This is a genomic window from Paenibacillus agaridevorans (assembly GCF_003112455.1).
Classification (GTDB): Bacteria; Bacillota; Bacilli; order Paenibacillales; family Paenibacillaceae; genus Pristimantibacillus; species Pristimantibacillus agaridevorans.
The window spans coordinates 166,681-224,351 of sequence record NZ_BDQX01000171.1 but is presented as its reverse complement, the minus strand read 5'-3'; the positions used below and the strand labels follow the sequence as shown (position 1 = coordinate 224,351).

Sequence of the window (57,671 nt, the reverse complement as noted above, 5' to 3'; positions counted from 1 at the left end):
CGCCTTGCAAAAACTATTTGGGCCTGCTTGAAAGCACGGACGGCGTCCACTTTACCCACGTCGTCGATACGCCGGTGTTAACGCCGGACGAGCTCGGTTTCCCATACGGCAGCGTACAGGATCCGCGTATGGTCAAGATCGAGGATACGTTTTACATGACGATTGCGCTTCGTCCTTGCGCTATGAACTACTATCCGACGGGAACGGGCATTCCGGAGCGTTCCATCCCAACGTACCCTGAAGGCTGGGGAGAAGAGGAAGGCCATTGGCTGACTCGTTCGATCCTGTTGTCCTCCAAGGATCTGATTCATTGGGAGTATGTGTCCACAACGACGCCGCTTGAGATCAACGACCGAAACAACATCCTGTTCCCGGAGAAAATCAACGGCAAATACGCGCTGCTCCGCAGACCGGAAGAATATATCGGAGAAGAGTACGGCACCGAGCAGGCGGCAATCTGGATTTCGTATTCCGACGACCTGAAAACGTGGGAGGATCCGGTGTTGTTCGCGAAAGCGGAGCAAGAATGGGAAATGAAAAAGATTGGCAGCTCGACACCGCCAATTCGTACGGAGCAGGGATGGCTTCTGTTCTATCATGGAGTCGATCAGCAAACGGTATATCGGCTTGGCGCGATGCTGCTTGATCTGGAGGATCCGACGAAAATTTTGGCTCGTACTTCGAACTTTATTATGGAGCCGGAGACGTATTACGAGAAATTCGGATACCAAATTCCGAATGTCATCTTCCCGACCGGATGTGTGCTGGATGAAGGGATTCTGCACATTTATTATGGCGTCACGGATACGGCCATTGCGCTTGCGACCGTGCCTCTCGATGAGATGCTTGAACATCTGCTTGAACCATCGAATCGAAAGTAACTAACATAATACAGGATAAAATCGAAGAATTTTGGGATATTTCCGATTATTAAGATTTTTTATAATGGAAGTATAGATCAATTGGGCGCCCCGATTACTGATCTTCACAAATAAAGCGATTACAAATATGGAAAGAGGGTTAAAAATGGCTCATTCAAACTTCAAAAAAAGAACTCTTCTTGTTTCGCTGGCAGGATTAATGGCTGTGTCGACTGCGGCATGCGGCAATTCCGAAGAAAACAACGCAAGCGGCGGCTCTAAAACGGAAACGGTTACGTTAACGATGATGCATCCTTGGACAACGCCTAACATCGACAACGATGTGTATAAGGCGCGAATCGAACAGTTCCAGAAAGATCATCCGGAAATCGTAATCAAAACCGATGAAGTCCCTTCCGCTCAATATAAAACCAAGCTTCGCACGCTCGCGGCAGCCAATAACCTGGCGGATATTAACGTTGTGTGGCCCGGAGCAGATTTGGCGCCGCTTGTAGAAGGCAGTTTGCTTGAGCCGATCAACGGTCTGATGGATAACTGGAAAGAAATTTTGCCGGAGAGCGCGCTCTCGCCATTTAACGTAGCCGATCAGCAATACGCAGTTCCGACGAAGCAAACATTTGTTGATATCGTTTATTACAACAAAGAGATGCTGGCAAGCGTAGGTTACGACGCATTCCCTACCACTTATGCCGATTTCATCGAACTGGTGAAAAAGCTGAAAGCGGCGGGCTTGACGCCGATCTCGCTCGGCAACAAAGAACAATGGCCATTGCAGTCCTCGATTCTGTCTATCGTCGGCGACCGTTTTACGGGCAGCGATTTCCTGGAGAAGGTAATGAAAGGCGAAGCGAAATTCACAGATCCTGAATTTGTCAGCGCCATCTCCGTTATCGATGAGCTCGCCAAGCTGGATGCCTTTAATACGGATGCGAACAACATGGACTCGGTACAAAGCCAGGACTATCTGATCCAGGGCAAAGCGGCTTTGCATATCACGTCCTCGACTGTGGATGCGCGCGTGCGCATCAATAATGAACAAGGCGTCAAATTCGGCATCGCGCTGTTCCCAAGCGTAGAGGGCGGCAAAGGCGATCCGGCCAAAAGCGCCGGCGTCGTTCAGTACGGCATCGCCATCAAAAGCAAGCTGGACGAGCGTAAAAAAGCGGCTGCCGAAGAATTTATGAAATATTTCGTAAGTGAAGATTTATACAAAGACTTGATCAGCAACGGCGTTGTCGTTCCCGCAAAGGTCGACGTTCCGGAGGATGCAAGCCCGTATCTTAAAGAAATGCTTGAATTGACGGGTAAAGGAACAGCGCCTGTATTCGACAGCATCATTCCGACTCAGGTTGTCAGCGTCATTCAGAACGGCTTGCAGGCTCTGACCGTAGGTCGCGGAACGCCGCAGGAAGTCGCGCAGGATACGCAAGCGGCAATGGACGAATACAACAAAAAATAAGCTTTGAATGTCAGGTTTGAGGCAATGACAGAGAAAACCCGGGTTCCGGGTTTTCTCTGTATAGAGCCGAGGAAAAGTTAGCAGACTTTTTGAACTACCACATAAAATGAAAGTTCAAAAAGTTCGGTTCTCAGTACCGAGAAGATTGAATGAAGCTAGAAACTGAGTATCGGAGCGTAGCAGAGCTACGTGAGAAACGGAAGGTTCGGCTGAATTCAATATTCGACGTCGAATATGCTTCATGTAATACTTCGTAATGGGAAGCGGACTTTTTGAACTACCTCTGAAGGGAGAATGATGGATGCATACGCTTAAACGGAGCAAGCTGGCCATCTTTATCGGATTGTTTCCAGCCCTCCTTATCTACCTGGGAATTGCCATCGTTCCAATCGGAATTTCCTTTTATTATTCGCTTATGGATTGGAACGGAATCGGCGCCAAAGAATTTGCCGGATTCGACAACTACGTGAGAATGTTCAATAGCGATACGTTTTGGCTTTCGGTTAAAAATAATATCGTCATTATGATTACGGGCCTGGTCGGTCAACTGCCGTTAGGCCTTCTGATGGCATTGCTGCTCAACAAAGGCCTTAAAGGTTCGGGTTTTTTCCGTACGGTTGGCTTTATGCCGGTCGTAATCTCTTCGGTTATGGTCTCGCTCATTTGGGGGATGATCTACAACACGGAGTTCGGTTTGCTTAATAATTTCTTGAAGTTCGTGGGGCTCGAGAGCTGGCAGCAGAATTGGCTTAGCGATCCCAAGTGGTCGATTCTGTCCATCAGCATCGCCTACATCTGGCAGAACGTCGGCCTATATATGGTCATGTTCCTTGCCGCTCTTCAAAATATACCCGACGAAGTCAACGAAGCGTCGGAGCTGGACGGAGCGACGGGGCTTAAGCGGACCTGGTTCATTACGCTTCCCATGATTCGAGCCACGCTGATGGTCACGATCGTGTACAGCATCAGCAACTCCTTCCGCGTGTTCGACCTTATCCAGGTTTTGACCGGAGGCGGTCCGGCGCATCAAACCGAGGTTATGACGATCCATATGTATTCCAGCGCTTTCGTCAATTTGGAGTATGGGTATGGAAGCGCGGTATCGATTATGATTCTGTTGTTCAGCTTGGTCGTGATTACGATTGCAAACCGGCTCGGCAAGGAAAAGGCATAGGAGGGAGGAGCAATCGTGAAACAGAGATCTCCATTATTCAAAATATTCGCTTACGTATTTTTAGGTTTGTTCGCTATTATGAATCTGGTCCCTATCTTCTGGATGATCATCAACTCATTTAAGACGGAGCAGGAATATGCAGCGGATCCGTTTTCCTTCCCGACGGGTATCGAGCTTTCGAACTACGTGAAGGCTTGGGATATCGCCAATATGGACACTTATTTTATTAACAGCTTCCTGATTACGTTTATTTCGCTTATCGTGACCGTGTTTTTGGGCGCGCTTGCGGCGTTTTTCTTATCCCGATTCGAATTTAAGCTGCGCGGATTTACGTATGCCTTGTTCTTGCTCGGCATGTTGGTTCCGATCCATGCAACCTTGATTCCGATCTTCCTTATCATGCAAAAACTGAGCTTGATCGATACCTATTTCTCGCTCATTCTACCTTATACGGCTTTTCACTTGTCGCTCACCGTCTTTATTCTGGAAGGTTTTATGCGCGGCTTTCCGAAGGACATGGAGGAGTCGGGCATCATGGACGGCGCGGGCATCTTCCGGATCTTTTGGTCCATCATTTTGCCCCTTACGCGTCCCGCGATGGCAACCGTCGTTATCTTGAACTTCATCTACAACTGGAACGAATATCTATTCGCTTTGGTTTTGATCACGTCCAACAGCCTCAAGACGCTGCCGCTTGGCCTATCCAACTTCGTTGGCTTGGAAACAGCGAATTATACGCTTCAGATGGCTGCGTTAACGATTGCTTTTATCCCGATTGTCGTGTTCTATCTCCTGTTGCAGAAGCAATTGGTTACGGGCATGACGGCCGGCGCGGTAAAAGGTTGATTCGTTATTCCACATAGATGTACAATATGTCCCACAAGGTTAAACGCTAGGGCGTGTATGCATACACGCCCTAGAACCGGCAGCTAAGGAGGCGCATCATGACAATGGGCAGAAGAAGTTGGGCAAGGCTGAGCTTGAGGAAAAAAGCGCTCATCATCTTTCTGTTGTTCGTGATTTTGCCTACAGTCGGTGTCGGCGTTATTGTCCAATACAACTACCAGCTCGTTTTGCGAGAACAATATATAAGCGCCATCCAACGTAATTTGGACAATGTCACCAGCCAGCTGTCCGAACAGACGAAGATGGTGACGGATATGGCCGACTACCTGATCTTAAGTCCGGATATGCGGCAATATTTGCGGACCTCTCCGCCTCTCGGCGATCAACAGAAAGCAGACTTGAAAAACGATATCGAAAACTTCCTGACCTTCCAGTTGATGTCCAAAAGTTATATCCGATCCATTGAGATCGTCGGAAACAACGGCAATTCCATCGGGATGGGCGAGCCGTTTACCGGCGATGAAAGCGGTTGGCAGGTTCAAGCCATAGCCAAAAAGGGCGGCTTGTTCTGGACGCAAGGTTATGCCTTGGAAAGCGCCTGGTACGGTCAGGTTAACGTGTTTTCGTTGATAAGAGTGCTCAACTCCTATGTCGATATCACGCGGCCGCTAGGCTTGCTGACAATCCGGCTGGACGAGCAAAGCATGGTGTCCGAGCTGGAGAAGGGCATCCTGAATGATTCATCCGGCCAGGTTTATCTATTGGGTGCGGAGGGAGAGCTGCTTCTCGCTTCGAATGATCAGACGCCTCAAGATTACAAGCCTTATGCCGAACAAATCAACGAGCTAGCCCGGGGCAAGCGAAGCTTTAGCACGGTCGAAGTAAACGGCGAGCCTCACATGACGCTTTATCATCGAATGCCCATAACGGATTGGACGATCGTCGCGATGATCCCCGAGTCGCATATCTCCGAACAATTCCGAAGCGCGGAATGGATGATGACAGCGATATTGGCGGCTATTATCGTATTGGCTTTGGCCGCTTTTTACGGCTTTAATTATATGATCATACGGCCCATATTAAGGTTGAAGAAGGAAACGGTTCGCGTTGCAGGAGGCGACTTCAGCGTAAGGGTTCCGGTGGAATCGCAGGATGAGATCGCGGACTTGAATCGGAAGTTTAACGCGATGGTCGGTACGATCGAAGAGCTGATCGAGCATAAGTACAAGCTGGAGCTGAACGAAAGAGAGTCTGAGCTCAAGCTGCTCCAGAATCAGATCGATCCTCATTTTCTGTATAATACGCTGGATATGATCCGCTGGACGGCAAGATTGGAGAAAGCGGACAAGTCGAGCCGTCTGATCGAAATGTTGTCCAAATTTTTCCGGGCTCGGGTTGGGAATAATCAACATCAGACTACGCTCGCCAAAGAAATGGAGTTTGTACAGGCCTACTTATTCTTGCAGCAGTACCGATTGGGCGACAAGCTGGCGTACAAGTTGCATTTGGAAGCCGAGATCGAGGAAGCGCCAACGCTAAGGGCCTCGATCCAACCGTTGGTCGAGAACTTTTTCAAACATGGGGTGGACAAGTCAAAGCCTGTCCATATCGTCGAAGTTATCGCCTATCGGCATGAGGAAGATATCTGGGTGGACGTCTCGGATAACGGGAAGGGAATGACCCCTGAACGCAAAAAAGAAATCATAGAGGCTATACAAGGAAGTCATTCGCTAGAACCGATGATGGGCAAGCGCGGCGCTTTGCACAATATCCATGAGCGGATGACGATTTCCTTTGGCCAGCAGTATGGCTTGCAAATCGTCGAATCATCACCCGAGGGAACCGTGATCAGGCTGCGGCTGCCTCTACCGAATGCAGAAAGCTAAGGCGGTGCACATCATGGACAACCAGGTTGAAGAGAAACGGCAGCTTATCAAATTGATCATCGTAGACGATGAACCCGTCATATGCCAGGGACTGCGTTATACAATCGACTGGAAGGAACTGGGCGTCGAAGTGATTGGGGAGGCTTATGACGGCGAGGAGGCTCTTCGCTTAATGGAGCGGGAGCAAGTGGATATCGTGCTGACGGATATTCGTATGGATGGCATGGACGGCTTGGAACTCTCCAGACAGCTCGCGCGGCGTTATCCGGATGTCCGAATCATCATCATAAGCGGTTACGAGGACTTTTATTATGCAAGGCAAGCTATGCGGATCGGCGTTCATGATTATTTGCTCAAACCCGTTGAGATCGACGAACTCAGCAAGGCCGTTACCCGGATGGTGGAGGAGATGCGCAACCGCAGCCAACTGGACGGGATGCAGGAGATCAAGCTTTGGCTCACCAACGTTGCCAGAAATGGAATCGCGTACAGCAAAGAAGCGCCTTCGTCCTTGCAGGGCTCCCAATATCGTATTGTTGCCAGTCAACTGGATCGGTATCAGGAGCGATACGGGGAGCTGGCGCAGGAGCAGCTCGATGAGCTGCGGGAGCAGTGGTCGGGCAACATTTTGCAAATGACGGACGGTCGGCCGGAGCTCCGTTCTTTCTCTATCTTTGATCACGAGAATTTGTTGGTCACCTTGATTGTGGCCGATCACAAGCTGCAAGCGATGGAGTGGGAAGCGATATGGGATCAAATGTCCCGCGCGTGCAAGCAACCGCCTGCCGTCTATTTTGGGGTGTCGCAGCTTTATGAGGATTTAAACGAAACAGCCCTGCGCTGCGCGGAAGCGGCGAACCTGTTGAATTACTATGCGTTAGAGCAGGCAACGGTGCTCGACTCCCGGACGGAGCTTGTGTGGAGCGAAAGAAGGCGGCCGGCGGCACTCGACTTGGCCCAGTCGGTACAGCTGCTATCTACGGCCTTGTTTAAGCAGAGCCAAAATGAAATGAAAGAAGCGGTTGCGAGCCTGTTCGCCTTCTTTAGGGAGCAGCTCTACTTTCTGCGAGAAATCGAGTCCGCGTACGAGGAGCTGCTTACGTTGCTGAGACAGCGGCTGCGCAAAAGCGGCATAACGGGGCTGGATTCGGGAGTGGGCGGCAGCGCCATCGATACAAACCTCTTTAATACGTATGAGTCGCTCGAACAAGCGATCCTGCGGGACATGCAAAAGCTCTTCGAGATGATCGAGCAAAGCGGCGGCGACCGTTCGTACTGGATTGTCGAGAAGTCCAAACGGTATATCGACGAGCATTACACCCAGGAGCTTAAAGCTTCCGAGGTTGCGGCTTGGCTTAAGATTACGCCCAGTTATTTCAGCTACATTTTCAAACAAAGCACGGGCAAAGGTTTTACCGAATATTTGAACGAGTTGAGAATGGAACGGGCCAAACGTTTATTGGCTACCACGCATGACAAAGTGTTCGAAATCGCGGCTCAGGTCGGCTATAAGGAATACAAGTATTTTGTTTCCGTGTTCAAGACATACATGGGGATGACTCCCAAGAAATACAGAAGCATGCAAGCAGGAAACATGGATCCGGGGTGAAGCATCTATGGAAAAATACAAGCAGTCCGGCTTGCCGATCAAAGAGCGCGTAGACGATTTGATGTCAAAAATGACGCTCAGGGAAAAAGTCGGGCAATTAAATCAACGGATGTACGGCTGGAATGCATACGAGAAGCAGGAAGGCGGAGCCTATGCGCTAACGGATGCGTTTATGCAAGAGACAGCCGCATTCGGCGGGATGGGCGCACTGTACGGATTGTTCCGCAGCGATCCATGGTCGGGCGTCGATTATTCGAACGGCATTGCGGCCGGGGACAGCGCCGTCGTGGCGAATCAAATTCAACGATATATGCTGGAGCATACCCGGCTTGGCATTCCCGTTATGTTTAGCGAAGAGAGTCCGCATGGCCATCAGGCGCTGGACGGGACGATGCTGCCGGTTAATCTTAATGTGGGATCGACTTGGAATCCGGCGTTAATGGAACGTGCTTATCGCTTGACCGCGGCGGAAATCCGAAGCCGAGGCGCGCATCTTGCTTTGGTATCCGTGTTGGATATTTTGCAGGATCCAAGGTGGGGACGTTCGGAGGAATGTTACGGCGAGGATCCCTATCTGGCGTCGGCGTTTACGAAAGCCGTTGTACGGGGCATGCAAGGGGATTGGTCTCAGCTCGCGGAGGCGGATAGAGTCGCCGTCATATTAAAACATCTCAGCGCGCAGGGAGCCGGGATTGGCGGCAAAAACGCCGGACCGGCCAGCATCGGCGAGCGGGAGCTGCGGGAGATTCATCTACCGGCCGCGATGGCCGGAGCGAAGGCGGGGGCGGCCGGATTTATGGCCGCTTATAATGAAATCGACGGCATTCCATGCCATGCCAACAGCAAGCTGCTGACGGGAATTTTGCGTGAGGAATGGGGCTTCGAAGGGATTGTGATGGCCGACGGCCAGGCGATTGACCGGTTGCTGGCGCTCACGGGCGGACACGAAGCAGCTGCTGCTCTTGCTTTATCCGCGGGAGTCGACTTAAGTCTGTGGGACAAATCGTTTACGACGCTGGAGGCGGCCGTTTTGTCTGGACTCGTCGACGAGTCGTATATCGACAGGGCGGTTGCCCGCGTCCTTCGCTTGAAGTTCGAACTGGGCTTGTTTGACCGTCCTTATACGGACGAAACCAAGGCGGCATCCGTCGTGGGCAGCGAGGACATACGCCGTATCAATTTGGCTATTGCGCGCGAGTCCGTTATTTTGCTTAAAAATAACAACATGAGACTGCCGTTTGATGCAAACGTTAAGCGTATCGCGGTGATCGGGCCCAATGCCGATCGAATCTACAATCAGCTGGGGGACTATACGAGCGTCCAGCGTCCGAAGACCGGCTCGACCGTGCTGCAAGGGATTCGGATGGCGGCAACGGAAGGCGTCGAAGTCGTCTATGCGCACGGCTGCGGAATCCGTGACGCATCGACAGGAGGAATCGCCGAAGCGGTTGAGACTGCCAAGGCTGCGGATGTCGCCGTGCTTGTTCTGGGCGGCAGCAGTACGAGACAATTCGGCGATCTGTTCGACGGCAACGGCGAAGCCGTCATTGCGGGCGAGCGACCCGCCGAGATGGATTGCGGCGAAGGGGTAGATTTGGCGGATTTGCGTCTGGGTGCAGCTCAAATTCAGCTGGCGGAGGCAGTGGCGGCAACAGGTACTCCAGTTGTCGTTGTATTGATTCAAGGTCGTCCCCATGCCATCGGCGAGGTGGACGAGCTGGCGGACGCCGTCTTGTGCGCATGGTATCCGGGCAAGGAAGGCGGGCAGGCAATCGGAGAAATCCTGTTCGGACAAGTTAATCCGAGCGGCAAGCTCCCGGTATCCCTGCCGCGTTCGACGGCGCAGCTGCCGGTGTATTACAACCAGAAGGATCCAGGCAGGCCGCGTGTTTACGTCGATATGACGCCGGCGCCTTTGTATGCGTTCGGGCATGGGCTCAGCTATACGAGCTTCGAGTACAGGGAGCTGGGCTTGTCTGCCGCGACGATTGCCGCAGGCGATCTCGCAAACGGAGAGCGCGTCAAGGTTGCCGTCAAGGTGAAAAATACGGGCGATGTCGCCGGCCCGGAAACGGTGCAGTTGTACATTAAAGCCCGGGAGTCCATGGTGACCAGACGTATCGCCGAGCTGAAAGGTTTCGTCAAGGTTGCTCTGGAGCCGGGAGAAGAACGAGAGGTCATGCTGGAGCTGGGAGCTGACGAGCTGGGCATCTGGGACAGCTCGATGGCCTTTGCGGTCAAGCCGTGCAAGGTGGAGGTTATGGTAGGCGGCAATTTGCAGCATACTTTGCGCGCGGAGCTGGCGATAGTTTAGGAGAATATATTACCGGATGTAGTACCTTGCTTTTATTGAAAAAGCACTGTGATCTCGACTTGGAGAAACGCAGTGCTTTTTTAATCGTTTAGGAAATAATGCGACATACCAGACTGTGGATCATGAGCTTGCGGTTGTCATGCGAAAAATAGATTGACGGTTCCATAGACGATAATAACGTCCATGAAGCCAAAATGTAGGCGAACGAGCAACTATAGGCGTTAGAAACGCCGATAGCCCCGAAAAGTAACTCTGATTAGCGTCCATAGGCGATAATAACGTCTATGAAGCTAAAATGTAGGCGAACGAGCAACTATAGGCGTTAAAAACGCCGATGGCCCCGAAAAGTAACTCTGATTAACGTCCATAGGCGATAATAACGTCTATGAAGCCAAAATGTAGGCGAACGAGCAACTTAGGCGTTAAAAACGCCGATAGCCCCGAAAAGTAACTCTGATTAGCGTCCATAGACGATAATAGCCTTCATGCTTTCCGCGGCAGCTCATAACTATTTCGGCTACCTACAAAACGGTTTCTTGCTGCTCCTATACCGACTAAAAAGAGCAAGACCGAAGCGCCAAGCAGAATGAATAGTGGCAGGTTCCAACTATTTGTCGCATCATGCAGATATCCTATAAGAGCAGGACCGACTGCGGCAAAAAGATATCCGATCGATTGCGCCATACCAGACAGTTTCGCTGCTTGATGCGCATTTTCAGTACGTAACCCGAAAAACATCATGGCCAAACTAAAGGCGAAGCCTCCACCAATTCCGAGCATGATGATCCACAACAGAATCATATTGGAGCTTCCGTAAAGAAGTCCAATCGTTCCCGTCAATAGCAAAATGGTTGTAATGACCACTAAAAACCGTTGGCTAGACATGCGCCCAGCAATAACGGGGACAATAAAGGCAAATGGAAGCATAACTAACTGCATGATCGAGAGATACCATCCTGATTGGTTTGGATCAATTCCTTGCTGCTTTAAAATTTCAGGCAACCATGCGATCAAAACGTAGAAAACCATGGACTGTATACCCATAAACAAGGTTACATGCCAGGCAATAAGGGATTTCCAAACATTCACATCGTTGCTGGCCATTTGTTTACTCGACGTGGTTGTTTGCTTGGTTTGATTTCTTAATTGGGGTAACCAACAGAGGATGGATACAAAGCTTAGAATCCCCCATATTCCCAATGCTCCTTGCCATTTTAGACCTGCGTTTACGGCTAGAGGCACACTGACTCCCGTTGCGATTGCTCCACATAAATTCATTGAAATGGAGTAAATACCTGTCATGGAGCCAATTTTATTTGGGAAATCCCTTTTGATTATACTTGGCAATAATACATTACATACGGCAATTGCGAATCCAAGAATTGCTGTCCCGATAAACAGATTAGCTGCGCCAGATAAAGAACGTATTACAATACCTACAGTCAGAAAGAGTAAGGCGATCATTATGATGCGTTCAATCCCATACCTTTGTCCTAATTTTGGTACTAGAGGCGATAATAAAGCAAATGCAAGCAAGGGTACCGTTGTGATCAGGCCTGCTGATGTATTTGAAATATGAAGGTCATCCCTTATCAGACTCACTAAAGGACTGACTGATGTTAAGGGAGTACGTAAATTAGCTGCAATAACAATAATGCCGAGAATGATCAGCCCTGTAGAGGATGGTACGGCTTTATTATTTAGTTTGTTCGGCATTCTTAATTTCTCCTTCCTGAATTCTTGCGTATTATTTGTTTCCTGCTGATTTAAAAAAAAACGATACACCCGCGCGAATAAATAAAGTATATTATAATATATTTAATTTATCAATAAGTAATTTATAATATACTTTTGTTCATCTGAAAACAAAAATACAACTCTGAAATTCCCGTCATGGAATTCAGAGTTGTATTTAATAAGTGGCATTTTCGACTTTAGAAATCGTACTTTAAGGATATATGGAGCACTGTTTCGCTATCCGTATGATTGGTATACGAATGAGGACAATCCGCACGAAAACTGATAGTATCATATTGATTCAATGTGAAAATCTCTCCATTGACTTGAATTTCAATGGAACCAGTCATGACTGTCGCAATTTCAGTTGTATTGACATGATGACCTTCAGGCTGATACGAGCTATTTGGCTGTAAGTAAGCCCGACACATTTCAATATCGTTACTTTTAAAGATTGGTTCAATGCTCCAATTTTTTTGATCATTAGAAAACCGCAGTCCTTCGCCTGCTCGATACAAACTAGCAGAGTCTTCTGATTTGAACAAAGCCAATAGCGGTAAAGATATACCTTTTGAAATTTTCCATATAATCGCCAAAGTTGGATTTGTCTCGCCACGTTCGATATTCCCCAGAGTAAGTTTGCTTACGCCCGTTAGTTCCGATAAGTCGTCCAAGCTCATGTTTTTTTCTTTTCTGTACTTTTTCAAGGCAACACCGATTTGTAATACAATTTCCTTCGATTCATTGATTTCATCCATTAGATTCACCTCAACAAAAAACAGTTATAGCTAGTATATTATTTATCCAGATTCTTTTCCAGATCGCATATTTGAGCTTGCCAATCTCCCTACCCCTGAGCGATGCCATAATAACGTTTGCGATATTCGGTGGCCGGAATGGATTCGTTCGACTTGAACATCCGGCTGAAGTGATTCAGCGTCTGAAAGCCGGAAAGCTCCGCAATTTCACTAAGCGAGTAGGTTGTATTGACGAGCAGGTCCTTCGCACGCTGAAGGCGGAGCTGCCGCAAATACTCCGAAGGCGAGATGCCCATTGTTTTGCGAAACAAAAGACGAAGATGGCTTTCGCTTATAAATAAATATGCGGCCAAATCGGGCAGCGCAAGCTTCTTTTCCAGATTCATCTGCATATAGTTGCACAGCCTGCTGATGCGGGGGTCAATCTCCTGGGCTTTGTCAGGCATATAACCTCTCATCATGTCGAAGAAGCGCGCCACCCAGACGTTGAAAGAGGCGTTAACGGCGAGCAGCGCAACCGTTTCGTCGGTATTGACCTTGCTAATGATCAACTGGGGCTGATCCAGTGCATGCAGTGATTTGATCACATCCAAGGATTGCTCCAGAAGCTTGGCGGTCAATCGAGTGAGCTCTTGAAAGGCGGATGTATCCTCGATTCGTGCTATTAAGGGGAGGTTGTACAGCTCCACGAAGTTTAAAGAACCGATCTTGATATCGCAGCCGACTGTATAGTAGTGAAACGGACTGGCAGATGCGTCGCTTGCCAAAACAATTCTAGGCGTTTGTGGCGGAATGACGACAATATCTCCTGCCCGTACTTCGCGAAGGTTACCGTTTACTTCGATCGTTCTCGTCCCGTCCAGGACTAACCATATAATCGTTTTTGGGTAACTCGCCCGAGGGAACTCCGTCTCGGCATCCACCACATTCTCGATCACCCATGCCATCCGTACAAAGAGGTCCTCCACAAATCTGATTCTGCTTAGAACGGCCATCCTTGCAAGCTCCCTCCTGAATCTGTAACAACATAATCGAAAATGCCTAATGGTTAATCGACAGCTCAACAATAACCTGTGCTACTATTTGATTGTAGCACATTCGCTGAGCGATAACCTGGCAGCGTTTTCAAAGAGCCACCTTGCCGAATGAGAATTCGGCAGGTGGCTTTTCATGGTCATTACGATAGACGAGGGGAAGATGACATTGCGCACCATTCAAGGAAAAATGTTTATAGCTTTCAGCATCATGATTTGTCTGGCAATTATTCCAATTTCCTACATTACGTATAAAAATGCATCAAGCGTCATTGAGGAAAACGCGACGATCTTTATATCCGACAGCATCCGCAGAGCGGATGAAAAGCTCCGTTCGACGATGGAGGAAGCGGATCAGGTGGCCAAGGTAATCGTCACGCGGGATATGGTTGCGCAAAGCCTGCTAAGCGACACGGCCGCTCCCTCGTACGAATGGTTCCAGGAGAAGAAACAGGTCGAAGATTATATCGCATCCATGGCGGCCTATAAATCCTATATTCAGAGAATATCCGTTATGGGCTTTAACGGAAAGCTGTTCCAGAACGGCTTTTCGCGAATCAACCAGACGAAGCTGCAAGGTCTGATCGAGAAGGGCGAGCTGCGGGAAAATCGAAGGCATGTGTTATTCGACGCTTCCACGGAGAACTCCATGCTTCTTGTTAGGCCGTTATTAACGGGCGGAAAAAGCATCGGGCTTGGCGTAATCGAATTTCATCCCGATTTCATGAAGCGGGTCTTCGAAATCCAGCCGTTAAAAGGGAGCGTCATCGGCGTGGTGGACGGTCGCGGCCAGATTATCTATCACAGCGGCTCGAATGAGAACGTGATCTCCGATCTATCCGCGGTAATGGGGGACATGAACAAGGGGACAGGCTCGGAAGCAGCAGGCAGGCTAAAGGAAGTAAACGGCGAGACGTACTTAACCGTACAGATTGCATCCGATCTCACCGGCTGGACAACCATAGGCATGGTCCCAACAAGCGAGCTGCTGCGGGAAGTGGAGCAAATTCGGAAACAATTGATTTTGATTACCGTACTGGTGCTGTTGGCCGTACATGTCATCTCTATCGTGCTCTCAAAGCAGATTACAAAAAATCTGAAACGGCTGCATAACACGATGAAGCGGGTCGGAGAAGGACAGCTGAAGGCACGCCCGCGCATTGATACCCAAGACGAAGTTGGACAGCTAAGCGAAATGTTCACCACCATGATGACGAATGTGCAGGAGCTGATGGAGGAGACGGAGGAGAGGGGCAGACAAAAGCGGGAAGCCGAATATCGGGCGCTGCAATCCCAAATCAATCCCCATTTTCTCTATAATACGCTGAATACCATCAACTATTTGTCCAAAATTCAACAGGTGCCCAATATCGGCGAAATATCGGCGGCACTTGTGGAGCTTATGCGATTCGCGGTTGATCAGAAGCGGGATTTGATTCCGATCCGGGAGGAGCTGGAGCTGCTTAAGCGATATTTGAGCATTCAAAGATACCGATTTATGGACCGGATAACCGTAAGCATCGATGCGGAGGAGGCTACGCTGGATTGCCTGATTCCGAAATTCGTGCTCCAGCCGATCGTGGAGAACGCGCTTCTGCATGGGTTCGGCGCTTCATCGGAGAGGGCAGGAAGAATTACCATCAAAAGCTATTGCAGAGAGGGCTCAGATATGACTATCGACGTAACGGATAACGGAGCGGGGATATCGGAGGAGCAGCTTGAGGCCCTCCTTAGGCACGAATCAGAGCGGCATGCACGGGAAGGAACCGGTATCGGCATTAGCAATGTAAAAGACCGCATCAGGCTGGCTTTCGGCGAACAATACGGATTATCAATTGTCAGCGTGCCGGGGATATTGACTACGGTGGAGCTGCAGCTCCCGCAATGCAAAGAGAAAGGCGTGGTGACCCATGAACTGGAAAATCGCTTTCGTTGATGATGAACCGCTGGTACGCAGTCACCTTCGTTCCCTGCTGGAATGGGAGAAGGAGGGGTTCGTGCTTTGCGGAGAAGCAGGGGACGGACGGCAAGCGCTGGAGCTGGTCAAATCGCAGCAGCCGGATGCGGTAATCGTCGATATGAGCATGCCCGGGATGAACGGTCTGGAGCTGACCCGTCAATTGCTTGGGGCTAATCCCCGCCTTAAGGTTATCGTGCTGAGCAGCTATGATTCCTTCGAATATGTTCGTGGATCCCTTAGTTATGGCGCGGTCGATTATTTGTTGAAGCACCGGCTTTCCGCTGACACGCTTAGCGTTGTGATCCGAAGTGTCCGCAAGCAGCTTGAGGAGCGGGCAGCCCAATTGCGTGTAAAGGAGCTTGCGGATATTGCGCTCTCCAGATCCGTCCTTCATGACCATCTTCTGGGCATGGAAGTAGACATGCAGCCCCTGGAGCAATATTTCTCGGAGAGCGGCTCAAGCAGAGACAAACCCCGCTTTGTTCTTATGCTCGTGCAGCTCGCTCACTACGATGTGCTCGCAGCGCGGCTGCGGGAAGAGGAATTAATTCCTTATCTTCGGTCGGTAACGGATCTGTGCGATCAGGCAGGAGGCGGATACCCTTGGAGCTGTACCGTGGCTCTGGATCGCGGAAGGTGGGCGATGCTGATTACTTGCGGCACGGAGCGCAGCGAACTTGCGGTAGCCCAATGGATTGCCGCGAAGGGCGCCCGCTTGGAGGCTTCGCTGAAGCTGTACATGAATTTGGCGGCCACGCTATTGATCAGTCCGCTCGTTCCTTCCCTTGGCAAAAGCCAGGAGGCTTATCGAAAGTTGGTCCAGGAAGTAGAAGGACAGACACGCCAGCCAGTCCATGCCGGACTTTCCGCGAATGAGCCTTACGTGACTATCGGGCAAGAGAAGCGGCTGCTCGCCGCGATGGAGGCAGCTGATGGAGGAGAAGCGGTGGCGATTATAGGGGAGATTATGGGGTCTGATAAGCAGGGGCAAGGGAAGGCGCCGATACTGGAACGAGTGTCTGCGGAGCTGGTGCAGATTGCCGCCAAAATAGCCCGGAAAGCAGACATTCCGGCGGAGTGGATGGTACAGGAGCTATCGATCTTCCAGCGCCCGGGATTGTCGAGCGACCAGGCGCAGGCAACTGTATGCGGCATCTATACAACGCTTGCCCAGGAACTTCAAAGATTGAACCTGACCTCCGGCCATTCGCGCCACGTGAGGCAAGCGCTGCAGATGATTGCGGGTCGATACCGGGAAGGACTCACGCTGGACGAGACCTCGGAGCGGCTGGGCATCACCCCTTCGTACTTAAGCAGGCTCGTCAAGGAAGAGACCGGACGTACGTTCACGGAGCTGCTGACGGAGCATCGCATCGAACGGAGCAAGCAGCTGCTGCTGGAAGGGGATACGCCGCTCAAGGAGCTTCATGCCAAGCTGGGATTCAGCAGCAACAGCTATTTCATCCGCGTGTTCAAGGACGCGACGGGAGAAACGCCGCTTGCCTATATGCAACGAATCAAGGGACGCTCCTAGACGCTCCAACTAGCGGCTGCTGCATAAATTTAATATGAAAGTACAAAAATGTGAAACGTTTTCAGATTCCCATCCGATTTATAATCAGTGCAAGTTCCTGAATGTAAGCCTTTGCATGCAGCGCTAAGGAGCCTAACCATAAGAAAAGGGGATGGATCGTAAATGTTGGTAAAGACAAGAAAGCGAATGATGATGATGCTCGCGGCCGCCTTAACGGCGACGACGCTGACTTCGGCCTGCAGCAATTCGAAGGAGGAGCCGGTCACTAGCCCAGGGAATACGGATGCGGCGAGCAACCTTACGGAAGCAGGCTTCCCGATCGTCAATGAGCCCGTAACCCTGAAGGTTTTCGGCTGCAAGGATCCGAACCATGCGGAGTGGGGGGACGTCCTCATCTTTAAGGAATATGAGAAAATGACCAATGTCAAGCTGCAATTCGATGAGCTCCCGGCGAATGCGCAAGGCTGCGACGAGAAGCGGAATCTGTTGTTTGCCGCGAATGAGCTGCCGGATATTTTCCTGAGGGCCAACCTGACCAATACGGACATTGCCCGCTACGGTCAGCAGGAGCAAATGCTCATCCCGCTGGAGGGATTGATCGATGAGCATGCGCCGAATCTAAAGAGCATCTTCGAGCAATATCCCGAGGTCAAAAAGTCGGTGACGGCTGCGGACGGTCATATCTATTCGCTGCCCACCGTGCGTCTGCAGAGCTCCGGACGATCGGAGAAAATCTGGATCAACAAGGAATGGCTCGCCAGGCTGGATCTGAAAGCGCCTACGAATGTGGACGAGCTGTTTACGGTGCTGCGCGCGTTCCGCGACAACGATCCCAACGGCAACGGCAAGCAGGACGAGATTCCGCTCGGCTTACGGGATATCGGGATGGTCTATTCCACCTTCTCGGGGTCCTTCGGCCTGGAGCAGCAAATGGGTTATCAAATCAATATCAAGGATGATCAGGTCAACATTTGGCTGAAAGACGAACGCTTCAAGGAGCTGTTGCAATTCCTGAATCAGTTGTATAGCGAGAAGCTGCTGTGGCAGGACTTTTACGCGGGCGATATACCGAATTGGAGAAGCAATCTGTCCCAAGCTCTGATCGGCATGTTCTTTATTCAGGCTTCCGATCCTTTCTTGCAGGTGGAGAATCAATTTACGGGCATGACGCCGATCGTAGGTCCTCACGGGGATCAGACCCATTCGGCTACCGGACCAATTGCAGCGCCGATCGGAACGTTCGCCATCTCCAAAGTAAATAAAAATCCGGAGGCCGCCATTCGCTGGGTCGATTATTTCTTTAGCGAAGAGGGTTCGAAATTTTTCCAATACGGCGTGGAAGGCGAGACGTATACGATGAAGGACGGCAAGCCGGTCATCCATGATTCCATCAAAAATGACTCCCGCGGCTTTATGGCGGCGCTTGGCCAGGTAAATCTGGTGCCGGGAGGCAGCTTCCCGCATGTGGTCACGGACACCTTCGGCAACATTGTGGAGAACGACAAGGTGTTGGAGGCTAACCAATTTATTGAAGATTATTTGCCGGAAACCGTCCTTGGCGCTCCGATCTTCGACAAGGCGACTTCGGACCAAATCATCCCGATCAAAGCGGACATTGATAAATATGTAAGAGAATCGGTCGCGAAGTTCATCATCGGCGAGCTCAGCTTCGATAAATGGGGGGAATACGCAGCTACCCTCGAGAAGATGAAGATTGACGTGCTGCAGAAGGCGTATCAAGACGCCTATGACGCGAAGAAATAAGGAAGATTTGCTGCGGGCGGCGGATATGCAACGCCGCCCCTGGCTTTTCCAGACCTGCGATAGGAGTGTGAAATGATGCAAGCCGAGGCTGCGAAATCGACTACATCTACAAATAGCGAGTGGAAGCCGAAGCATGTACTGCGGAAACGGATACTCGTTCGGTATGAGCTCTACTTGATGTTATTTATCCCGATCATTTGGTATATTCTGTTCAAATATGTTCCGATGTACGGGATCACCATTGCCTTTAAGGACTTCTCCGCGACGAAGGGAATTTTGGGCAGTCCATGGGCGGGCCTGGCCCATTTTGAACGTTTCTTTTCTTCGGTGTACTTCTGGGAGCTGCTATGGAATACGATCTCCTTAAGCTTGTTCCAGCTGCTTTTCGGCTTTCCGATTCCTATACTGCTGGCACTTTTGCTTAATGAAATCCGGCTCCGCTGGCTGCAAAAGCTGCTGCAGAATGTGTCCTATATCCCTCACTTTCTATCGATCATCGTACTGGTGGGGATGCTGAACATCTTTCTTGATCCGGAAACGGGAAAGATCAATCAAATTTTGATGATGCTGGGCATGGATTCCGTTAATTTTATGCAAAAAGCGGAGTGGTTCCAAACCATTTTCGTGTCTTCGGGGATCTGGCAGCATATGGGTTGGGGTTCGATCATCTATCTTGCAGCGCTCAGCGGCATCGACCCTACCTTGTACGAGGCGGCCAAAATCGACGGAGCCACCAGGCTCCAGCGCATCAAACACGTATCGATACCGGGCATAATGCCGACCATTATTATTTTGTTCATCCTGCAGATCGGTCAGCTGATGGATGTCGGCTTCGAGAAGGCGCTGCTGATGCAGAATCCGATTAATGCCAGCAAAAGCGATATTTTGCCGACATTCGTGTACAAAAACGGAATTATGGGCGGCCAGTTCAGCTATACGGCGGCGGCGGGCTTGTTTAATGCCGTAATCGACTTTACCCTCCTCGTGTTGGTGAACTGGTTTGCAAAGAAAAAGACCGATTCGAGTCTATGGTAGAGAGGAGCAAAGAGCATGCAATCATCCAATGAAAACAAGCTGCGGTCCAGAGATGACAAAATTTTTGATGCCGTTCTGTATGTCATCACTGCCTTGCTCCTAATCCTCGTGGGTTATCCGCTGCTGTTCGTGGTCAGCGCCTCGTTCAGCAATCCGATTGATGTCGTTGAAGGCAGGGTCTGGTTGCTGCCGCAAGGCTTTACGCTGGAGCCTTACAAGCTGGTATTCGAGAATGAGAAAATATGGAGCGGTTACGCGAACACCGTATTTTATGCGATAGCTGGCACCTTCATCAATCTGGTTTTGACCGTGCTGGCGGCTTATCCGCTATCCCGCAGGGATTTGCCTGGTCAACAATTTCTTATGTTTTTTGTTACGTTCACGATGTTTTTCAGCGGGGGGCTGATTCCGACCTACCTTTTGGTCAAAAACCTTGGCATGAATAATACGATCTGGGCGATGCTGATTCCCGGCGCCATAGCGACCTATAATCTCATCGTGATGCGGAGCTTTTTCCAAAACAGCATTCCGAACGAGCTGCAGGAGTCGGCATGGATGGACGGCTGTAATTTCTTCCGGATGTTATGGAGCATCATCTTGCCGCTGTCCAAGCCGATATTGGCCGTTATGGTGCTGTTCTATGGCGTAGGTCATTGGAACGCGTATTTCAACGCGCTGATTTATCTCAAGGATCGGGAATTATTCCCGCTCCAGCTGATTCTGCGGGAAATCCTCATTCTGAATCAGGACGACATGGGCGGCGGCGATGTCGGCATGACGGAGCGCGTCATGCTGGCCGAGAGCATCAAGTATTCCGTCATCATCATTTCGAGCGTGCCCGTCCTGCTGCTGTATCCGTTCATTCAACGTTATTTCGTTAAAGGCGTAATGATCGGTTCGATCAAAGGTTGATATGCGGTTGCCAGAAGGAGGAAACAAGATGGATAAACGACCTAATTTATTGCTTATTCAGACGGACCAGCAATCGGCGGAAACGCTCGGTTTGTACGGCAACCCGGCATTAGAGACGCCAGTACTCGAAAGCCTGGCCGAACGCGGCGTTGTATTTGACTTCGCCTTCTGCAATTATCCCGCCTGTTCCCCGTCAAGATCATCGATGTTTACGGGCAGGTATGCCTCCTCCATCGGAGTTCATGCGAACCATATGATGATTAATCCTGCGGAGACAACGCTGCCGCAAGTGCTCAAGGAGCATGGCTATCAGACGGCGATTATCGGGAAAAATCATGCTTTCATGGAGAATACCAAGACCTACTATCCCGCCGAAGTCGCGGATCGCGAGAAAGCCAGCGTGCTGAGACAAGTATTCGATTACGTCCGGCTGGCCGATCACGGGCATCTGGTTGACGGCTACAGAGACGATCCCGAAACCATGGCGGCGCATGAGTGGTCCCATACTTGCTGGGTAAGTCCTTTGGGCCATGGAACCAATCCTGCCCGTCCGGAGAAATGCGGCACCTACCTGCTTGGGGAAACGATGATGGATTATCTCGAAAATGAACGTGATCCCGAGAAGCCGTTTTTCGCCTGGCTGTCCTTTCCGGATCCGCATACGCCTTATCAAGCGCCGGAGCCTTACGCCAGCATGATTGATCCCGCCAAGGTGCCGCTTCCGCCAAAGGACATGATGGAAGGAAAACCGGAGCGACAGCAGGTGGCCTATCTGATGGATGCGATGGATACGGCGGACGATAAGCTGATTCGCAAGGTACGGGCGATCCATTACGGCATGATCCGATTTATCGACGATACGCTCGCCCGCATGTTCGCGAAGATGGAGGAGCTCGGCTTGACGGACAATACCGTCGTCGTTTTTACGTCCGATCATGGCGACTCGATGGGGGCTCACGGGCTCATTCAGAAGCACAACATGTTCTACGATTCCTTTACCCATGTGCCGTTTATTGTCGCGGCTCCGGAATATCAGGGACCGCGACGAACAAAACATCCGGTCGAGCTGATCGATATTATGCCGACCTTCCTGGACATGGCGGGCATTCCGATCCCGCCGGGGGTTCAGGGCAAGAGCCTGGCTCCTTATCTGAGGGGAGAGGATTATACGCCACGGGAATTTGTCGTCATCGAGAGCGGCGAAGAAGGGGAGCCGATGCGCGTCTCCGATATTACCGTGCGCCCGGAGCATCCGTTCGACGATCGTTATTTCGTCTGGTGCGCCTATCGCGAGGCATGGGTGGGGAAGGGCAAAAGCATTCGCACGCTGGAGTGGAAGCTGAACATCTACGCCAGCGGTGAAGGCGAGCTCTATGACCTGGTTAACGACCGCGACGAGCTGCACAATCGCTTCGAGGACCCGGCCTTCGCGAGCATTCGTTCGGAGCTCGAGCGCAAGCTGCTGCTTTGGACGATGGAAAAGGAAGACCGTTTTCCTCTGAATACGACGGTGAAGTTGAATTATGCGGAAGTGAAGGCGAAACATGCGTAGGCGGGGGCTGATTCGTTTTGATCTTTTGGCATGTTGACAGCGCTACAGTGTCCCTCTACGATGAAGTCAGAGGTGAGAAGCATGGTCAAAAGCATGCGTCTGAACATTGAATACGAGCATGATATCGCGATCAACGCCTTTTATTGGACGCCGCGTTCGTATAGAGAACCGCTGCACTATCATGCGAGCCTGGAGATCGGCTGCTGCGTGTCGGGCGAGGGCGAGTTTTATTTCGGCTCCAAAAAATACGTTGTCGCCCCAGGAGATATATTTATTGTCAATCATACGGAAAGGCATATCGCCTGCTCGGCGGAGCATAACCCAAGCTCCTATTTGTTCCTGAATTTCGATCCTGGTCTGTTGCTGGAGGAGGACGAACGATTGCTGCTTCCCTTCTCCATTCCTTCGGAACGGTTTCAGAACCTGATTCCTTCGGACTCGGCATTGGCAACAGCGATTTGGCCATTGATGCAATCCATATGGCTGGAGCTGGACCGAAAGCTGGAGGGATATCAAATGATGGCCAAAGGCTTGCTGCTGCAAATCGTTTCCCATTTGCTACGTAGCTGCAGCACCGATATTCCGCCATCCGAATGGAGGGAAATAACCGATTCCTTTTCGAACTTCCGCATCATATCCGCTTATATGCAGGAACACTTCAATGAGCCGCTGGATCTTGAACAGCTTGCCCGTATGCTCCATCTGAGCTCCTCCAGAGTGTCGAGAATGTTTCAGGAGGTACTCGGACGAGGTTTTAAAGATTATTTGCTATTACTTCGGCTCGCGGAGGCGCGCCGTCTTTTGGTACGGACGGATATGCCGGTGACCGAGGTTTGTTTTGCAAGCGGATTCCAGAGCGTTTCTTCCTTCTATCGTTTATTTGCCGGAGCGGAAGGCATCTCTCCTATGGCCTATCGGAATAAATATTCGGGAATTGCAATTTTTGAGAATGAGTTGCCTTGATCTGGGAAGCGCTGAGACTAGTCTTCTTATATAATCAGTCCTAAATAAGCGGAAGGGATTGAAAACTTATGGCTGGTTGGGATCCATTGAAAGCGCTCGTAAGAGAAGAGGTTGTCCAAAGAACGGAAGAGGGGTGCGACACGCAGGGCTTCGCTCAAAGAGCGGAGGAAGCGGGCGACGATGAAGGAAAGCTTATGAGTCTGTATGAGGAACTGTCCAAGCTGCAAGCTAGAACGGACTTCCCTTATGAGGAGCCGTCAGAGCTGGAGAGCATTCGCAAGCTGCGTCCGGAAGGACCGCGCCGTCTGAAGGCCGGATGGTCGGAGCCGCAATGGCGCAACAAATTTTATGGAGCGTGGCTGGGACGGAGCGTCGGTTGCGCCCTTGGCAAGCCGCTTGAGCACGGGCCGTACATGGCTGGAGCAAATGGCAATCCCGGCTGGAGAAACGTTCAGCTCTGGTTTGAAGGCGCCAACGCCTGGCCGATTCAAGGTTATACGCCGATCGAATCGCCGGGAGCGAAGGAGTTGGGTCTTGCTCATTACGGCTTGAAGAGCACACGCGAGCGGATCGCATTTATGGAAACCGACGACGATATTCGTTATACGGTGCTTGGATTGATCATGCTCGAAGAGAAAGGACTGGATTGGGATTCATGGGATATCGGCAAGTTATGGCATAATCGCCTCACTTATGCGCAAGTTTGTACGGCCGAGACGCAGGCGTATTTGAATTTTTCTCAAATGACCTCTCATATGAAGCCTGGCAGACCGGAGAACTGGAAAGAAAAGCTGGAATGGGTTCGCACGCATTTGAACCCATACCGCGAGTGGATTGGCGCCCAAATTCGCGCAGACGGCTTCGCGTACGGGGCAGCCGCACAGCCCGAGCTGGCTGCCGAACTGGCATGGCGCGATGCCTCCTTCTCGCATATCAAGAACGGAATTTACGGTGAAATGTTCGTTGCGGCGATGATTGCCGCCGCGTTCGCCGAGAAGGACCCGCGCCGGATCGTCGAGATCGGCCTAAGCGAAATTCCGGCGACGTCCAGGCTTGCGGCGGATATCCATAAGGCAGTGGAGATCGCATCCGCGGCCAGGGATCAAATCTCGCTGGTTGATCAAATCTGGGAAACGTTCAAACATTACCATCCGGTTCATACGAATAATAATGCGGCGCTGGTCGCGGCTTCCCTGATCTTTGGCGGCGGGGACTTCGAGAAGGCGGTCACAACTTCCGTACTGGGTGGCTGGGACACCGATTGCAACGGGGCGACGGTAGGATCCATTATGGGCGCGGCATTGGGAGCAGATGCGCTTCCTTCCTCATGGACGGCTCCTCTAAACGATACGTTGTATGCGGACCTGCCTGGCTTTCATCCCATTGCCATTTCGGAATGCGCGGAGCGCAGCTATAACGTTTTCCGCAAGCTGTCTGGACAATTGGCAGGTAACAGCTAGCTGCTTGGGAATCCGGTACTCCGGGCTATATGCCGACCGATCCGTTCTCGAACAAGCCGTTATCGAATTTGAGCGAGCAAGCGGTATCGGGCTTTCATTCCGATGCCGCTTTTGATGATGTTCAGGCTCAGAATGAGCGATACCCGTTCATGTTAGTCATTTGCGTGCAAAGCGCCCCGCCTTCCCGCCTTCGAAGGGCTGTAGCCTCTAACTTTCTTGAATTGCTTGCTAAAATAATAGATGTTCTGATAGCCAAGCGCTTCCGCTACCTCTCCTACCATCATGCCGTGCTGGTTCAGCAGCAGCTCCGCGCGTTCGATCCTTTTCTCGATGATATAGCTCTCGATCGTCTGGCCCATCGTTTCCCTAAACTTCATGGAAAAGTAGCGCGGCGACAAATACGCCTGCTTCGCCAGTTCCGCGATCGAGCCTGCCTGAGCCGGATTTTCCCGAATCGTTGCGGCGATCCTCGTCATGGCTTCGAGATGCGGGCTCCTTCTTCTAGAAGCCTCTTTGCTAGACAAGCTCTCCCGTTCCAATCCCATCAGAAGGAGGCGAAGCAGCATGCAGGCTTCTTCTTTATGGCGGTGCTCCCTTAAGGTCATAACTTGCACGAATCTGTCCAGATAGGCTTCGAAAACGTACGGGGAGGCGATATCATAGCGGGAAGGGAGAGCGGCCAGCATTACGGAGCTCTCTTTTGCAGAGAAATGAATATAGGTGACGACTAGCGGCAGGTCGGGATTATGCCAGGCGTCCACGCGGTCGCCCGGCCGAAACAGATAACACTGGTTGTGCGACAGCGGATGCTCCTCGCCGTTAAGGACGAGCCGCCCTTCTCCCCGCCATACATACCACAGATCGTAATCATGAAACGGAACATCGCCGCGATTCCACTTCCACCCCCGTTCGCAAACGACCTTGCCGTAAGACTCTCCCGGAATGAACAATGGAATCTCCAGCATCTCCCACCCAGCTCCTTTCTTCCTGTGTATACGTCAAATTGTATAAATAGTTGAATCAAATCATTCATTTCTTTCACCTGTTTATTACTCTATCATTGAGTGATAGAAACGACAAATATTATAAACGGGTGGTGCTCGGCGTGAAGAAATCGGCAAATACGCATACATCTGAGGGGCTTTTGAGGCGCATCAACGATGGATCGAGCCGGCCCCCGCGGCTGGAAGTTCATCAATCCTGGTGGGCGATGAACGGACCGTCCGAAGAGGACACTTCGATAGAGCGGAAGCTGGAGCGGGTGGCGGAGGCGGGTTTCGCTGGGCTGCTAAGCCGCCTGCCTGAGCATGGCCAGGAAGACTGGGTTCGGTTGCTGCGGAGTCATGGTTTGCAATGGGGCGTCCAGAGCTTTCCGTCATCGGGTGACACGTTCCTTCCGGTACTGAAACGGTGCCGCGAGCTCGGCGCGCAATACGTGAACGCTCAGGTCGCAAACAGCTTCGTGACGGGCGACGAGGCCGTTCGTTTGCTAGGCGAGCTGCTGGAGTCGGCCGAGCGAGCCCAAATCCCGATGTTCGTCGAGACGCATCGAGGCAAAATTACGCAAGACCTGCTTAGAACCCTGTCGTACATCGAAGCGCTGCCGGAGCTGCGCCTCACGTTGGACTTATCCCATTACGTTCTCGCGGGCGAGATAACCGCGGAGCAGGATGCGGTCGAAGCGGGGCGTTTGTTCGAGCCTTTGTTCCGGCGCACTTCTTGCATACATGGCCGAGTATCGAACGGCCAGCAGATTCAGACGGAGATCGGCAGAGAGGGCGACGATCCATGCTCTGCAAGGTTCGTGAGCTGGTGGTCGAGTTGCATGCACGAATGGTTGACAGAAGCGGGACCCGGCGACGTATTTCCATTCGTCTACGAGCTTGGTCCGGCGCCGTACGCCATGAAGTCGGGAGATGACGAGCTATCTGACCGTTGGGAGCAGACGCTCATTCTTAAGAGGCTGGCCGAACGGGCTTGGGCATCGGCTGTTGGCGCTGGCTTGGGGAGCCAATGAAGCCTAAAAATATGCTTCGTTTGCCGTATGGCTGGCTCAAAGAGCCAATGAAGCATAAAACTTCGTCTACGTCACTCGCCTGTTCTGCCCCCGGCTAAGCCCAATAAAGCGGATATATCCGCTATAAAAGTCCGAACGCCCCCGGCTAAGCCCAATAAAGCGGATATATCCGCTATAAAAGTCCGTTTGCCCTCGGCTTAGCCCAATAAAGCGGATATATCCGCTATAAAAGTCCGAACGCCCCCGGCTAAGCCCAATAAAGCGGATATATCCGCTATAAAAGTCCGTTTGCCCCCGGCTCAGCCCAATAAGGCGGATATTTCCGCTATAATATTCCGTTCGCTTCCCGCTCGCAGGGTGGTGTTAACCAGAACGAACAAGGACTTTTTAAAAACCGAAAATGCCGAAAATTGACAAAAAACGGACAGGAAAACACTATTGGGTCGTAACCGCATAATAAGCTTCAGCAGTAATGGGAAAATAGGTTGGCGGTCATTTTTGCGACTATAAGTAGGTGAACGAGCAGCTGTAGGCGTTAAAAACGCCGATGGACCGTTATAGTAACTCTGAATAGCAGCCATAGTCGTTAGTAACGCTTATGGCTCCAAAAAGTAGGTGAACGAGCAGCTGTAGGCGATAAAAACGCCGATGGACCGTTAAAGTAACTCTGAATAGCAGCCATAGACGATAATAGGTCTTTGGCTAACGCAAACGAATGGTGAGAAAAAAGGAAGAAAGGAAGCGAGTTTGACGACAGATCGCATATTTGAGCTTGACAGTCATCCTTCAAGTGATTTTATTCTTCTCAGGAACATGAATGCCCGATCGATAAATTGTATATTGCCGATCGGGGCAAATCGGAATATAATAATGTTGTGCCCGGGCACGGAAAGGTCGAAGCCGATTTCGTGCTTTTTCTTTCCTCATAAATGTGCCCGGGCACGGAAATTGATTTTTTTAATCATAAAGGAGGTAGGCTCATGGCAATCGTCGTGCAAAAAAGAGATTACAGCTTGACCGGTCCGGAGGGCAAACGAGCCGAGGAGCGGGGGCTGGCCGCGGCGGAATGGTATGCAACCCCAATCCCGCGCGCCAAGATGAAGGAACTGATGAAACGAAAGGACGGACCCGCGATCCGTGATACGCTCATTTGGTTTGCTACGCTTATTGTATTGGGTTATCTCGCTTATTTGTCCTGGGGCACATGGTGGTCCATTCTCGCTTTTTTTGCATACGGCACCTTTTACGCTTCGCCCGGCGATTCCCGCTGGCATGAATGCGGACACGGCACAGCCTTTAAGACGCAATGGATGAACGATGTCGTCTACCAGATCGCTTCCTTTATGGTATTGCGCTCTGCGACGCCATGGCGCTGGAGTCATGCCCGACATCATACGGATACGATTATCGTCGGGCGCGATCCGGAAATTTTGACCGAAAGACCGCCAATTTGGAAAATTATTGTGATGCAGATTTTTCATCTGTATGGCGGACCGATTGAGATCAAACGTTTTTTCCTGCACACGGTCGGCAGGATGGAGGTACAGGAGAAGGAATATATCCCTCCAACCGAACATCATAAAGTGTTTCGCGAGGCCCGGGTATACTTGCTCATTTTTGCGGCCGTTATTGCCGCATGTATATATACCGGCAGCATTTTACCGGCGATGTTTATTGTGCTGCCTTCGTTCTACGGCAACTTGATTGTGCTGCTGTTCGGCATGACGCAGCATCTCGGATTGTATGAAGATGTGCTGGACCATCGCTTGAATAGCCGAACGGTCTATATGAATCGCGTATTCCGGTTCTTGTACTGGAATATGAACTATCACGTCGAACATCATATGTTCCCGATGGTTCCGTATCATGCGTTGCCCAAGCTGCATCAGGAGATGAAAAGTGATTGCCCGGAGGCGCGTCCCGGACTTTGGGCGGCGCTCAAAGAAGTCATTGGCGCATTGCGCAAGCAAAAAGAGAATCCGGCTTACGTCGTCGTCAAGCCGCTGCCGCCTACGGCACAGCCGTATATGCACGATTTCGACAAACAAACCGAACAAAGGAGCCAGATGCCATTATGAGCGGAGAATGGATTGAAGTATGCGCAGTCGATGAGATTGAAGAGGAGGATGTCATTCGATTCGACCATGGAGAGCGCACTTTTGCTGTATATCGTACGGACAAGGGACATTTCTACGCCAGCGACGGCTATTGCACGCATGAAAAATTTCATCTGTCTAACGGATTGGTCATGGGAAACGTCATTGAATGCCCGAAGCATAACGGCCGATTCGACATTCCGACCGGCGCTGCCAAGCGCGCGCCCGTATGCGTCGACCTTCGAACGTATCCGGTTAAGGTGGAGTCGGACAGCGTGTTTATTAAGATCGATTAGACAGGAGCGGCAGAGGATGAATGAGAGTGGAATGGTTGTCGTCGGAGCTGGCGAAGCCGGGGTCAGGGCCGCGCTGGAATTAAGAAGTTTGGGATGGGACGGCGAAATTACGTTAATCGGGAACGAAGGTTTATTGCCGTACGAGCGGCCCAAGCTGTCCAAGGAGTTGCTGATAGCGGTGGAGGAGCCGTCTCCGGCAGCGGTAGTAAGCGAGGCGCAGCTGGCAGAGGAGCGCATCGACTGGGTCAGCGGCGATGCCGTGCGCCGCATCGACCGAGAGGGGCATCGCGTGGAACTGGCCAGCGGGAGAGAAATTCCTTACATGCGGCTGCTGCTGGCAACAGGAGCCAAGCCGAGAAAGCTTGAGATAGCCGGGGATGGAGCGGGTGATCTGATCTATCTGCGCCGCTACGAGGACGCGGTTCGTCTCCGCGAATCGCTCCGGAATGGCTCGCGCGTCGTCGTTATCGGCGGAGGGTTTATAGGTCTGGAAGTTGCGGCAAGCGCTATACAGAGAGGCTGCGCCGTTACTTTGCTGGAAGCGGGTCGCCGTCTGCTGGCCCGGGGTGTGCCCGAAGCTATAGCGAAAGTTGTGGAGCAGGAACATCGGAAACAAGGCGTTCGCATTGTTACGGGCGCTTCCCTGGAGCGAATCGACAAGGGAGCAGGCGAATTCAAGCTGCGTCTTGCCGATGGAACGGTAATTCCGTGCGATATCGTAATTGCCGGCATCGGAGCGGTGCCGGAAACCGCACTTGCGGAAAAAAGCGGACTTGATATAGACAATGGCATACGCGTCAACGAGAAGCTTCAGACCAGCGATCCAAATATTTTTGCCGCCGGCGATTGTTGTTCCTTCCCGCATGTCTTGTTCGGCAATCATCGGATCCGGTTGGAAGCTTGGCGCAATGCGGTGGATCAGGGGATGCATGCGGCAGGCAATATGCTAGGTTCGGAGAAGCCGTACGGGGTCGTGCCTTGGTTCTGGTCCGACCAATACGATCTGACGCTGCAGGTAGCCGGGTTGACCGATCGCGCCGTTACGATTGTGGAACGGAATATGGGCGAGGAGGGACAAATTTATTTCCATCTAAATGAAGAAGGAACTGTTGTGGCCGTTAGCGGAATTGGCTCAGGCGGCTCTTTAGCCAAACATATCCGGATCGGCGAAATGCTGGTTGAGAAGCAGGCCAAACCGGCGGCGGAAGCTCTTGCCGACCATACGGTAAGGCTTAAGCAACTGATGCGTTGACGCCGTCTTGATAACGTTCTTCCATTCTTTCATAATAGAATCCATAGACATACTCAGGACAGGATGGGAGAATGCGCATGAGCGTAACGATTCGGCAAATAGCGGTAAAAGCGGGCGTATCCAGAGGAACGGTTGACCGGGTCTTAAACGACAGGCCAGGCGTGAAGCCGCACGTCCGGGAAAAGGTGATGGCTATCGCCGAAGAATTGAATTATGTACCTAATGCCGCGGCCAAAGCGCTTGCATTCAGCAAAAAACCGTTGCATGTCGGCATCATTATGCCGCCTAGGGAGATCGAATTTTTTCAGGAAATACGAGACGGTATCGAGGAAGCCGCCGATGAGCTGAAGGGGTTCGGCATCCAGCTTGAATATTGTTATGTCAGCAATCAAAATCCGGAGGAGGGCGCTGCCGTCATACGCAAGCTTGTGGAAGACGGCGTAAACGGCATTATGTTTTCGGTTATGGATGATGACCTCATTCGGCTAAGCATTAATCAAGCGGTCGACAGCGGCGTGCCGGTGATCACCTTCAATTCGGATGTCGAGCAGTCCAAACGGATATGTTTTGTGGGTCAGAATCTTCCCCAAAGCGGCCGCATTGCGGCGGGTCTAATGGCGCGAGTGCTTCGTTCTCCGAGCAAGGTGTTGGTGGTGGCGGGACATTTGAGCATTTATGCGCATCGTGCCAGAGTAAAGGGATTTGGCGATCATTTATCGGGCAGCGGCATTGACATCGTCCAAGTGATTGAAGGTTACGATCGTTTTGAAGATACCTACGAGAAGCTGAAGGAGGCGTTGACCAGATACCCGGAGATCGAGGGGATCTATATGGCTACGGGCCATATAGGCGCATGTATGGATGTGGTCAAGGGGATGAACAGACCAAATCGATACCGCATTATAGCGAATGATTTGATGCCCGAGGTGGAGCAGGGGATGCGAGAAGGATTAATCGACTTTACCATTGTCCAGAATCCTGCCCAGCAAGGTTATCGTTCGATTCGCATGCTGTATGAGCTAATCCTGAACGGGAAAATGCCGGAGCAGCAATATTATTATACGGAAACGAGTATTGTCATTCCCGAGAGCTTGTAGGAGCAGGCTTGGAAAGGACGAAGTCGATGCATCAAAGCCAATATGAAGCCAGACAGCACGAACGGGACGGCGCGATCGTGTACGAACTGAACGATGCCAGACATAAGGCGGTCGCGGAGATTATGCCCGAAGCAGGCAACAATGCCATATCATACAGCTGGCGAGACATTCAGGTACTGTCGCCTCCGCCGAATGCGGCGGCGTTTAGAGATGATCTCGGCGCGAGGACGCTTTACGGTACGCCGATTCTGTTTCCGCCCAACCGTATAAAGGGAGGAACATACATCTTTAACGGCAACAGGTACCAGTTGCCGATCAACGAACCGCCTCATCATCATTTGCATGGGGAACTGTTGCAAAGAGCCTGGAGCGTTACCGATTATGGCGCATCTAACGAACATGGGGCATACGTGACAGGCAGAATCGAGCTAGCGGCGCATGCCGACATCATGGATTATTTTCCCCATAAGCTCACATTCGACGTGACTCATCGGCTATATGAAGGGCGACTGTTGATGGAAGCGACCATCTCCAACCATGGCAAACAATCGGCTCCATTTGCATTCGGGTTGCATCCTTATTTTCATCTGCCGCCGGAAAAAGAGACTTCCGTTCAGTTGACCGTCCCGGCTCGGGAAGAATGGCCGGTAACAAATGAAGCTTTCGTCACCGGGCTGCCGTCGCGATCCGCGCTGGCGGAGAAGTTGAACGACGGGGAAGGCATCTCGCTAAGGGACTATCAGGAGCTTGGATGTTCACTTGTTACGCTAGCGGATGGGGAACGTGTAAGCCGTATTTATATGAAGGAAAGCGGCTATCGGATTGCCTATGAGACGGATCGGAGCTTTCCGTTTCTTGTGCTGTTTAAGCCCGATTGGTCATCCGCCTTTTCATTGGAGCCGTACACGTATGTGACCGATGCGTTTAACTTGCCATACGATGCCGGCCTGACAGGCAGCAGGGGGATCGAACCCGGCGAGGTCGTGCAGCTGCGAACCGCGATGTGGGTGGAGTTGTTGTGTAATGGAGAATGACCAGTACCATCGCGAACTTATGAGGTCCATCTTATGCGGCCTCGGAATTCGACCGCGGCGCTTCGAAGAAGTTCGTCATTGACCCGCATGGGATGATCAGCTAGCCGCGGCTTCTCGAGGAGTTATCCCTCGCTGAGCCGGAAACGCGCCATTGAGACGGCGTGCAGCCGATAAAACGTTTGAACACGGTCGCAAAATGCTGGCTTGACGCATAACCCAGCCGATACGCAATATCCGTTACGGAATGCTCCGTATCGGTCAGCTGCCGACAAGCTTCCTTTACGCGGAGCCGCTCGGAGAATGCCGTCGGAGCTTCTCCCGTATAGGCTTGGAAAGTGCGGTAGAAGTGGGAGCTGCTGACGCCGGCCGTCATGGCAAGTTCGTCGACGTTGGGCCGCCACTCCGGTTCTCGCTCCATTCGGGCGATCAACGCGTCATAATGGTGAAGCAAATCGTGAGCGATCGTATCCGTTCTTGCGCCCGATTGTATCAAGGCGAGCAAGGTATCGAGAAGCGCGCTGCGCACAGCGACACTGCGGAGAGGGCTTTCCGAAGATATCGCATCTTTTAACTTCTGGAACGATTGCACTGCAAACAATCCAATCTGCTTCACGCGAAGCAATCGTTCAATCGCATCGCTGATGAGACGGGTTTCTTCCGGCGGGAGTCCAAGCCAGGCATGCCGATGAGGCGCTTCGATGATCAGCCACCAAAATTTGCAGGGTTCGATCGCGTTGAATCCGCCGCTGTGCTTCTCGCCCGGTCTGGAGTGGAACAAATCGCCGGCATAGGTTTCGAAGAGGTTGCCCTCAAGCTCCCAGCTCGCTTTGCCTCTCTCTATAAACACAAATTCATAGCAACCGGGATGTTGATGCTCATATAACGGAGCAGCTTTGCGGAGCTCATCGCTTCCAAGCATGACAAGTTCCGGTACACGCTGCACGGGCGGGTCGATTTCAGTGTTAAATGTCCAGCGGGCTTTAGACTTATCGGCATCAGTTTTTCCCATGAGTCACCGTCCTGATTGTTTCTATAACTATTCCGTGTTTCTAATCCTACTCAATACCGGCGCGAACGTCAAACGAATCGCTCTAGTAGTATGCTTAGGACATCCAATAGTAGGAGGGTGTTTCGATGCAAATAAAAGCCGAGAGAAGCTACAAAATTACGCAAGCGGATAAGGAGATTTTCGCCCGCGACGGGTACTGGATCAGCCCCAAGCTGATTGACGACGAGCAGATTGTACGATTGCGCCAAGCGCATGAACGCATTTGGAGCGGGGATTACGACGGCGACGGTTATCCGATGAACCACTTCCAATTAAGCGACAACCCGGATGCGCTCCGCAAGCTGGACAACGGCTGGTGGGTTAACGACGAGATTCGAACTGTCGTCACGGATCCGCTGATTGGAGAGTTGTCTGCCGAATTGCTGGAGACGGACGAAATTCGATTGTGGCACGACCAAGTCATCTACAAGCCTGGAATCGGAGAGAAAGCAACGAAGGCCGGCAATGTCGGCTGGCATCAGGACTACGGGTATTGGCAATGCTCGGATACCTCCGATATGATTACCGTCTGGATCGCTCTGCAGGATACGGACTTGACCAATGGAGGCATGATGACGATTGCCGGATCTCATAAGTGGGGATTGGTGCCGGACAGCGATTCGTTCTTCAATCAAAATATGGAAGAGCTGAAACACAAATATTCGGATGGCCGCGACTGGGTGGAGGAGCCTTGTATCCTAAAAGCAGGGCAAGCAAGCTTCCATCACGGGCTTACGTTCCATGGCTCGGGACAGAACCGGACAAACGAGCCGCGCCTGTCGGTCGTCGCCCATGTGATGAAAGGCGGTACCGGGTATCGTGCAGGAATCCAGCGCCATGACAACATTCGGCTGTTAGGACCTAGACCGGTGCAGGGGCAAACGTTCTCTAATGAGTATTTTCCGGTTATCTATAAGCGGTAAGAGGCACAGGAAAAGGGGCTGTCCCGAAGTCAGTTATAACTGACTTTCGGGAGAGCCCCTTCCATTGCCCAGGCCTTTCCACGAGTTCCGGCGAACTTGCGTTGCGGTAAGACCTGTCTTTTGTTTTATTTGTCTAGCCAAATGATGAGTCGTTTGATATCCGCAGCGTTCGGCTATCTCCGTGACGGTTAATCCCGTATGGACGAGCAGATCAATCGCCTTGTTTACGCGAAGCTTCCATAAATAATGGATAGGCGTATCGTTTTCGTAATTCCGGAACAAACGAACGAGATGCTCCGAAGATACGCCGGCCTTGGATGCCAGGTCGGATAATGAAATATCCTCCATGAGATGTTCTTTCATCCATGAAATGGCTGTGTACACAGACGAGTGCTTCTCCCGTTCCGTCACGCGCTTCGACTCTAACGGTAATAATTGCAGCGCTGCCAAGCCTAACGTGTGAAGCAATGGATCGCCAGGGTATGTTCGATGCTGGATGGATAATAAAAGATCGGTTATACGGTTCAATTCTTCGGTCAACGGAAGAACGACAGGAAGCTCTGTCATAAACGTTAATGTTTCGTCCGTCAGTTTCTCGACATGCACGGCAATCCACCGATGCCACGTTTCCTCTTCCTCTGCGAACGCAAATCGCTCTTCGTAACCGGGCATCAGCTTTACGACATGCCCCGGCTGCACTTGCATAATTTGACCCTCTATTGAAATGCTCATCGCGCCTGAATGCAGCAATACCAATTGTATGTCCTGCTGAATACGGGGACCGAAACGTCCGCCCGGCGGGTAAACAATCGAGCCTGCAGTGACCGATTGTACGTGGTCAAGGCGAATGGGATGAGTTAATGATGGATCCGGCTTCATCTTGTCTTCCTTTCGTCGCTGCTATTGTCATCATTGTATTCCATGATAATCGGCAATGTCAATCTGAGACACATATCCGATAATTGTATCCATTGTGGAGAAGGGGCGTTCGCTGTAATCTGACTCTATCAAGAAAAACCTGATTATCATGGAGGGAATAACAAATGACTAATAGGTATACAGCGCCAATTCAACCGTTAAGTCAAGACAATGTCGACTTTTTTAGGGAGCATGGGTATTATCTCTTCAAAAAGGGAATGAGCGAGGATTTAATCGATGCCTTTAACGGACACATCTACGATATTCGCAACCAATCCCCGATGCCAGAGTGGGCCGCCGTCGAAGAAAGCAAAAAATATTCGCTGCGCCTGTTCAATCCGCATAAACATGACAGCTTCTCCAGGCAGCTCATGAAAAACAATATCGTACGCGGAGCATTGGCGCAGTTGATGGGCAAGGAAGCCGTATGCGTGCAGAGCATGTATTTTTACAAAGAACCCGGCTCTCCCGGCCAAGCGGCGCATCAGGATTATTTTTACATTAAGAACGACCCGATGACGATGATTGCTGCTTGGACGGCAATGGAGGAATCCGTAGATGAGGAAAACGGCTGTTTGTGGGTCATGCCGGGTACGCACAAGCTGGGACTGCTGCCGCATGGCGCGGTCAAAAATATCGAAGAACACGAATCATGGACCGAGGAGACGGAAGGCGTCGATACGAGCCGGCAAATCCCGGTTGTCATGGAGAAGGGAGATATCCTGTTTTTCAGCGAGCTTCTCATCCATTCCTCGAACAAAAACCGAAGCAAAGATCGCTGGCGCCGCTCATACGTTTGCCACTATATTCGAGAGGATTCCAATGTTCTTCACCGCGAGGACTTGCGTCAGAAATATCCTTTATTCTAGTTAGCGCAATTTGATGTATGTCGATATTGCCGTTTACAAGATGGATTCCTTGCGTACAGGCACACATGGGCCCTCGCCTACATACAATGTACAACTGACGTTCTAGTGGGCATGGGCCGGAAACGCGAAACGAAGATTCGGCGTTCGTTTCATCCGCGGTTCTGCCAATACAGCATGGGGGTGTACGAAGGATGGGATTGTTCTCGGCAATTGCTTTGTTTATTAAACAGCTGACTCTGCTGGTCTCGTATGTCAAAAACAACGCGTTCCCTCAACCGCTCAAGGAAGAAGAAGAAGCCAAACATCTTGCGCTTATGGCAGAAGGCAACGGAGACTCGCGCAACATCCTGATCGAACATAATTTGCGTCTTGTCGCCCATATTGTAAAGAAGTTCGATAACACCGGGGAAGACCTGGAGGATTTGATCTCCATCGGCACGATCGGCCTGATCAAAGCGATAGAAAGCTTCCAAACGGGCAAAGGCACGAAGCTCGCGACCTTCGCCGCTCGCTGTATCGAAAACGAAATACTTATGCATCTTCGCAGCTTGAAGAAGACTCGCAAGGACGTATCCTTGCATGATCCGATCGGCACGGACAAAGAGGGAAACGAGATCACCTTGATAGACATCCTCGGTACAGAGTCCGACGACGTGGCGGATAAAGTGCAGCTCAAGATCGAGAAGAGCAAGATTTACAAGAACCTAGACATATTGGATGACCGGGAGAAGGAGGTCGTCATCGGCCGGTTCGGGCTGGTGCACGGCGGGGATGAGCGGACGCAGCGGGAGATCGCGAAGGAGCTGGGGATTAGCCGGAGTTATGTTTCAAGGATTGAGAAGCGGGCGCTTATGAAGCTGTATCATGAGTTTTATAAGGTGAAGAAGTGATAATAGCCCCAACACACAGAATACCGTTAGTAATATATGTACCAGTTGATGTAACTTCAAAAAATGAAACCAAATGGCAGAGATGTCGTTTGGTTTTTTCATGTTACATACTAGACACATGAGAGTGTTTTGGTTGGCTGATGAATAGTATAGTGCTCAGACCATTGGCTGCCGGCAAACTTAATAGTTGCATGATAAAAATATGTTATAATGGTGTTTATTTTAGCGGTTATCGTATGCTGATGAGAGGAATGGAATTAAAGTTGATTGAACATTTTTGGGGGGAATTACCTAAACCGTTTTTTGTACTTGCTCCTATGGAAGATGTAACTAATGTTGTGTTTCGTCATGTTGTGAGTAAAGCGGGTAGACCTGATGTTTTTTTCACTGAGTTTACAAGTACGGAAGGTTACTGTAATCCAGATGCTATATATAGTGAACGTGGGAGATTATACTTTACAGAAGATGAACAGCCTATGGTTGCACATATTTGGGGAAATAACCCTGATTATTATAGGGAAATGAGCATAGGTTTAGCTAAGCTTGCATTTAAAGGCATTGATATTAATATGGGCTGTCCTGCTCATAACGTCGCATCTAAAGCTAAGGGTAGCGGACTTATTCTACAACCTAAGCTTGCAGCAGATATTATACAAGCTACTAAAGCAGGTGGATTACCTGTAAGTGTAAAAACCAGACTTGGCTATACACATGTTGATGAGTGGCGTGAGTGGTTATCACATATATTGCGACAAGATATTGCAAATCTTTCTATTCATCTACGAACCAAGAAAGAAATGAGCAAGGTGGCTGCTCATTGGGAGCTTATTCCTGAAATTAAACAGCTTCGTGATCAGATTGCACCCCATACATTATTAACGATTAATGGAGATATAGCTGATCGAAAAACAGGCTTAATGCTGGCAGAACAATATGGAATTGATGGAATTATGATCGGTAGAGGTATATTTAAAGATCCATTTGCTTTTGAGAAAACACCTAGAGAGCATAGCAGAGACGAAAAAATGGAGTTATTAAACTACCATATTGATTTATATGATAAATATGCAACAGAACTAGAACCGAGACCATTTGTTCATTTACTTCGTTTTTTCAAGATATATATTAATGGATTTGATAAGGCAGATGAGTTGAAAAATGAGCTCATGCAAACGAAGTCAACAGATGAAGTACGTCAAGTGCTACAAAACTTTACTAATGATAGTGTTAAATAATCGCGAGGGCGATCCAATTTCAGAACTTAGCGTTAAAATCACGATGGCTCTGCTTTGTGACCACAACGTCAAAAAATTCGATAATACCGGGGAAGATTTAGAGGATTTGATCTCGATCGGCACCATCGGTTTGAATCGAAATAGCCCCGGACTCTCGCGTCCGGGGCTATTTCTGTCCATCTACATTCACTTGATGCCAAATCGAATAAACGAGTCGACGATCTGCCTGCGAAGCACGAGGTAGATGAGCAGGATCGGCAGGCAGGACACGGTGGTCGCCGCCATGAGCGACCCCCACATATTCGTGTCGGAATTGACGAACAGCTTCAGACCGATCTGAATCGGCGCGCTATTCATATCCTTGGTCACCAGCATCGGCCACAAATATTCGTTCCACGCATTGATGAACTGTATGATGCCTAGCGAAGCCACGGTGGAGCGGATATTCGGCAGGATGAGCCGGGAGAGAATGCCCCAGTCGCTCAGCCCGTCGATGCATGCCGCCTCGATCAGCACGCCCGGGAACGATTGAAAGGCCTGATACAACGATAGAATGGCGAACGTGGAGACGCCGAATGGCAAGACGATGCCAAGCAACGTTTCGTTCAGTCCCATATCGTTGATGAGGACGTAGTTCGGGATCATGATCGCCTGGAACGGAATGAGCCAGGTCACGCTGAGCAGGGCGAAGATAAGCGATTTCCCGCGGAACCTCCACCTTACGAGCGCGTAAGCGGCGAGCAGACCCGTTGCCAGTTGCAGTACCGTCATGAGGATAGACACGCCGAACGAGTTGAAGATCATCCGCACGATCGGCATCTGAGAGAAAGCGTAGCTGTAATTCCCGAATGTCGGCTGAAGCGGGAACAAGCTGGCGGTAAAGATCTCCGACTCGTTCTTGAGCGAGGAGATGACCATCCAATACAACGGGATGATGGCTGCCGCGCACATCAGAGCAAGCGCTCCATGCTGGAACATCGAGAGAACCTGAGACCGTTTATTCATGATTGGCCAATCTCCTTTGAAGCGTTAATTATCATAAAAGGCGAACCTGCGGGATACGGCATTTAGCGACAGCGCAATCAGCCCAAAAAGGACAAAGAACAGCATGGCGGCCGCCGAGCTGACGCCGACGTTCAAATTCGAGAACGCGAAGCGGTACATTTCGTAATAAATGTTCGTCGAAGTGCCGTAAGGACCGCCCGTCGTCAGAATATCGATATACGCGAACGTCCATTGGCTCGAGAACAGCAGGCTCATGGTCAGCATGAACAGAATCATAGGCGACATGAGCGGAACCGTAATGTACAAAAATTGGCGGAAGCTGCCGGCTCCGTCGATCGCTCCGGCCTCATAATATTCCCGGTTAATGCCGGTCAAAGCGGCAGCGAACATAATCGTGCTGAATCCGAGCATCTTCCAGCCCGTAATCAGCAGGATGATCCACTTCGCCCAAGACGCATCCGAGAAGAATGCGATCTGTTCCTGAACGAACCCGAGTTTAAGCAAGAGATGGTTGACGATCCCGTTGGACGGATGGAACAACCACCGCCATATGGCGCTTACGGACACCGGCGCTAGAATCATGGGAATAAAGAACAGCGCGCGATAAAAATTTTTCATGCGCGGATTCATCTGGTTCGTCACAACGGCGAGTACGAGCGGGATGGCTATAGAGAACGGCAGCAATCCGAGCGTATAGAAAACCGTGTTGCCGATCGCTCCGGCGAAAGCTTCGTTCTGCAGCAGTCGCGTGAAATTATCGAAGCCGACAAACAGCTTGTCCGTGCCCGGAACCATGCTCCACTTGTGGAAAGCCAGATAGAATGTATGGATCAACGGTTTGTACATCCAGATTCCGAGCAGGATGGCCGCCGGCAGCAAATAGAGGTAGGGCTTTAGCTTGCGCCAGAGCTTGGAACTGTTCCAATTGCGCGCAGCCGCCTTCTGTTTCCCCTTCACAAGGGGGGAGTACAATTCTTCCATTGTTTTGCTCATCGCGATCCCTCCCTTGTCCAAAGAACTGCGTCTTGCCGAGTATTGCTGTATGGCTGCATTACTGGATCATGCCATTGATTGCGTCCTGGGCCTTGGTCAATGTATCCGCGACATCATCTTCCGATGTAATGGCTTTGACGATGGCATCCGTAAACAACGTTGCGATTTCGGTTGCGTTGTCGCCCGGCCAGATCGCCACCGGCTTGATTTTCTTCAGTTGCTCCAGGTTGATCTTATACAGCGGATTTTGCTCGACAAAGTCCTTCAAGCCGTTCGGATCATCGGCCAGCCCCGTGCGAAGCGGCAAGTAGCCGACCTGGGACGTAATGATCGTGTAGCCTCTGTCGCCGGTCACGAACTTGATGAATTCCCATACCGCCGCGTTTTTATTGGAGCTGTCCGGCCGCACGGCCAGCACGCTGCCCGAGTTGACGGGAACGGCTTCCTGGTCGGCGAACCGAGGCATGCCCGCACCGTACAGCTTCCAACCGCCTGCGTCGGCCGCTTGCTTCGCGCCGCTGTGGAGCGCCGTGGAGGAAGCGTACATGCCCAGATTGCCCGCCATAAATTGCTCGGAGAGCTCGGCTTCCGTGCCGACAGCCGATGCGCCATTCTGGTACAGGTCCTTCCACATGCTGATCGCTTCAGTGCTTTCCGGGCCTGCGAACCGCGCCTCTTTGCGGTCGTCTGACAAGACTTGTCCGCCGTTGCTGAGGATGAGCCCCTCCGTTATCCAGCCGTTGCTAGGCGCGAGGCCGAAGCCGTCCTTGCCGGTTTTTTCTTTGATCTGAAGAGAGGCTGCTTTAATCTCTTCCCATGTCTCAGGCGGCTGCTCCGGATTGAGCCCTGCCTCTTTAAACAGTTTCCCGTTAATGAACACGATCGGCGTGCTGAACGTGAACGCCAGCCCGTACATCTTGCCATCAATCTTGCCCAGCTCGAGCGCGTTAGGCGATATGCCCTCCAGATGCCTCTCAAGCTCCTCTTGCGGGAACGTGTCCTCGTAAGCCTTGAAGCCAAGGCTTATGCGGGAGCTGTCGAGCGTGCCGAACGGATGCTGGACGATGTCCACCGCCTTGCCGGCCGAGATATCCGCCTTATACTGCTGCATCGTCGCGTCCGGCACGCCCTCGACGATAACGCCTTTCTCCTTGCCGATCGTTTCGTTGAATTCCTTGATCAACTGCTCCATCCCCGGCTTCATCGTCGGATAGGCGAGGCTGTATGAATAGAAGGCAACTGTTATCGGATTGGCCGGATCGAGCGTCCCCATCTCCGCTTGCGTCGCCGAGACGTTGTCGCCGCTTGCACCGCCGCAAGCGCTAAGCCCGATCATGGCGCCTAACGAGACAAGCGTCATAGTTCGTTTCGCAATTCGTTTCATTAATCGATTCCTCCAGATTTCATTGTGGACTATTCCAGGCAATAGGCTTGAATGTGTTGACGCACCTCGTCATCAATGCCGAATTCGGCTTCGAGGTACCGTTCGAAGGTGCCGTACTCCTGATCGATACGGTTTCGCGACGCGTTCAGATAGCGCTCCTGCAGCTTCATCGCAGCTTCGATTTCGCGCAGATCATCCATGCTCACATACTGAGCCGCGATATCGAACATATGCCGATGAAACCCGGCCAGCGTCACATTGGACAATAGATAATCCTCCATCACGGTCTCGTACGGAACGCCCAATGTCAGCAGGATCAGCATGCTGCCGATGCCGGTACGGTCACGTCCGCCGGCGCAGTGATGAACGAGCGGCAAATTCGATGCCGGCGACTTCAACAGCTCCATCAATTGCTTGTACGAAGCGTTCCGAATCGGCAGATCGGTGTAGAGACGGTCCAGCATATCCTTCGAGAATTGCTTATGCAGACCTTGCGCGAACATTTGGGCAAGGTCCAAATCCGGCTGATCCTCGGCGCCCGCATTCGCGGGGACTCGGAGATTGACAGCTTGGCCGATCTGCGGATCCGGCTTCTTCTCAGCTTCCGCTCGGTTGCGATAGTCGAACACATGCTTGAGGCCAATCCCCTCTAAGGCCAGATGATCGTCAGGCGTTAGGCCGGTCAGCTCGGCGGCGCGGAACAAGAGCCCTTGTTTGACCGTACGGCCATCCGTCGTGCGAAGGCCTCCCATATCGCGGAAATTATATACCCCCTGAAGGGGGAGCAGGCAAGCTGGCATTAATTCATTAGTCATGGTTAAGGCTCCCTGTCGAATATTATTGGATGGGACGAGCGATTAGTGCTGAGCGGCAAGCATGGCAAGCGGGAAACGAAGATATTCATCCCGGCCCCCCGGCATGACAACGGTCTGAACCGACACGCCTTCCGGATTGACGCTGACCACATTGTAGCTGCAGTAGTCCACCATGCTGAAGTGGTCATCGTCCGCCAACTCGCCGGTAAACGCCGTGCCGTTCGCCGCGATGCTGCAAATGCCGTTGTACGTGCCGACATTGTTCGTATGAACATGGCCCGCCACGATGCCGACAACGTCTGTTCCGGCTAGCACTTGGCCTAGTTGCTCGCGGTCGGCCAGCACATGCTCAGCCGGCATCGATTCGATCGTCAGCAGCGGATGGTGAAGGGCGATGATCGTACCGCGCTCGGCCGGCGTGCTCAGTTCTTCCTCCAGCCATGCGAGCTGTTCGTTGTCGATACGGCCATAATGGTGCCCTGGAGTCTGAGAATTCAAGCCGATGAGACGAAGTCCTTGAATCGTATGGCTGTAGTAGTACGGCTGCTCGGACGGCTCTTCCTTCAAGAAGCCTTCGCGGAACGGAGCGCGATGGTCATGGTTGCCAAGCACCACGTAGACCGGAATGCCGAGTAAGGACGATCCTTCATCGACAAGTTCGCGAATGTATTCGTAGTCCTCCGTGTTGCCTTCATGCGACAAGTCGCCCGTAATGACGACAAACGATGGATTGACGCGATTCTGCTGAATATGCGCGAAGACCTGACTGACTTTATCCGCCAGATTGAATTTGACGAACGGCCCTTCCGTGTGCGGTGCGTTCATGTGCGTGTCGGTGAGGTGAACGAATTTGATTGGATTCATTTGATTTCCCTCCATTTGGCTTTTTATCTTGCATACAAGAATCATATTTGTTGTATGTAAGGCTAGTGTTAAATGAATAATTAGATTTTATAAACAAGCCGCCCCCGATTTACGAGAAATACAAAAAAGCCCTCGGCGCATCATGCGCCGAAGGCTATGAAAGTGATGGCATATAATGGAGCGGGCGTGCATTCGGATTATTCAAGTCATATAACCGTGGCGAAGCAAATCCTCGCGCATATTGCGCGAATGCTGCTGAATGATCGTTTTGGCTTCCATATAGTTCTGATTAGAGAGATGATCCAGAATTTCCTTGTACAGCTTCCTCCCCGTATATGGGCGGTTATTGCCCTTCGTCAATCGGTAGGCGACGACGAAGTACAGTAGCTTATCTCTGTGCAGCTCGAACGTATCGATCATATACCGGTTCTGCAGAGCCGTAAGCAGCGTACGCATAAACATCAAGCCGTTCTCGTAATACTCGCGGTACTTCTGCTCCTCGCTTGCCTTCACGAGCCGATCGTAATGCGATTGCATGGCCTCTAAGTCCAACTCGTACATGCCCTGAGCCATTCGGTCCAAGGCGAACGAGTACAACGCGCCCAGCAAATCGAAAATATCATACAGATCTTTAATGTCGATGCCTTTGACCAGAATGCCCCGTTTGTACAGCGTTTGGACGAACCCTTCCTTCTCGAGCAGCGATACGGCGGCGTGGACCGGGGTTCGGCTCATGCCGAGTTTCTCGGCTAGCTCGCTCTCCGAGAACAAATCTCCGGGCAGATGCGCTCCGTCCAGAAGCTGTTGGCGTATAGATTGGTAAGCTTTATCGACAAGCGGTATTTCGGACATAAGATGGCTCCTCTATTCTCGAGCAGTTCATACCTGCAATACTCAATAGTATAAGGGAACAACCTAATTGCTGACAACCAGACAATTCCTGATACGAACCAGATCATGCAATGAACCTGCACGTAGTGCTAGGTGAATACGTAATATCAAGTTTGTGACCGATCCGAAGGGTATTCATATTGAGTTAAGTCTTACGGTGGTCGAGTACTCGGGTTACGGTAGTGGATGAGGAGCCGGCGATGCCGGCTTTTTCAGTTTAAAAACCATCAAATCGGCATTTTGATAAAACGAGAACTTGAACACTCGTAAGTATGATATTAAAGTGATAGTGAAGAGGCTTTCAGTGTTACCGTTACGACAAGGTTACGAAGACGGTATTTGGAATGATTGCTTTCAAGGAGGAGAACTTCGTTGAGCTGTTTAAAGATTTGGGATGCGCCTGCAGGTGCGGTTGGCCGGGATGATTTTATCGTAAGCGTCCGTGCTGCCGGGGAAAACTGGCAGCCGCTCTTCGTATATGAGACGAAGGTGGACATGCATAACGTGAGACGGGCCTCCATGGCCTATTTCGACATGGAAGGAAGCGTGGAGGTAAGGGTCGAGAGCCGGAAGGAAATCGTACGGCAAGTCGTTATCCGGCCTCTCTCGAAACAAATTCCGTTCAAGGTAGAAGGAGCGGCAATAACCTTCCGTTTGAATGAACCGTGCAAGCTGTCCATTGAAGTGAACGGTGACCGCTTCGGCAATCTTCATCTATTCTCGAATGCTCCGGAGGAGAATCCGCCGGAAGCGGACGCTCCGAATGTACTGTTTCTGAAACCTGCCATCCATCGGATGGAGGATGTTTATCAGTTGGCCGGCAGTCCGAAGGAGCCGGGAGGCGCGGCGCCGGACGTGATTTATTTCGGACCCGGGATGCACTATCTGGAGGAGACGATCTTCCGCATCCCGTCGGGGAAAACCGTCTATATCGCCGGCGGCGCCATTGTCGTCGGCTCGCTTGTCTGCGACCATGTGCAGGATGTAACGATTCGTGGCAGAGGCGTGTTGTATTTATCCGATTTCCACCGGTTCTCCGCGTTCCGGGGTGTGAGGATCACCTATTCGAACCATATTAGCGTGGAAGGAATCGTGCTGCTGGACCCGCCGCACTATAGCATCTACATCGGCAAGTCCGAGCATATCCGGATTCGCAACTTCAAGTCCTTCAGCACGAGGGGCTGGAGCGACGGCATCGACATGATGTCCAGCTCGCATATCGAGATCGAGGATGTGTTCCTGCGGACGTCCGACGATTGTATAGCCGTATACGGAAGCCGTTGGGATTATAAAGGGGATTCGCGCTGCGTAAGGGTCAAGAACTCCGTCCTTTGGGCTGACGTAGCCCATGCGATGAATATCGGCGGACATGGGGACTACCGCAGGGGCGGCGACTTGATCGAGGATATCGAGTTCAGCAACATCGATATATTGGAGCATCATGAGCCCCAGCCTGGTTATTGGGGAGCCATGAATATTAACGCCGGCGATAATAACACGGTACGGAACGTCACCTTCGACAATATCCGTGTGGAGGATTTTGAGCTGGGCCAGCTCTTGGACATCCGTGTGGTATGGAACGAGAAATATAACCCCGTTGCCGGTAAACGGATTGAGAACATTCATTTCCGGAACGTGACCTATAATGGAAGAAATGAAAACAAAAACCGAATTTACGGGTTCGACCGGGAAAGGACTGTGGATGGTGTCACCTTCACAAATCTGCATATAAATGGTGAATTGATTTTGAATGCGGAGCAAGGACATTTCGACATCAATGAGCACGCCGATGGCATTCAGTTTCGTAAATGACTAAATAACAGTTCTGAGCGAACTGGGGGACTGCATACAAGATCAGTCTCCCAGTTCGTTCTCCCAATAGAGATATCGAGGGGGATAGACAGATGAAGGTAGAACGTACAGGGGGAAGGCTAATACGTCTCTTTAGGAAAAATCCTTTGTTGATCAAAATCTTATCCTCCTATTTAGTTATTGTTATCGTACTGTTAACCGTTTTTTCTTTTGTACTATTTCGTACTTACAGCAATAAAAGTATAGAGCAAGTCAGTCATACTTCTGAAAATTTTATATCGCAATCCTATTATATTGCGGATTTAATGCTCATAAATGTCTATTATAACTTTTATCAGTTATTTATTAACGGTGTGGATAGCGATTTTAATTATGGTTTGTATGTTGATCAATCAGACGCATTCGCCGATCAAGATGTATTGCGGAAATTAAGGCAATACGTGAAGTCAAATCCGCTTATTCGCTCCATTTATCTTTATAATTCGAAGACGGACAGGGTCATTTTCAATATATCCGAGGTAGGAGAAGGGATTCAGTCCACAGCAGATTTCTTGGATCAAGATATAATTCATATTTTCAGTAACAAAGAGCAAAATGTATCGGGTAAATATTTCACAAGAAAAGTGGATTATGTAATAAACAACAAAACGATAAACGAAAATTTCTTGACGTTGATTCTAACCAATACTTCAAGTCAGCGTGAAGTCGAATCGTCATTAGTCATTAATTTAAATGAAAGAGTTCTGCAGGAGATGGTTACCAGCGGGAGCGCCGGAGATCTTAATCAAGTATTGATCATGTATAAAGACGGTAATGTATTGTCGCATGATGACACTTCCATGATCAATAAAAATCTTTCCGATGAAAGCTTTGCCAAACAAATCATGTTGTCAAATGATGAAAAAGGCAGCTTTATAACGAAGATTAATGACAGGGAGTCCCTTGTCAGCTATGTGAAAGCAAAACATCTAGGCTTGATATTTATAGGCATAGGCGATTATAGCAAGCTGTTGTTGTCGGCCTATTCGATGCAAAGAACTTTATTGATATTAACGATTATTTTCATCCTTGCTGGAATCGTTCTGGCTGTATTGTTTACTTCGAGTATTTATAATCCGTTTCGAAAATTGCTTCATAAATACAGACTGGATTCAAACCGGCTATTGAATGATAAGAAGAAGGCATTGTTGGGCAAATTGCTTGATGGGGAAACCGACGATAAAATCCGCGACAACGATTATAGGACGGAATGCGGGGTAAGCTTCGACGATCCATACTACGTAACCCTCGTGCTTAAGATGGATTCGCTCGAAAAAGTTCTATCAGGTAAATGGTCGAAAGATGTAAGATTGGTTAAATTTGCAATTCTTAATATTGCCAGCGAATTCTTCAGGGAAAAACGATTGAAGGTAGAGGGCATCGATAACGGATACGATTATGTAAGTATGATTATAAATGTAAAGGATAGAAGCGACGAGATTGTGAGTCATATCATCGATTCGACAATGGAAATACAAGATCAGGTAGAAAAATATTTGAAGATTTCGGTATCTGCGGGAATAGGCGATATGGCAGAAGGGGTGCAAGGGATCGGACAATCCTTCCAGCATGCGCTGGCAGCCTCGAATTATCGCATTATTTACGGCAGAAAAGCAGTCATAGAATATGGTGATATAGCCGAACGAGACAATAAGGGTCTCCATGACTATCCTTATGAGATTGAGAAGAGAATGATCGAAGCGATAAAGGAACGCAATATGCGAAAAATGGACACAAGCCTCAACGAGTTTTTTGAAAGGCTTGTCTTATCCAGCGCGGATGAAATCCAAATCACGGTGCTTCAGTTAGCCGTCTTGCTCACAAGGACACTAAGCGGTATAGCCAAGACTAGCATAGAGAATGGAGAGTACAGCATAAAGGTGCTTATTGCCGAAATTCAGACCTGCGAAACGTTGGAGGAAATCAAAACGTATCTGTATTCCCTTTGCTCCAGGGTTATAGAGACAAAAGGCAATGACGCAAAAGAAAATGTAAAATCCATGATTGCGAATAAAATAAAGGATTATGTCGGAAAGCATTATAATAGCATAAATATTTCGACGGAATCGGTAGCTAACCATGTAGAGCTGTCCCCTAATTATGTCAGGTCTATATTCAAAGAGATAACAGGTGTATCATTATCCGATTATATTACACAATGCAGGATGTCGGAAGCGCAGAGACTTCTTCTTGAAACGGATGATCCTGTCAGCAGGATCGCGGAAGCGGTTGGGTATCCGGAGAATAGCAAGCACTTCTTTACCATATTCAAAAAACACTTTTACAAAACCCCGGAGAATTATAGAATGAGTATCCAAGACAACGGGAGTCCAAGCAAGCGAACCTCGAATGAGTAAAGGGGAAGGACAAAGAACCGATAGCGGTATGACTATGTCGATGTAGTCATCCAAGCTGTCGGTTCTTTTTTCTTGTAATCCGCCGGAGTTCAAATAGCATCGGGATACGTTGAAGCGTGTTTTCGAACCGGTTCAAATACAATCAAAACGTCATGATTGATAAAACGCGAACTTGAACGAGCATAAATGTACCATTAGAGTCATAGGGGAAAGGGCTTTCAGTGTGACCACGACGCGAGCCATGAGATTTGCTTAGCATATAGGGAGGATGATCAGTATGAGTGTAGCATTGAGCAGTAACAAAGCGGACCGCGTAGTGATGAAGAAGAAAAAAAAGAGCTTCCTATCGGATTTGAAACAAAATTTATATTTATACTTATTGGTTTTACCAGGCGTTTTATTTTTTGTGATTTTCTCATACCTGCCGATGGTAGGAATCATCTTAGCTTTTCAAGACTTTAATGTGATGAAAGGACTTTTCGGAAGTGAATTTGTAGGTCTGAAAAATTTCGAGTATTTTTTCTCCTCAAAGGATTGGCTGGTCGTAACCTGGAACACCGTGTATTTAAACCTATTGTTTCTTTTTTCCGGTTTGTTTTTTGCGATCCTGATTGCCATTGTTTTATCCGAAATCAGATCCAAACATTATAAGAAAGCGACACAATCTGTTGTCATTCTGCCGCATTTTATTTCCTGGACCTTGGTGTCGATGTTTGTTTTTGCATTATTGTCGACGGATGTAGGTTTTATTAATGCCATTCTAAAAACGTTTGGTTTTATTCAGGAAGGAGAGGAAATCAATTTTTATTCCAATCCGAATTTATGGGTTGCCATACTGGTTGTTTTAAAAATATGGAAAGATGCGGGTTTCGGCTCCGTTATCTATTTGGCAGCTATAGCAGGCATGGACCAGAGTATGTATGAAGCTGCCAAAATTGACGGGGCAAGCCGGTTGCAGTGTATTACAAAGATTACGTTGCCGCAGCTTAGATCAACAGCCGTTCTATTGACCTTATTTGGCATCGGAGGCATATTCCACGGAGATCTGGGAATGATCTATGCGATTGTAGGCGACAACCCTAGTTTGTATGAGGCGACCGATGTCATTGATACTTATGTATTCAGAATGCTCAGGCAAATGAATGAAATGAGCATGACTGCCGCGATCGGATTTTATCAATCTCTTGTAGGTTTAGTCATCGTATTTGTAGCGAATTATTTGGCCAGGAAATATGATTCGGATTCTGCCATTTTTTAAAGGAAGGAGATTGAAAATGAAGAGCAGCTTGGAGAATAAAGCAATAGATCTATTTTCTTATGTGTTCATGGCCATATTTTCAATATTTTGCATTGTGCCTTTTATCCTTATTATATCAAGCTCCCTGTCGGGCGAAAAAGCTGTACAATTAACCGGTTTTTCTCTTATTCCAAAAGATTTCTCGTTATTTGCTTACGAGGTCATCTTTCAGGATAACACCATATTCACCGCATACAGGACAACGATCATTATCACGGTTGCGGGTACATTCCTTTGCCTGATCCTTACCAGCGCTATGGCTTATGCCCTTTCCGTCAAAACGTTTACCCACAGAAACAAATTTGCTTTTTTCGTCTTTTTTACGATGTTGTTTAACGGAGGTTTGATACCTTCGTACCTCCTTATCTCCAAATATTTAGGTTTAAGCGATAATATCCTGGTTTATATTGTACCGGCGTTGATTAATCCGTTTAATATGTTTCTGTTAAGAAATTTCTTCAATCAAATACCGGATTCGCTGGCTGAGTCCGCCAAAATAGACGGAGCGAATGACATCTATATTTTATTTAAAATCATCCTTCCATTGGCAAAACCCGCACTGGCAACAATCGGATTGTTTTATGGACTCGGTTTCTGGAACAAGTGGTTTGAAGCCACCCTTTATATTAACGATAAAGATCTGTACTCCTTGCAATATCTGATCATGAAGGTACTGAGAGAAGTGGACTTTATGTATCAAATGGATTACATGCAAGGAGCTGTGATTAATTATGTTGCCCCCAAAAATACGGTTAAAATGGCTACAGCCGTAGTCACTACAGGCCCTATTATATTTGTTTATCCATTTGTGCAAAAGTACTTTGTTAAGGGGTTAGTAGTTGGAGCCGTTAAAGGCTAAACCCGCAAAAGCGGTTTAGTATATATGCATGGACCAATAAAAGGGAGGAAAAAAAATGAAGAAAAAGTTTTTAGTCACGTTGCTTGCCGTCACGATGCTAGCTGCTTTATTCGCAGCATGCAGCAAGCAAACCAACGGGCCTTCTGAAAGCACGGCGCCAACCAGCAGTCCGACAGAAGGTACGGATCCTGCAGCCAAGAAGGATCCGGTTACGCTTAATATTCGTTTCTTCGGGAATGAGAACGGGCATTATCGCGATGTCGATCCCGCCTTTAGAGAGTTCGAGAAACGGACGCAAGACACGCTTAATACGAAATTGAATGTGGTATGGACACCGGTTGCCGACTATGGAACAAAACATCAATTATGGATGACTTCAGGAGAAGACGTCGACCTGTTTGTCCCGTGGGAATTGACTAAATTCGCCAAAGACGGCGTATTGGCGGATTTAAGCGAATACTTTAACAACCCCAAATATCCTGGACTTCAAAAGGCTTTCTCCGAAGAGTATATCAATGATAACAAGCTCTTCGGCAAAACCTATGCCATTCCGATTACCAACTCTTTCATGGATATGGAGGGCGTATGGTACAGAAAAGATTTATTAAAGAAGTATGGAATGGACGAGATCAGCAGTTATGACGATTTGTATAACTTCCTGGAAAAAGTAAAAGAAAACGAAAAAGACATGATCCCGTTTGGAAACTATGGAAATACGGCGTTCTTTAAATTATTTACCGATATCAATGCACAACAGCTGGAGGGGAAAGTATTTCCGTTCACCGGCCAAGGAAATCCGAAGAAAAATTTTGTTTACGTTCAAATCGCCGATGACGGGAAATCCGTTGCGGGTGTGGCGGCTTATGGCGACCCGGCATCCGAATGGGCTAACTTTCATCCCGAATACGGTCTGAATTATCTGATGAACCAGTTTAATCAAGCGAAGCGGTTTAACCCATTTATTCCGGTAGATACCTTGACGAACACGACTGGAACAGGTAAGCCTGAAGCTGCAGGATACTTGACTGTAGGCGGTTTCAAGGGGAAAGAAGCCGAGCAAAAGGCAAAGAACCCGAATGCGGAGATCGGTTTCTGGCCGATCATGAAGAACAATCAGGAAATGACGCCTGGAACGCAATCCACGGACGGCAAGGCGTGGAATTTCGTGGCAAGACCTGCTAATTCCAAGAAAATCGACAGAACGATGGAATTCCTGGATTGGCTGTTCTCTAGCCAGGAAAACAACGACTTATTCACTTACGGTATCGAAGGCGAAAACTGGGAGGCTGTTGGAGAGAACCAGTGGAAAGTTCCGGACGGTGTCGATCCGGCAAAAAATTACTCGTTCCCTGGTTACCAATTGACCTGGAATCCGACATTGACCAGAATTCCAGCCGGATTGCCGGAGCAGATTCAACAATATACGGAATATCAATATAAGCCGGACACGTATCAGAAACATGTATTGGCAGGATTTACATTTGACCCAGAGCCTGTAAAAAATGAAATCGCCAAATCCAACACCGTCATGGATAAGTATCTTCCATTCTTATTGTCCGGTTTCGGCGAAGTTGAAGATAATTTGGCGAAGATGAATAAGGATCTGAAGGATTCGGGCGTAGAAAAAATCAAAGAGGAATTAAAAAATCAAATCAACGACTTCCTCGCTCAGAAAAATTAAAATACTGGAACTTACATCATGATAAATTAGGAGCACCTAGAGATTTAGCTAAATCAAATCTTTAGTTGCTCCTAATGTACTTCCATCCCTAAGGGAGGTGAGAGAAAAGAATACGAGAGTATACGAAGCAAGATTGGGGTTGGCGAAAGAAGCAGCAAGCCAAAAAAATGATGTAAGGAGAGGACATCACTTATGATTTTGCAAAACAAGAAAACAACCTGGGCGGCGCGCGCGCTGGCCGTCTGTCTGGCGGCAGTCATGCTGTTGCAATTGCTTGTCCCCGCGCCGAATAATCGTGTCTTCGCGGCTAATGAAGATTCGCAGACTGAACCCGCTCAGTCTGATCCAGCTAAAGGCATTCTGGATAAGATCGACTTCGGTAATCCTGATTCTGAAAACGCTCACAATTTCAGGGGGGACTTTACGAGCGTGATCACCGGTTTTTTAGGTGAGAAGGCCAGAGTATCTGAGCCGCGTATTCCTGCTTCAGAAACCGGAGGTTTTTTAACCTTCTCGATGAAGGTGGATCCGTATCTGCAAAATTACTTTACGGTTAAATTTGCCGGGGATGAGACGATGTCTTCTCGAGCACAAATTGTGATCAATGGCGAACAGATCGGGTATTTCAAAGGGGGAGATTATTCCCCGCTGTTAAGTGGCGAACGAGCACCGAATCAATTTATATACAGCACCATTGTGCTTCCTCTGGAGTCGACGAGAGGGAAGGAAATCGTTGAAATCACAATCAATACAACGATTCCTTGGGGGAAGGTAGAACAACCATCAAGAGGGTACTATACCGGTTATACCCATACCCAGGCTTATATTGATGTAGAGGATGAAGTGCAGGGGTATAAATTTAAAGAAGGTCAGGAACCGGGGACCGTACTGAAATCCGGTGATACCTTTGAGGAAATTGAAGCAAAGGTTGCGCAGTTAAGCCAAGAACCCATTACCACCTTTATGAATCATTATAACCATCTTGGACAAAATCCGAACAACACGTTAAATATCGCGAAATACACAAATGCTCTTCGTTATTATGCCTTGGTCTTGAAAGACGACATATCTCCAATGAAAACCCCGGAAGCGAAACGTGAAGCGTTAATGCGCATGTTCCAAGCCATTGACGTTCATACGAAAAATTATTACAAAGATACAAGGATGGTGCTTCGCGGAGGACATCAAGGGGATTGGGGAGGCTTTTACGGCGAACTGGGAGAGGCTTTATATCTTGCGGAAACCCTGATCTTTGATGAAGATGTGTTAGGAGAAGAAGAATATAATGCCTTCCTGGATCAACCCTTTGATACAGGAACGGTGGAAGGCGAATTTTCTCTTGCCAGCGCAGGGTGGAATGGGGAAGCATTAACACGCCGCATGGCATGGGAACGAGTGCTGAAGGCTAATTTTGATTTCGCCCGTTCCAGACAATCGTATATTACGAATCAAGTATTCTATACGTACGAAGGCGCATGGAAAGCTCATGAAGGGCTCAGAATGGTAGGGTCCGAATTTTATGAAGGGAAAGAGCGCAGTCATCAAATTTTATTCGAAATATTTGGAATAAAACCCTGGTTAGGTGAAGAAGTATTGGTGGGACCTAATGCGGAAGAATTAGACCTCTATCATTCTTTATTTGCTCATGATGGTTCGGCTGTCTTTACGGATGATTATACACACATAGTCGGGAAAGGTCTCGCCAAAAGCAAATTGGATGAAGAGGGCCGCGTCGTTCGACGCAAGCCTTATGGAGAACAACATACAAATTTAACCAAAGGCGGATTGGGAAGAGAAAATCACTATGTAGGTATTTATGGGGAAGTAACCAATTATATTTTGGAATACTTCTATCGAACCTTGGATCAGCCTGGGGATGAAGCGCTCAATGATGAGCTTCTGAAACAAGCTCTTAACAGCTTTTATGGTCGTTTATGGACTCGAATCGCTGATCTGGATGATGAGGGCAAACGACTATTAGCGATGAATTCCCCGTTAGATGAACGAAATGGGGGTATGCCTTCCAGAACGATTGCGTATGGCGCCAGAATGCTCGGATATGGCACGTCCTATGCGTATTTAGAAAAATATATGGCGGATCATGAGGAACGATATAGCGGTCCGGAATGGGAGAAGTATTGGGACTATGCCAGATATACCGTAGGGGCCGTACAGCAGATGAAGATGGATAATCGCTTAATGGGCGATTTGAATTCGAGGGATTTCCATCTGCGTGAAACCTATGAGTATATATTCAATACCCGGAAGGACTATGCAAGATTTAATGATGTTAAGGCCGGGGTTGTCCTTCCCCAGACCGATTTCGATTATTATACAGAACAAGAGATTGCCGCATTAGGTGTGAATCCGGAGGACTATGAACAGTTTGCATGGATCGATGTAGATAATAATTTCATCTCCATGCGAGATGGGGACTTTAGAATGTTCGGGTCGCTATCGAAGAATAACATGGCATTTCCGGGAACTGGAAACCTTCATATTGTCACGCCTGAGTATGTGCGATTGGTGCAGATTGCTCACAATAATCAATTGCAATATGAAGATTACTACATCAGATCGCAAGATATGGATGTCTATTTCCAGCGAGGAGAACCGCCACTCAAAGGATTCGCACCTTCAGCCCTGGCAGGTGAAATATTGCCCATTGCTTATCAGCCAGGGGTTGGTACAGTAGTCCGGGACAATTTTGAAGTCGATCATCCCTATTCATCTTTGACGGATTTAATGGCTGCAAGATATGGGGAGTATTTCATCCTCACGAATACCACTCGTGCTGAATACGGAAATGAACGTTCCTTTGAGGTGGAGTTGCCTTCCGATTATACAGGAAACGAGATCTTCGATTTTGTATCTAAAACAACTATTCCGGTAGTCAATGGCAAAGTAACCATTGGACCTGAAAGAGGAATGATTCTAAAATTATCAAACAAATTTGATCCGGCTCCAAAACCAAATCATGTTGATTTTGCCAAAGCGGTTGAAGGAAATGGTAGCGTAGATGTTATATGGAAAACGACTGCCGGAGGAAAAACGTATACCCTCAAACGTTCCGAATCGGAAGAGGGTCCGTATGCCGTGATTGCAGATGGGTTAACGGGCAATCACTATAAAGACACCGATGTGGTGGGCGGGAAAGAATATTACTATAAAGTGGAAGCCGTGAATGAACATGGATCAGGCTGGGAATCATGGCACGCAAAAGCAGATCTGAGCGATGCCGCATCCAAAAATCTTGCTTCTCCATGGCAGCAGGATTTCATTGGCACCACCCAAGGCAGCGCAACGGTTAACGGCGATGGGATAACAATCGAGGATGCGGATGGAAATGGCCTGGGTGTAGGAGATGATTTTAATATCTATAAAAGAGATATTCAGGATTCCTTCCACTTTGTCCATCAGACAGCCGTTGGCAATAGCTCTATTAGTGCCCGAATTGATCAGAATAGCGGCGCTCTCAGCGGTATTATGTTAAGGGAAGAGCTTTCTGCAAATTCCCGTTATCTATATTTCGGCGCGGATGACCAAGGAAACCTGGTATTGCAGGATCGTAATCGAGTATCCTTCGTGGTGTGGAATGGCGGTAAACCTGTAAGTCCGTTCAATCATGGAGTTAAAGGGTATCATGTCGACGACTATCCTTATATCAAGCTATTGTGGCATCATAATTCGCAGATCGCCTATGCTTTTGTATCGAAGGACGGAGTCGATTGGGAATACGTCGCGATGTCAGAAAGTTTATTTCCATATGCCTATTATACAGGACTCGTTTCGACTCAAGAGGCGGCATTCAGCGAAGTAACCGTATCGGCTATGCCGAGAGAGAGTCTGATGCCGTTTGTGGAAAAGGATAAAGATCAAATCACTTTGCATTGGAATAAACCAAAGCATGCCTCATGGTTCAACGTATACCGCACCTATGATGAGGAGGCGAGTTTGACCGATCCGGTATTCAAGCCTGGTACGACCGAGCTGGAAGACGGTTCCCCTTGGGAGGAGGTCCTCACGGGTGCAAGAGCGATGCCATTCCGGGACGCTCTGCGGTATGGAAGCGTGTATTACAAGGTGCTGCCCGTTCACGACGACGGCTCCCCTCAACCGTTCTCGGCTGTCGCTTCCGTCAATGCTGACTCGATTGCGACGGTGATGGAAGAAGCGAAGAGCTTGCCGGCCTACGACTATACAAAGGCGAGCTTCTATCTGTACCATGAGCAGTTGGATCGTATTGCAGCGGAGATGATGGAGAACGAATTTGACGAGGCGCAGCTGATTGACGAAATCTATGACGCGAAGAAGCTGCTTGTTTCGTCTCGGACGCTGCTGACGAAAATACAGGTGGAGCCATCGATGGCCAGAGCCTCCGAGAAGTTCTGGCAGAACGATAACATCTCCGAGGAACAGAACGCCTGGTTCTTATTTGATGGAAATCCCGCCACGATTGCCCATACCAGGTCCAAGGAAAGCTGGGTAGATGTGGACTTTGGCGCAGGGAACGAAAAAATGGTGGATACGTTCCGCTACTTGCCGAGAAGGGATGCTACTGCCCGTATCAACGAAATCGTCTTCAAGGGCTCGAATGATGGAGTGAATTGGACGGATTTGCATCGCATTAAAGGGGTAGGTCTATATGAATGGTATTCTGCCCTCAATCCCGACAGGACGCCCTACCGTTATATTCGCATTTACGACGACCATAGCGGCTTCGTGAACTTTGAAGAGATCGAGTTCCTTGAAATTGGCATTGACAAGACGCTGCTCGCGGAATTGCTGGCTGAAGCATCCGCAGTGAATGAGGCCGGCATTTATACGGTTGAAAGCGTGCAAGCTGTTGCAACGGAAGCGGCCAATGCGGCAACCGTATTGGACGATGCAGATGCAGCCCAAGAGGCAATCGATGCAGCAGCGAACCAGTTGCTCAACGCAATGGAATCGTTGGACTACATCGAAGGCATGCCAGTGCTGGAATCGCTGAGAGGCCGGTCCATCGTTGCGGAGAGATTGCTAACCATTAAAGTCGAAGCGGTAAATACGAACGACGCTGTTACGTATGGCGCGCAGAATCTGCCTCAAGGAGCGTCCTTCGATGCGGCGACCGGGATCTTT

Annotated in this window: 43 protein-coding genes and 1 pseudogene (1 of these 44 running past the window's edge); 32 read left to right on the top strand and 12 right to left on the bottom strand. The window is 49.6% G+C overall.

Going from position 1 to position 57,671, the window contains the following annotated elements; translation table 11 throughout:
- From PAT3040_RS15955 to PAT3040_RS15925, 7 genes are all read left to right on the top strand, one after another.
- On the top strand, nucleotides 1-881 hold the 3' portion of the coding sequence (locus tag PAT3040_RS15955) for a glycoside hydrolase family 130 protein (RefSeq protein ID WP_108993720.1). The gene continues 139 nt to the left of window position 1, outside the view; 881 of the gene's 1,020 nt are visible here — the last part of the coding sequence; the start codon falls outside the window, past its left edge; its stop codon occupies nucleotides 879-881.
- A 145-nt stretch (nucleotides 882-1,026) separates the two neighbouring features.
- Nucleotides 1,027-2,340 carry an ABC transporter substrate-binding protein gene (locus PAT3040_RS15950; protein ID WP_108993532.1) on the top strand — a complete coding sequence of 438 codons (1,314 nt, stop codon included), beginning with the start codon at nucleotides 1,027-1,029 and terminating at the stop codon, nucleotides 2,338-2,340.
- A gap of 301 nt (nucleotides 2,341-2,641) precedes the next feature.
- Nucleotides 2,642-3,514: a carbohydrate ABC transporter permease gene (locus tag PAT3040_RS15945; protein WP_087566371.1), complete on the top strand. Its 873-nt coding sequence runs from the start codon at nucleotides 2,642-2,644 to the stop codon at nucleotides 3,512-3,514.
- A gap of 15 nt (nucleotides 3,515-3,529) precedes the next feature.
- Nucleotides 3,530-4,360, top strand: a complete 831-nt coding sequence (locus PAT3040_RS15940) for a carbohydrate ABC transporter permease (RefSeq protein WP_087566370.1) — start codon at nucleotides 3,530-3,532, stop codon at nucleotides 4,358-4,360.
- 104 nt (nucleotides 4,361-4,464) lie between these two features.
- On the top strand, nucleotides 4,465-6,246 hold the full coding sequence (locus tag PAT3040_RS15935) for a cache domain-containing sensor histidine kinase (RefSeq protein ID WP_258234995.1): 1,782 nt from the start codon (nucleotides 4,465-4,467) through the stop codon (nucleotides 6,244-6,246).
- 13 nt (nucleotides 6,247-6,259) lie between these two features.
- A complete protein-coding gene (locus PAT3040_RS15930) occupies nucleotides 6,260-7,855 on the top strand; it encodes a response regulator transcription factor (RefSeq protein ID WP_181376648.1) in 1,596 nt (531 codons plus the stop codon).
- A gap of 7 nt (nucleotides 7,856-7,862) precedes the next feature.
- Nucleotides 7,863-10,169, top strand: a complete 2,307-nt coding sequence (locus PAT3040_RS15925; protein ID WP_108993529.1) for a glycoside hydrolase family 3 N-terminal domain-containing protein — start codon at nucleotides 7,863-7,865, stop codon at nucleotides 10,167-10,169.
- A gap of 483 nt (nucleotides 10,170-10,652) precedes the next feature.
- Here the strand turns inward: PAT3040_RS15925 and PAT3040_RS15920 are convergent, their stop codons facing one another.
- The 3 genes from PAT3040_RS15920 to PAT3040_RS15910 all read right to left on the bottom strand — a co-directional run bounded on the left by PAT3040_RS15920 (nucleotide 10,653) and on the right by PAT3040_RS15910 (nucleotide 13,659).
- Nucleotides 10,653-11,885 carry a CynX/NimT family MFS transporter gene (locus PAT3040_RS15920; RefSeq protein WP_108993528.1) on the bottom strand — a complete coding sequence of 411 codons (1,233 nt, stop codon included), beginning with the start codon at nucleotides 11,883-11,885 and terminating at the stop codon, nucleotides 10,653-10,655.
- A gap of 218 nt (nucleotides 11,886-12,103) precedes the next feature.
- Nucleotides 12,104-12,664 carry a helix-turn-helix domain-containing protein gene (locus PAT3040_RS15915; protein ID WP_087566365.1) on the bottom strand — a complete coding sequence of 187 codons (561 nt, stop codon included), beginning with the start codon at nucleotides 12,662-12,664 and terminating at the stop codon, nucleotides 12,104-12,106.
- A gap of 89 nt (nucleotides 12,665-12,753) precedes the next feature.
- Entirely contained in the window at nucleotides 12,754-13,659 is a 906-nt protein-coding gene (locus PAT3040_RS15910; RefSeq protein WP_108993527.1) for a helix-turn-helix domain-containing protein, read from the bottom strand.
- A gap of 175 nt (nucleotides 13,660-13,834) precedes the next feature.
- Here PAT3040_RS15910 and PAT3040_RS15905 point away from each other — a divergent pair, with 175 nt between their 5' ends.
- The 8 genes from PAT3040_RS15905 (at nucleotide 13,835) to PAT3040_RS15870 (ending at nucleotide 24,878) form a co-directional block, all read left to right on the top strand.
- A complete protein-coding gene (locus PAT3040_RS15905) occupies nucleotides 13,835-15,634 on the top strand; it encodes a cache domain-containing sensor histidine kinase (protein ID WP_108993526.1) in 1,800 nt (599 codons plus the stop codon).
- On the top strand, nucleotides 15,609-17,192 hold the full coding sequence (locus tag PAT3040_RS15900; protein ID WP_108993525.1) for a response regulator transcription factor: 1,584 nt from the start codon (nucleotides 15,609-15,611) through the stop codon (nucleotides 17,190-17,192). Before PAT3040_RS15905 ends, PAT3040_RS15900 begins: the two co-directional genes overlap by 26 nt.
- A gap of 162 nt (nucleotides 17,193-17,354) precedes the next feature.
- Nucleotides 17,355-18,956, top strand: coding sequence for an extracellular solute-binding protein (locus PAT3040_RS15895; protein WP_108993524.1), 1,602 nt, complete (start codon nucleotides 17,355-17,357; stop codon nucleotides 18,954-18,956).
- Between the two features lie 72 nt (nucleotides 18,957-19,028).
- Nucleotides 19,029-19,991, top strand: a complete 963-nt coding sequence (locus tag PAT3040_RS15890; protein WP_108993523.1) for an ABC transporter permease — start codon at nucleotides 19,029-19,031, stop codon at nucleotides 19,989-19,991.
- Nucleotides 19,992-20,006: 15 nt separating this feature from the next.
- A complete protein-coding gene (locus tag PAT3040_RS15885; RefSeq protein ID WP_087566359.1) occupies nucleotides 20,007-20,903 on the top strand; it encodes a carbohydrate ABC transporter permease in 897 nt (298 codons plus the stop codon).
- 28 nt (nucleotides 20,904-20,931) lie between these two features.
- A complete protein-coding gene (locus PAT3040_RS15880) occupies nucleotides 20,932-22,455 on the top strand; it encodes a sulfatase family protein (RefSeq protein WP_181376647.1) in 1,524 nt (507 codons plus the stop codon).
- An 81-nt stretch (nucleotides 22,456-22,536) separates the two neighbouring features.
- On the top strand, nucleotides 22,537-23,418 hold the full coding sequence (locus tag PAT3040_RS15875; RefSeq protein ID WP_179215342.1) for an AraC family transcriptional regulator: 882 nt from the start codon (nucleotides 22,537-22,539) through the stop codon (nucleotides 23,416-23,418).
- A gap of 68 nt (nucleotides 23,419-23,486) precedes the next feature.
- Nucleotides 23,487-24,878 (top strand): ADP-ribosylglycohydrolase family protein, encoded by a 1,392-nt coding sequence (locus PAT3040_RS15870; RefSeq protein WP_108993521.1) that lies wholly within the window; start codon nucleotides 23,487-23,489, stop codon nucleotides 24,876-24,878.
- 152 nt (nucleotides 24,879-25,030) lie between these two features.
- Here the strand turns inward: PAT3040_RS15870 and PAT3040_RS15865 are convergent, their stop codons facing one another.
- The gene (locus PAT3040_RS15865; protein WP_108993520.1) at nucleotides 25,031-25,843 is read right to left on the bottom strand and encodes a helix-turn-helix domain-containing protein; all 813 of its coding nucleotides are present in this window, start codon (nucleotides 25,841-25,843) and stop codon (nucleotides 25,031-25,033) included.
- Between the two features lie 140 nt (nucleotides 25,844-25,983).
- On the opposite strand from PAT3040_RS15865, the gene PAT3040_RS15860 reads away from it, so the two are divergent.
- The 6 genes from PAT3040_RS15860 to PAT3040_RS15835 all read left to right on the top strand — a co-directional run bounded on the left by PAT3040_RS15860 (nucleotide 25,984) and on the right by PAT3040_RS15835 (nucleotide 32,670).
- A complete protein-coding gene (locus tag PAT3040_RS15860; RefSeq protein WP_258234994.1) occupies nucleotides 25,984-26,895 on the top strand; it encodes a sugar phosphate isomerase/epimerase family protein in 912 nt (303 codons plus the stop codon).
- A 980-nt stretch (nucleotides 26,896-27,875) separates the two neighbouring features.
- Entirely contained in the window at nucleotides 27,876-28,973 is a 1,098-nt protein-coding gene (locus PAT3040_RS15855) for a fatty acid desaturase family protein (RefSeq protein WP_108993519.1), read from the top strand.
- Complete coding sequence (locus PAT3040_RS15850; protein ID WP_108993518.1) at nucleotides 28,970-29,287, top strand: MocE family 2Fe-2S type ferredoxin; 318 nt, start codon at nucleotides 28,970-28,972, stop codon at nucleotides 29,285-29,287. Before PAT3040_RS15855 ends, PAT3040_RS15850 begins: the two co-directional genes overlap by 4 nt.
- Before the next feature lie 16 nt (nucleotides 29,288-29,303).
- Nucleotides 29,304-30,539 carry an NAD(P)/FAD-dependent oxidoreductase gene (locus PAT3040_RS15845; RefSeq protein WP_108993517.1) on the top strand — a complete coding sequence of 412 codons (1,236 nt, stop codon included), beginning with the start codon at nucleotides 29,304-29,306 and terminating at the stop codon, nucleotides 30,537-30,539.
- 77 nt (nucleotides 30,540-30,616) lie between these two features.
- On the top strand, nucleotides 30,617-31,636 hold the full coding sequence (locus tag PAT3040_RS15840; protein WP_181376646.1) for a LacI family DNA-binding transcriptional regulator: 1,020 nt from the start codon (nucleotides 30,617-30,619) through the stop codon (nucleotides 31,634-31,636).
- An 8-nt stretch (nucleotides 31,637-31,644) separates the two neighbouring features.
- Complete coding sequence (locus tag PAT3040_RS15835; RefSeq protein ID WP_258234993.1) at nucleotides 31,645-32,670, top strand: aldose 1-epimerase; 1,026 nt, start codon at nucleotides 31,645-31,647, stop codon at nucleotides 32,668-32,670.
- Nucleotides 32,671-32,770: 100 nt separating this feature from the next.
- On the opposite strand, the gene PAT3040_RS15830 is transcribed toward PAT3040_RS15835, so the two are convergent.
- The gene (locus tag PAT3040_RS15830; protein WP_108993514.1) at nucleotides 32,771-33,679 is read right to left on the bottom strand and encodes a helix-turn-helix domain-containing protein; all 909 of its coding nucleotides are present in this window, start codon (nucleotides 33,677-33,679) and stop codon (nucleotides 32,771-32,773) included.
- A gap of 125 nt (nucleotides 33,680-33,804) precedes the next feature.
- Here PAT3040_RS15830 and PAT3040_RS15825 point away from each other — a divergent pair, with 125 nt between their 5' ends.
- Complete coding sequence (locus PAT3040_RS15825) at nucleotides 33,805-34,641, top strand: phytanoyl-CoA dioxygenase family protein (protein WP_108993513.1); 837 nt, start codon at nucleotides 33,805-33,807, stop codon at nucleotides 34,639-34,641.
- Nucleotides 34,642-34,674: 33 nt separating this feature from the next.
- Here PAT3040_RS15825 and PAT3040_RS15820 read toward each other — a convergent pair whose 3' ends face one another.
- Nucleotides 34,675-35,520 (bottom strand): AraC family transcriptional regulator, encoded by an 846-nt coding sequence (locus PAT3040_RS15820; RefSeq protein WP_108993512.1) that lies wholly within the window; start codon nucleotides 35,518-35,520, stop codon nucleotides 34,675-34,677.
- A 164-nt stretch (nucleotides 35,521-35,684) separates the two neighbouring features.
- Here PAT3040_RS15820 and PAT3040_RS15815 point away from each other — a divergent pair, with 164 nt between their 5' ends.
- The 4 genes and pseudogenes from PAT3040_RS15815 to PAT3040_RS15800 form a co-directional block, all read left to right on the top strand.
- The gene (locus tag PAT3040_RS15815; protein ID WP_108993511.1) at nucleotides 35,685-36,428 is read left to right on the top strand and encodes a phytanoyl-CoA dioxygenase family protein; all 744 of its coding nucleotides are present in this window, start codon (nucleotides 35,685-35,687) and stop codon (nucleotides 36,426-36,428) included.
- Nucleotides 36,429-36,619: 191 nt separating this feature from the next.
- Nucleotides 36,620-37,318, top strand: coding sequence for an RNA polymerase sporulation sigma factor SigK (gene sigK / locus PAT3040_RS15810; RefSeq protein WP_087566344.1), 699 nt, complete (start codon nucleotides 36,620-36,622; stop codon nucleotides 37,316-37,318).
- Between the two features lie 242 nt (nucleotides 37,319-37,560).
- Nucleotides 37,561-38,553, top strand: a complete 993-nt coding sequence (locus tag PAT3040_RS15805) for a tRNA dihydrouridine synthase (protein WP_108993718.1) — start codon at nucleotides 37,561-37,563, stop codon at nucleotides 38,551-38,553.
- 43 nt (nucleotides 38,554-38,596) lie between these two features.
- Nucleotides 38,597-38,686, top strand: a pseudogene (locus tag PAT3040_RS15800) (RNA polymerase subunit sigma); the annotation flags it as partial.
- Nucleotides 38,687-38,739: 53 nt separating this feature from the next.
- On the opposite strand, the gene PAT3040_RS15795 reads toward PAT3040_RS15800, so the two are convergent.
- From PAT3040_RS15795 to PAT3040_RS15770, 6 genes are all read right to left on the bottom strand, one after another.
- Nucleotides 38,740-39,558: a carbohydrate ABC transporter permease gene (locus tag PAT3040_RS15795; protein ID WP_108993510.1), complete on the bottom strand. Its 819-nt coding sequence runs from the start codon at nucleotides 39,556-39,558 to the stop codon at nucleotides 38,740-38,742.
- 24 nt (nucleotides 39,559-39,582) lie between these two features.
- Nucleotides 39,583-40,551, bottom strand: a complete 969-nt coding sequence (locus tag PAT3040_RS15790; protein ID WP_108993509.1) for a carbohydrate ABC transporter permease — start codon at nucleotides 40,549-40,551, stop codon at nucleotides 39,583-39,585.
- Between the two features lie 58 nt (nucleotides 40,552-40,609).
- Nucleotides 40,610-41,935 (bottom strand): ABC transporter substrate-binding protein, encoded by a 1,326-nt coding sequence (locus PAT3040_RS15785; protein WP_108993508.1) that lies wholly within the window; start codon nucleotides 41,933-41,935, stop codon nucleotides 40,610-40,612.
- Between the two features lie 29 nt (nucleotides 41,936-41,964).
- Nucleotides 41,965-42,750, bottom strand: a complete 786-nt coding sequence (locus PAT3040_RS15780) for a tyrosine-protein phosphatase (RefSeq protein ID WP_108993507.1) — start codon at nucleotides 42,748-42,750, stop codon at nucleotides 41,965-41,967.
- Between the two features lie 42 nt (nucleotides 42,751-42,792).
- Nucleotides 42,793-43,614, bottom strand: a complete 822-nt coding sequence (locus PAT3040_RS15775) for a metallophosphoesterase family protein (RefSeq protein ID WP_181376645.1) — start codon at nucleotides 43,612-43,614, stop codon at nucleotides 42,793-42,795.
- 201 nt (nucleotides 43,615-43,815) lie between these two features.
- Nucleotides 43,816-44,466: a GntR family transcriptional regulator gene (locus tag PAT3040_RS15770; protein ID WP_108993505.1), complete on the bottom strand. Its 651-nt coding sequence runs from the start codon at nucleotides 44,464-44,466 to the stop codon at nucleotides 43,816-43,818.
- A gap of 411 nt (nucleotides 44,467-44,877) precedes the next feature.
- Here PAT3040_RS15770 and PAT3040_RS15765 point away from each other — a divergent pair, with 411 nt between their 5' ends.
- The 6 genes from PAT3040_RS15765 to PAT3040_RS37095 form a co-directional block, all read left to right on the top strand.
- Nucleotides 44,878-46,317: a glycosyl hydrolase family 28 protein gene (locus PAT3040_RS15765; RefSeq protein ID WP_108993504.1), complete on the top strand. Its 1,440-nt coding sequence runs from the start codon at nucleotides 44,878-44,880 to the stop codon at nucleotides 46,315-46,317.
- A gap of 92 nt (nucleotides 46,318-46,409) precedes the next feature.
- Entirely contained in the window at nucleotides 46,410-48,713 is a 2,304-nt protein-coding gene (locus PAT3040_RS15760) for a helix-turn-helix domain-containing protein (protein WP_108993503.1), read from the top strand.
- A 277-nt stretch (nucleotides 48,714-48,990) separates the two neighbouring features.
- Nucleotides 48,991-49,971: an ABC transporter permease gene (locus PAT3040_RS15755; RefSeq protein ID WP_108993502.1), complete on the top strand. Its 981-nt coding sequence runs from the start codon at nucleotides 48,991-48,993 to the stop codon at nucleotides 49,969-49,971.
- A gap of 16 nt (nucleotides 49,972-49,987) precedes the next feature.
- On the top strand, nucleotides 49,988-50,869 hold the full coding sequence (locus PAT3040_RS15750) for a carbohydrate ABC transporter permease (protein ID WP_108993501.1): 882 nt from the start codon (nucleotides 49,988-49,990) through the stop codon (nucleotides 50,867-50,869).
- Nucleotides 50,870-50,924: 55 nt separating this feature from the next.
- Nucleotides 50,925-52,550 (top strand): ABC transporter substrate-binding protein, encoded by a 1,626-nt coding sequence (locus PAT3040_RS15745; protein WP_108993500.1) that lies wholly within the window; start codon nucleotides 50,925-50,927, stop codon nucleotides 52,548-52,550.
- Nucleotides 52,551-52,742: 192 nt separating this feature from the next.
- A partial coding sequence (locus PAT3040_RS37095; protein ID WP_108993499.1) for a discoidin domain-containing protein occupies nucleotides 52,743-57,671 on the top strand: 4,929 nt, incomplete at its 3' end.

What these genes read in the sequence shown, in the direction of transcription:
- PAT3040_RS15945 (WP_087566371.1), top strand. Translation starts at nt 2,642, where the DNA reads ATGCATACGCTTAAACGGAGCAAGCTGGCCATCTTTATCGGATTGTTT.
- PAT3040_RS15915 (WP_087566365.1), bottom strand. Translation starts at nt 12,664, where the DNA reads ATGGATGAAATCAATGAATCGAAGGAAATTGTATTACAAATCGGTGTT.
- PAT3040_RS15795 (WP_108993510.1), bottom strand. Translation starts at nt 39,558, where the DNA reads ATGAATAAACGGTCTCAGGTTCTCTCGATGTTCCAGCATGGAGCGCTT.
- PAT3040_RS15905 (WP_108993526.1), top strand. Translation starts at nt 13,835, where the DNA reads ATGGTCATTACGATAGACGAGGGGAAGATGACATTGCGCACCATTCAA.
- PAT3040_RS15900 (WP_108993525.1), top strand. Translation starts at nt 15,609, where the DNA reads ATGAACTGGAAAATCGCTTTCGTTGATGATGAACCGCTGGTACGCAGT.
- PAT3040_RS15825 (WP_108993513.1), top strand. Translation starts at nt 33,805, where the DNA reads ATGCAAATAAAAGCCGAGAGAAGCTACAAAATTACGCAAGCGGATAAG.
- PAT3040_RS15830 (WP_108993514.1), bottom strand. Translation starts at nt 33,679, where the DNA reads ATGGGAAAAACTGATGCCGATAAGTCTAAAGCCCGCTGGACATTTAAC.
- PAT3040_RS15750 (WP_108993501.1), top strand. Translation starts at nt 49,988, where the DNA reads ATGAAGAGCAGCTTGGAGAATAAAGCAATAGATCTATTTTCTTATGTG.
- PAT3040_RS15790 (WP_108993509.1), bottom strand. Translation starts at nt 40,551, where the DNA reads ATGAGCAAAACAATGGAAGAATTGTACTCCCCCCTTGTGAAGGGGAAA.
- PAT3040_RS15925 (WP_108993529.1), top strand. Translation starts at nt 7,863, where the DNA reads ATGGAAAAATACAAGCAGTCCGGCTTGCCGATCAAAGAGCGCGTAGAC.
- PAT3040_RS15850 (WP_108993518.1), top strand. Translation starts at nt 28,970, where the DNA reads ATGAGCGGAGAATGGATTGAAGTATGCGCAGTCGATGAGATTGAAGAG.
- PAT3040_RS15910 (WP_108993527.1), bottom strand. Translation starts at nt 13,659, where the DNA reads ATGGCCGTTCTAAGCAGAATCAGATTTGTGGAGGACCTCTTTGTACGG.
- sigK (WP_087566344.1), top strand. Translation starts at nt 36,620, where the DNA reads ATGGGATTGTTCTCGGCAATTGCTTTGTTTATTAAACAGCTGACTCTG.
- PAT3040_RS15785 (WP_108993508.1), bottom strand. Translation starts at nt 41,935, where the DNA reads ATGAAACGAATTGCGAAACGAACTATGACGCTTGTCTCGTTAGGCGCC.
- PAT3040_RS15950 (WP_108993532.1), top strand. Translation starts at nt 1,027, where the DNA reads ATGGCTCATTCAAACTTCAAAAAAAGAACTCTTCTTGTTTCGCTGGCA.
- PAT3040_RS15815 (WP_108993511.1), top strand. Translation starts at nt 35,685, where the DNA reads ATGACTAATAGGTATACAGCGCCAATTCAACCGTTAAGTCAAGACAAT.
- PAT3040_RS15745 (WP_108993500.1), top strand. Translation starts at nt 50,925, where the DNA reads ATGAAGAAAAAGTTTTTAGTCACGTTGCTTGCCGTCACGATGCTAGCT.
- PAT3040_RS15755 (WP_108993502.1), top strand. Translation starts at nt 48,991, where the DNA reads ATGAGTGTAGCATTGAGCAGTAACAAAGCGGACCGCGTAGTGATGAAG.
- PAT3040_RS15775 (WP_181376645.1), bottom strand. Translation starts at nt 43,614, where the DNA reads ATGAATCCAATCAAATTCGTTCACCTCACCGACACGCACATGAACGCA.
- PAT3040_RS15875 (WP_179215342.1), top strand. Translation starts at nt 22,537, where the DNA reads ATGGTCAAAAGCATGCGTCTGAACATTGAATACGAGCATGATATCGCG.
- PAT3040_RS15865 (WP_108993520.1), bottom strand. Translation starts at nt 25,843, where the DNA reads ATGCTGGAGATTCCATTGTTCATTCCGGGAGAGTCTTACGGCAAGGTC.
- PAT3040_RS15935 (WP_258234995.1), top strand. Translation starts at nt 4,465, where the DNA reads ATGGGCAGAAGAAGTTGGGCAAGGCTGAGCTTGAGGAAAAAAGCGCTC.
- PAT3040_RS15855 (WP_108993519.1), top strand. Translation starts at nt 27,876, where the DNA reads ATGGCAATCGTCGTGCAAAAAAGAGATTACAGCTTGACCGGTCCGGAG.
- PAT3040_RS15920 (WP_108993528.1), bottom strand. Translation starts at nt 11,885, where the DNA reads ATGCCGAACAAACTAAATAATAAAGCCGTACCATCCTCTACAGGGCTG.
- PAT3040_RS15840 (WP_181376646.1), top strand. Translation starts at nt 30,617, where the DNA reads ATGAGCGTAACGATTCGGCAAATAGCGGTAAAAGCGGGCGTATCCAGA.
- PAT3040_RS15820 (WP_108993512.1), bottom strand. Translation starts at nt 35,520, where the DNA reads ATGAAGCCGGATCCATCATTAACTCATCCCATTCGCCTTGACCACGTA.
- PAT3040_RS15880 (WP_181376647.1), top strand. Translation starts at nt 20,932, where the DNA reads ATGGATAAACGACCTAATTTATTGCTTATTCAGACGGACCAGCAATCG.
- PAT3040_RS15760 (WP_108993503.1), top strand. Translation starts at nt 46,410, where the DNA reads ATGAAGGTAGAACGTACAGGGGGAAGGCTAATACGTCTCTTTAGGAAA.
- PAT3040_RS15930 (WP_181376648.1), top strand. Translation starts at nt 6,260, where the DNA reads ATGGACAACCAGGTTGAAGAGAAACGGCAGCTTATCAAATTGATCATC.
- PAT3040_RS15770 (WP_108993505.1), bottom strand. Translation starts at nt 44,466, where the DNA reads ATGTCCGAAATACCGCTTGTCGATAAAGCTTACCAATCTATACGCCAA.
- PAT3040_RS15885 (WP_087566359.1), top strand. Translation starts at nt 20,007, where the DNA reads ATGCAATCATCCAATGAAAACAAGCTGCGGTCCAGAGATGACAAAATT.
- PAT3040_RS15895 (WP_108993524.1), top strand. Translation starts at nt 17,355, where the DNA reads ATGTTGGTAAAGACAAGAAAGCGAATGATGATGATGCTCGCGGCCGCC.
- PAT3040_RS15780 (WP_108993507.1), bottom strand. Translation starts at nt 42,750, where the DNA reads ATGACTAATGAATTAATGCCAGCTTGCCTGCTCCCCCTTCAGGGGGTA.
- PAT3040_RS15890 (WP_108993523.1), top strand. Translation starts at nt 19,029, where the DNA reads ATGATGCAAGCCGAGGCTGCGAAATCGACTACATCTACAAATAGCGAG.
- PAT3040_RS15845 (WP_108993517.1), top strand. Translation starts at nt 29,304, where the DNA reads ATGAATGAGAGTGGAATGGTTGTCGTCGGAGCTGGCGAAGCCGGGGTC.
- PAT3040_RS15805 (WP_108993718.1), top strand. Translation starts at nt 37,561, where the DNA reads ATGAGAGGAATGGAATTAAAGTTGATTGAACATTTTTGGGGGGAATTA.
- PAT3040_RS15870 (WP_108993521.1), top strand. Translation starts at nt 23,487, where the DNA reads ATGGCTGGTTGGGATCCATTGAAAGCGCTCGTAAGAGAAGAGGTTGTC.